We start from the raw sequence: 56597 nt of genomic DNA on the forward strand, positions 1-56597 counted from the left end.
TGACAAAAGTGACACTTTCTCGGTACGTTTATATTGTAACCTTTTACTTTGTAATTTTCAAATTGGTATCTCAAATAACTATTTATATAGATAATATTTTTTTGATGTCTTTTTAAAAGGTTCTGTTTCTTTATACCAAAAATCTTTTATATCATCGAATCTATTATTCTTAGCAAATGTAAGTCTTACATAGTCACTTCCCGAAACCTGGTCAAACATTCTATAGCGTTTATCATTCGCATTGTCAAAAATAGCTTTGTCAGGATACAATCTAGCTATTTCCTGCATCACATAAAACTGTATTTCGGATAAACGAGCTTTTTCATAATTCATTATATGTACTTGTACACCTTCCAGTTGCTCTCCTTGTCCTACAGAATAGAACGGTTTCAGATATATTGGTCTGAAATGTATCCCCGGCAAGTTTAATTTGTTAAGATTATCTGCCAGATCGCTGGCTTTGATCCATTGGCTAGCAAACATCTGGAACGGAATTGTATAACCTACACCGATAGACATATAGCCTAATTCTCCTAAGATTCCGGATACGGGATACATAACTGCTGAAATTGGTTGTGGAATATGAGGTGAAGATGGAATCCATTGCAATCCTGTTTGCTCGTACGTCATTTTACGCTTCCAGCTTTTCATTTTTACTATTTGCAGTTTACACTTNNCACTGTTTGCTTAGCATATTCTCTCCGTTTAGCAACAATGCTAACTCGCCGCAAGTCAACCCATATACATAAGGTATTTTAAATTGGCTTACAAAGGAAATAAATTTGTCGTCAACCAATCCGCCTTCAACTTTTAAACCACCCAGAGGATTTGGTCTGTCGAGAACTACGAACTCGACATTGTTTTCCGCAGCAGCCTGCATTGCTAGTCCCATTGTACTAATGTAAGTGAATGACCGGCAACCTATGTCTTGTATATCATATACCAGCACATCAATGTTTTTAAGCATCTCGGCAGAAGGAAAACGTGTTTTTCCATGTAATGAATATACAGGTAATCCTGTTTTCGGATCTGTTACATTATCTACATGATCTCCTGCGTGCGCATCACCTCTGACTCCATGTTCGGGAGCAAAAAGTGCAACTAACTGTACATTCTTTGCTTCATGAAGAATGTCTATAGTCGATATCATATTATTGTCTACCCCTGTAGGATTTGTTATAAGTCCCACACGCTTTCCTTCCAATATTTTAAAGTTTTGTTCTTTTAAAACTTCAATTCCTGTCTTAATCTTTATCTTCTGGGCGAAGGTTGTAAAAGAGAAGAATAATAATAGTGATAATATTATAGATACTTTTTTCATTGTTGATTGCTTTTTATTGTTTTTAAGATTCTTTATCCGTTGCTTTACCATAGCTTGGATTTATCTTCAGTAAAGAAACTGCAATGATCGGAATAATGCTACAGATCATTACCCAAATGAAGAAGTGATTGTATCCTAATTGTTCTTGCAGCCATCCTGCAAACATACCCGGAATCATCATACCCAATGCCATAAAGCCTGTACAGAAAGCGTAATGGGCAGTCTTATGTGTTCCTTCTGAAAAATAAATGAGATATAACATATAAGCTGTAAATCCGAATCCGTAACCAAATTGCTCAATAAAAATGCAGATATTTATTATTATAAGGCTATCAGTTTGTGTAAAGCTTAGATATAGGAATGTAGCAATAGTAAGCAGCATGCTTAGTGTCATTGGCCACAACCATTTCCTTAATCCGCCCTTTGCCGCCACAAATCCGCCTATAATACCACCTAGTGTAAGCCCGATAATACCGATCGTACCGTATACCAATCCTACTTCACCTGTAGTTAATCCCAATCCTCCGATATCTTTCGAATCTAATAAAAATGGATTGATCAGTTTTAGTAATTGGGCTTCGGAGAAACGATATGTCAACATAAAAAATATTGCTGCTGCTGCTTGAGGTTTCTTGAAAAACGAACAGAATGTAACTTCAAACTCTTTGAATATAGATTTGGCTGTAATATGTTGGTGAGGTTTATCTGAATCAGGCTTAGGTAACACAACCCGATGATAAAAGCTGAAGAATATAAATAATCCTGCTAATACGAAGAAGGTAATAGACCATGCAAAAGGAATATTTCCCGATAGTCCTTTATATTCGGCTGAACTAGCAGTAGTTAATGTGGGATCTACCTGGAAAATAAGGTATGCGGGTTTATTCCAGTTACTTTCGGTAAAGGCGAGCCTTTCTCCATGTATCAGCGAAATGCTATTGTCGCCTCTATTTATCGACGTGTTTAAAATCATCTCTTTCCCATCTTCGGGACGTTTAGATAACCATACAGCAACTAATGCTATGTTGCCGGTATGCTCAGACTTGGCTACAAATCGTTTTTCGCCGAAATTTGTTTTTATCCAGTTTCCCAAAGGTTTGGATACATTCTTAGTCCATAAGCTTTCTTCCTTTTCTATAATTAGTGTATTTGAAGTATGCTCTTTTGCTGTAAATCCATTGTTCTGATTTAATTTTGCAACACTATCCATAAAGACCTTGAGACTATCTTTATTTACTCCATGCGTACCGATTTTTACTACAGCTTCATTTACGATGAAGTGTATATCCCCATCTTTTTCAGTAATATTTTGTACTTCCGGTACAAATAGAGTAGATTGGGTATATTGTGGGGATACATCGATATTCACTTTCAGAGGCTCACATCCGGATGTACTTTCCAGAAAGCCTGCAAGAATAATAAGTATACCTTGCCCCATAATGGTAGCAATACGATAAAAGGTACTTCTGATTCCCACATATTTTGCTTGGTCGTTAGTGTTCAATCCTAGCATATAAAATCCATCGGCCGCAATATCATGAGTGGCAGAGCTAAATGCTAATAGCCAGAAGAATGCCAGTGTTGCTTGGAAAAAGACGGGTAGGGGAATAGTAAAAGCAATTCCTGCAAATCCTGCACCGATAAGTATTTGCATAGTTACTATCCACCAACGTTTTGTTTTTAATAAATCTACGAATGGACTCCAGAAGGGCTTGATCACCCACGGTAAATATAGCCAGCTGGTATACAGGGCTATATCTGTGTTTGATATACCCATTCGTTTATACATGATCACCGAAATGGTCATTACCGCAACATAAGGCAGTCCTTCAGCCAGATAAAGAGATGGAATCCATGCCCACGGTGATTTTTTATTTTCTTTCATGGTTTTATCCTTCGTGTAAATTTATTTAATATAACTTTTCAATAGTTGCATCGATATAATAATGCAACAATATTTGATTGTATTGATAGCCTTTTTCACCCATAACTGCAGCACCTATCTGGCAAAGGCCAACACCATGTCCCCAGCCGGCTCCTGTTAAGATGAATTGATCATCTTTTTTGTCGACAGTAAAAGCGGAACTGTACAAGTGAGATTCGGACAAAGTACGCCTGATTTCCAATTCTTTGCCGATGGTCATGGTTTTCTTAGATCCTACTATTTTCAGCTTGATTAATCGTCCTGATGTTCCTCTTTCTATAGGGATTAGTTCTTGAATTCTTCCGAAATCTATCCCCGAACGTCTGTATGCCAATTCGGATAATTCTGTTTGAGTATATACTACTTGCCAACGATAAAAGTCGGTTGTTTCCTGATCATAATTATTCAGAACCTGACTCAATATCTTTTTATCTTGCGTATTGCAAAATGCAGAAGGACGAGTATGTATCCATCTTATCGATTCCTGTTCTTGTGTCAGATCAGGTATATCCTTTGTACTGTCATCATCTCTTAGTTTTACTAGGTAGGGGAATTTTGTATCTTCCCAGCAGTTTTGAAACTCCTCGACAATTCCTCCGCAACATTTAGAGAAGCGAGCATCACATATTTTGTTTTCAGACTTTAGTACTTGTCCTCTGGTCTCTTCTATTGCCTGCTTAACGATGTTAATATTTGAGTTGGCTCTTGTTATGCCCTGATAACGTTGACAATGGTCGTCTGCGCAAACATCAAAATTAACGTGGTCTTCTCTGTCGTACCAGCGAATTCTTTCATCTTCGGTTTCGATAAAAGTGGTATATTTTTCTTCTTGTGCAATAATTTCACGATTCTTTTCTATTTGGGCTAAGAGCCAACTGCGAGATATCACTGCATGAGCTTTTAGTAATTCGAGGGAAGCAGTGGCACTCATCTCGGAGGAGATAACACTTGTCAGATAATCTTCTACACCAATGATGTTGATTGCGGTGATAGTATCATTCTCTACTATTAGTTTCAATGCTCCTTGAAACTCTTGATCCTCCTTGCGTTCCCAGTGGAAGTTGATACCGATTACTACATCTTTAATAGTGAATGATGCATTTTTATGTTTTGGTTCGAAATATAATTCACTATAGGCGTTTCCATTCCATACGATTTTTCCATCGATGAAAGAAACGGTGTTTTCTCCAGAGGCTTCTTGTCCTTGGTATAAATAGGCATCATTGAGAATAAAAGTTATTTTTTTATTCCATAAAATGCCGACACTTACTTTTGGTTCCATACGCTTTGTTTTATCTTATCGGTAATAGACTGCATTTGTTGGCTGTCGATACATATCTCTTTTAATATGAGAGAGATGTCATCTTTCGTAATCTTCTCAAAATCTTTTTCAAGAGGGGTAATAAATACACCTCCCAAATCTACAGAGGCAGGGCTGATTAGCAAGTTTTCTTCACCTTCGGCAAAAAAACAAGCCGGACGGTGCTTTTCTCGAGGAAAGACGCAACTGTACCATATGTCATTGTCGTACCAAGTGATAATATTCATCATTGGTTCTGTGTCCTCTTCTTTTATCTCAAGGAGATTATATAACAGCTTAAAAAAACGGATGGCTTCTTCTCTATCTTTTGTCTCAATCAAAAAACAATTTCTTTGATAGTTTTTTAATACAGAAGCCGCTGTTGATTCGCTTGTATATATCGTTTCTTTTGGTAGGGACTCTATGTCATTTTCTATTGGCAAGAATCCTTTTATCCCCGCCTGAAAGTGCGCGTGGTCGGGTGCTGAAGCCCCACATTTAGGTCCATTGTAAAATATAGTATATTCACACAGGCTTTTTGCCAAGTCGAACATATCACCATATCTGTTGAAGATAAGTTGATCGGTATGCTCGTATGTTGGTATTGTGAAGTGTTCAGGAAAAATAGGAAATGGATTTACAAGTATCTGATAGTTTTTGGCAAAGTCAATTCCTCTTTGTTCTTTTGGTAAGTTATTAGGACAAAGAAAGCATTTTCTTTCCTGTATGGATTTCGCATCTACTTTTGCAGCAGACGATTGAATGCGTGCAGGATTGAATTGAACTCTTATTTTAAATCCATCAAATAGAACCTCTTTTGTTTTTACGCAATTGAGAGCTTCAAAATTTATTCTTGCCAAATCCCATTCTTTCAACTGGGATTGTAATAGTTCTTTTGCTTCTTTAGATGTACGATCCATATCTTTTTATTTGGTATCAAAAAATGAGGGCTTTTTCATGAGTAGTAAATCCAACCCTCATTTTTTCAAACTTTTTTAATTACAATTACCTATTGCTTTTGTTAAGAGCAATACGAGCTTCAACTTCCCATGTACGAATTCTATCCTTATATGTATTGTGTGCATTCATCTTCACTATGTCTAATGATGCATCAGAGTTGTCATCCCAACGGCGGCAGAGATATAAGACATCATATATACGTCCTATTTGGTAGTTGCGCGAAAAATGTAGGCCTAACGCATAATCTTCTCCGTAACTGGTATTCGGTACTTTGATTTCTCTCAGAACCGGCGTATAAAATGCACGTGGAGCACCCAATCCGTTTATACGCAATGCATTGTTTCGCCCATTGTCTGGTGTCCATTCTTTATGATCAATAATACCCGGAGGTATCATCTTCATATCGAAGTCAGTAAGCATATATGTTCCTACTACCATGGCGCAGTTTTGTTCGTAGAATGCATCTACTATTTTTTGCAAGGTATTTTCATCAGAATATACATCATCACTATCCAATTGGACTGCAAATTTTCCACACTTCGGGTGGTGTACACCGGCATTCCAACAGCCTCCTATTCCCAGTTCTTTATTTTCGGGAATAACGTGGATAAGGCGTTCGTCTGTAAATTTTTCAATAGCTTCGGTAGTGCCATCGGTAGAATAGTTATCTACGATAATAAGATTGAACTTAAAGTTTGTTTTCTGGCTTAGTACAGATTTTATCGCATCAGAAATCGTTTTGATACGGTTTCTGACAGGAATTACTACCGAAGCCTCGTACTCAAAGTTTACCTGATCAAATTCTACTTTTCGGAAGTTAGGAGCTAAGTATGCACCAATTTTCTTCAGGTGTTCTGTACATGCTTTTTCCATCTCAATTTGTACTTCCCGATTCTTGGGGTCTACGTAGTCAAAAACTTTTTCGCCGCTTTTACGGGTATCGTTTTCTATTTCTGTATATAAATATTCATTTATATGTACAATCTCGGCTTGTTGAGATACTTTTAATCGAAGATCATATATTCCTGCAAACTTATATTCTGTCTCCATATCGGCTACAGCTTTTTTCAATCTATCAGACTTGTATATTAATACTGATCCGAAATTGAAATCGTCGCGCAAACTCCCTTTCTGGTATGTGATTACAGGGCTGTTTTTCTTTTCGTTATTTGCTATTTGATAATGATCGGCATACACCATTCCTGCTCCTGAGTCAGCTGCGATTTGCAACATACGGTCTAAGGCGAACATGCCAAGGCGTAGACTTGCAGACTTCGTGTAGATCAGGGTATATTCAGCGTCGGCTTTAGATGCTATTTTCTTTATTGTCGCTGTTGAGCGTAGCGTATCTATATCTAATATGTCGCAACCTTCAATGGTTTCTTGATTATCGTTTTCTTTTAGCAGATATATTTTATTTACTAACTCAGATTCCTTAAGAGATAATACAGTCTCTTTTGCTTGACTTACGCTTTGAAAAGGTATAAAACAATTTATCTTCATCGTTTTCAGTTTATTTCGTTTGATAATATTCTACTGTTGATTTATTTTTAGTTGTAAGGATAAGTAATCCTATGAATGTTAATATAGCATTTATAATTAATATTTCGTAGCTAAACCTATATCCGTTGAACCATATTTCGGAGTTTTTATCCAGAATAAAACAGATTACAGGTGCTATAATTGTAACTAATGGTATATATCTGTCTTTAACTGCCTTTTTCGTAAAAATACCAAAGGCAAATAAGCCTAATATCGGACCGTACGTATAGCTAGCCAGAATATATACGGCATCAATAACGGAGGTATTGTTAAGTAGGTCTATTATGATGATTGTCAGTCCCATCGTTATAGCCATGCCTATGTGAACTTTTTTCCGTATCTGTGCTACCCCTTTCTCTGATTTTTTCTTTGTACTTTCCAGTATATCTACTGTAAAAGATGTGGTTAGAGCGGTCAGGGCCGATCCCGCAGCAGCATAGGCCGCAGATATCAGACCGATAATAAACAATATGCCTACTATAGAGGGAAAATATCCGCCGGTGGCTAGTAGAGGAAATACTTCATCGCTTTTTCCGGGAATAGATATATTATTCTGAGATACATAGGTATATAATAAAACTCCAAGCATTAAGAACAATAGATTAATTATTAATTGCATAGAACCACTGATAATAATGTTTTTTTGAGAATCGCTGGAATTCCTACAGCTCATATTTTTCTGCATCATATCTTGATCTAGTCCCGTTGTGGCTATTACAGTAAATATGCCGGCAAGAAACTGTTTGAAAAAGAAGCGTCTATCATTTATATCATCAAAGAAAAAAGTTTTAGAGAAATCATGTTCGTTAATGCTTGATAACATACTCGAAAAATTAAGACCTAAGTCTGAGGCAATATAATAGATACATAATCCTACGGAAACAATTAAACAGAATGTTTTTAAAGAATCCGTCCATATTAATGATTTTACTCCACCCTTGTATGTATAAAGCCATACCAGTCCCACAGTGAACACCACATTCAGAATAAAAGGTAGCTTAAGTGGTGCAAAAACTAATAGTTGTAATACGATGCATACTAGAAATAATCGAACAGCAGCTCCCAGCATCTTAGATATGAAAAAGAGCCAAGCACCTGTTTTATATGATGCAATACCAAAGCGGTTTTCTAAATATTCATATATGGATGTCAGGTTCATCTTGTAAAATAAAGGAACCAGAACAAATGCAATAATAAATTGTCCAACAACAAACCCCATCACCATTTGCATATACGAAAATCCACTGGAGGCAACCATACCCGGCACAGATACAAAAGTTACTCCAGATATAGCAGATCCAATCATAGCAAAGGCAACGACATACCATGGCGATTTACGGTTTCCGGTAAAGAATCCCTGATTGTCTGCTTTGTGCCCTGTTATATATGATATGGCAAAGAGTATGCTAAAATAAAATGCTATAGTTAATAGTACTAATATAGGACTCATTCAACTGTTTTTTTATTCTTCGTATAATAAATAAGGCTTCCGCTGATTCTTGAAGTTTTCAACGTCATCTTTCCACATTTCTTTAATCTCTGAGGCAGATTTTCCTTGTTTGATCATATCTCGTACATAACTTACCCCAATGAGTTTTTCAAAAAAAGGAGTAAAGAATTTGTCTCCCAGGTTTAAATTTTTATATGCATCTATAATATACGAGAGATCGACTCCTTTCTTGTATATATCTTCGTCGGATATGTTTCTTAAATCAACTCCATAGCATTTTTGATTTAAAAGAGGCGGATTCTTTGCGCCGGATATGCTTTTGGGTGTAAAAGAGAATGTATATCCTTTCATTTGAGGATGACCGTATACCTGAAATGGATAAGTTGTACCTCGTCCCAAACTCACAGGTGTCCCTTCAAACAGGCATGTTGACGGATACAGATATATTGATTTCATATTCGGTAAGTTAGGAGATGGAGCTATCGGCAATTCATAAAGAGTTTTATGAGTGTAATTTTTGCATTTAACCACTGTCAGGTCACAGATGCGGTTTTCACTAAGCCAATGTTCTCCATTCACCATCAGAGCCAACTCTCCTAAAGTCATTCCATGTACTACGGGTATTGGGAGCCATCCTACGCCAGATTTATATTTCATGTCTAGTATCGGCCCATCTACATAATGACCGTTTGGATTAGGGCGATCTAATACAATGAATTTTTTATTGTATTCTGCACATACATCCATAAGTCTTACCATCGTTATATAATAGGTGTAGAATCGAAGACCAACATCCTGTATGTCGAATAGCATAACATCAAATGAATCCATCGCTTCTTTACTTGGTTTGCGACTGTTGCCGTCATATAAGGATTTTATAGGTATACCTGTTTTTTTGTCCACCGAATTAGAAACATGCTCTCCAGCGTCAGCATCACCTCTAAATCCATGTTCAGGAGAGAAGATAGACGTTACATTAACCTTCTCTTTTACTAATATATCTACTAAGTGTTTATTTCCAACCATGCCAGTATGGTTAGATAATACAGCTATACGCTTATCTTTTAATAATGGTATGTATTCTTCTGTTAATTCCGCAGCAACCGTCGGGCTATTCTGTCCGTATATGTTTGCCATAAAGAGCAATAAAAGGGCTATATTCAAAAGTCTTTTCATAGTTTAATCCTTTGATTGTTAATTCTAATTTGAACTCCAAAGATAAGAGATTAGAGATTATATAGTTCAGTGGCTTTAATTTTATTAGGATTACACAACAAATATAAGAGGATATCTTTAATTAGGTATCTTTATTGTTGTAATAAATAGCTAAATTAACAATAATTTTGTGTTATATACAAATATTTGCTTTTTGTGTAGTGTTGCTATGTGTAATTTCTTTAAGTATCTTTGTTTGATTCTTATTTTGGGTTTGTATTTTCTCTTTTTGTCGTTGTTTTTAGTATTTGGCATGGTTTAATGATATTAATATATATTATTTTCTGCTTATTTGGGTTCGTGTGCTTTTTCTATTTTATATGTATAACATATTATATATTAGATATATATTTTACTCTGGCGAGTATCTTATTGTGTAAAATTTATGTATAAAATATAATAAATATTAAAATTGATGAATAACTCGAAAAATGTATCTAAAAACCTTATATATTTGTATAGTTCAAGTCGGGAAGTGATCTTATTTATTCAGCTTATCTATACAAACCTTGTTTATATGAAGAACCTATCTTGCCGTTTACCTCTATTAATATCCTTATTGTTGCTTGCTGGAATAATAAAAGGGCAAAGTTTCAACTTTGCTCTAGTAACAGATACGCATGTAACGAAAGATTCTTTGGCTTATAATGATTTAAAACGTACTGTTGATCAGATCAATAAAACGCCCGATATTAGTTTTGTTTTGGTTACGGGTGATTTAACTGAAGAGGGAGATAGGGCATCTTTAGAAAAGGTAAAAGGTTTGTTGGATCAACTTAATGTGAAATATTATCCGTTATCAGGCAATCATGAGACTAAATGGAGCGAATCCGGTGCTACTGATTTTGGCCATATTTTCGGCTCAGAACGATTTAAGTTCGAATATAATGGAATTACATTTCTAGGATTTGCTACAGGGCCAATAATTCGGATGATGGATGGGCATGTTGCTCCCCAAGATATCGCATGGTTGAGAAATGAATTTTCATCTGCTAAGCCAGGCACTCCTTTTGTTCTTGTAACACACTATCCTTTGCAAGATGGAGATGTCGATAATTGGTATGAAGTAACAGATTTAGCAAGGAAATACAACGTTAAAGTAGTTTTAGGAGGTCATTACCATCGTAACCTATTGTTTTCTTATGATGGGATACCCGGTATTTTGAATAGATCTAACCTGCGCGATAAATCGGATGGACTGGGAGGCTATTCCTTATATAGAGTAACACCAGATTCAATATTGGTTTATGAACATAAAATAGGACAAGAACCTAAAAAATGGGGCGGGTATTCTTTAACTAAAAAATATTACACTGAAGATAATTCTATTTATAAGCGACCATCAGACTCTGTAAATCACATTTATCCTCAAGTAAAAGAAAAATGGATTACAAATATAGGCAACACTATATATTCATCTCCTGTTGTTTATCAGAGTAAAGTTTATGTCGGAGATGATTCGGGCATTCTATCTTGTTTGGCTTTGCGAGACGGGAAGGAGATTTGGCGCTTTAAAACAAATAACAGAATTGTTGGTACTCTAGCTGTAAGCAACGATATTGTTGTTTTTGGGTCTGCAGATAAGTATATATATGGCATACAAGCAAATACAGGTAAACAGATATGGAAATATCCGGCAAAAGAAGCTGTCTTAGGGGCTGTCACAATTGAAGACGGAATTGCCTATATTGGGGCTAGTGACCATACAATGAGAGCTATAAGTGTAAAAGATGGCTCGCTTGTCTGGGAGTACAGTCAGGTTGAAGGGTATATAGAGACTCGTCCTTTAATTTATGAAGACAAGGTTATTTTCGGAGCTTGGGATAATAATATGTACGCTTTGGACAAAAATACAGGAGGTCTCTTGTGGAAATGGGATGGCGGTCTGACTCGTATGCATTTTTCTCCGGCAGCGGTGTGGCCTGTAGCTGCGCATGGTAAGGTGTTTTTTACGGCTCCGGATAGGGTGATGACAGCTGTAGATGCACAAACGGGCAACACAGTTTGGCGCACAAAAGAATCAATGGTTCGTGAGACAATAGGTCTATCCATCGATAAAACCAGATTGTATAGTAAAACAATGCAAGATAGTGTTGTTTGTTATTCAGCATTAAGTGATGCTCCGAATAAAATATGGTCTGTTAATGCTTTTTATGGATATGATCATGCCCCATCAATGCCAGTGGAAAAGGATAATATTGTATATGGCAGTACCAAGAATGGAATTGTTTTCGCTCTGGATGCGAGAACGGGCAAACTACTATGGAAACATAAAAAAGGTAATTCATTAATAAATACAGTAGTTCCCTTAGGCAATAAAGAATGTCTATTTTCTTCTAGTGAAGGGATTGTTGGTGTTCTGTCTGCTCAATAAAAAAGAAAATCAGAAATTAAATATTTGTATAACCTTTTATTAAATAAACGTATGAAAAAAAAGCTATAAGCCTAAAATTAATCCTTAATCTTCTCATGTTTTATACTTATTAAGAAAAAGTATTTTTTAAATTTTAATAAACAAAGTATTATGAATAACTCAAAAACAAACAGAAAAACACTGTCAAAGAGAATTCTTTGTTTGTTAGCTATTGGGCTGGTTTGCTCATTTGCCATGAGTGTTTATGCTTCGGGGGCGAAGTTAAATACATTTATGGAGCAACAACAAGCAAAGGTAACTATTCAAGGGAAAGTTATAGATTCTAAAGGAGAACCACTGATTGGTGTTAGCGTAACCGTGAAAGGAACAACAAACGGAACTCTCACTGATATGGATGGGGAATATAGTATTTCCACTACAGCTAATGCAACGTTGACTTTTACATATGTGGGGTATAAACCACAATCAATAGCGATAGGGAATCAAAAAACAATTAATGTAACAATGATAGAAGATGCTCAAATGATGAGCGAAGTTGTTGTTGTTGGTTTTGGTGTACAGAAAAAAGAAAATTTAACGGGGGCTGTGGCTTCTGTTGATGTAGAGAAGGCTTTAGGAAGTAAGCCTCTTACTGATGTGACAAAAGCGCTGCAAGGTATTACGCCTGGTTTGACAATTACATATAATAGTGGAAATTTAGGTGCAGGTGCTAAAATGAACATTCGAGGTGTTGGAACTATTATTGATGGAAAAGAAGCCGGAGAGCCTCTCGTATTGGTTGATGGTGTTCCTACTGATTTGACATTAATAAATCCGGCTGATATTGCAAATGTATCTGTTCTAAAAGATGCCTCTTCTGCTTCTATTTATGGAGCAAGAGCTGCTTTTGGTGTGATATTGATTACCACCAAAAAAGGACGGGCAGAAGGAGACAAGGTCAAATTCAGTTATAGTGGTAATATGGCTTTTAGTAAACCTAGCAATCTGGTTAAATTTGTAGATCCCGTTGATGAGCTTCCTGTGCTAATGGCTGCCTCTCAGCGTAATACTCCAGGGTCAAGGTCTGAATCTTTTGGGATGTATCATGATGTATTGCTTCCAGGAATTATAAAATGGAAGGAAAAATATGCCTCTAGCAGATCCTTTGATAACAAAGAAATGATTTATGGTGAAGATTGGGAAATTATTGATGGGCGTGCTTATACCTATCGGGTATGGGATGCTCACAAAGAAATGTTAAAAGACTGGACTCCGCAACAGACTCATAATCTTTCTGCACAAGGTCGCTTAGGTGATAACTCGACTTTCCTTATTTCATTAGGTTATGTTGATCAGTCTGGTTTCATGAGAATTAACACAGATAAATTGAAGCGTTATAATGCAAATTTGAGTCTTGATACAAAGCTAGCAAAATGGTTGACTTCAAGTGTTGGTATGTTATTTACTCGTAAAGATTTTAAAGAGCCTTTCAATTATTATAATTCCAGCGGTCTTAATACTATCGAAGGGGAAAACGGATATTTTGGGTATTATATGCGTTGGGGACAATATTTCCCTTATGGAACATATCAAGGAAAGTATTTCCGCCATGCTCCGGGTTTTATGAATGCAGCTAATATGAATACGCTCCAAACAGACTTGATGAGACTTAATGCATCTTTAACTGCTGATATAACAAAAGATTTGCAGTTTAAAGCAGAATATAGTTTTACAACTGAAACAATGGATCGTACAATAAATGGACACCCTGTTCAATTATTAGACTTTTGGTCTGGAGGTTGGGATCCTAATAATATAATGGGGACAGCATATAAATATGTACAGGCAGTAGGTAGTGCATATGATAAAATTGCATTAGGGAATAGTAAAGATCAAACTCACGTATTGAATGCATATGGAACATATTCTAAAAGAATATCAGATAATCATAATTTAAAAGTAACAGCAGGTACGAATATCGAGAAGAATGAATTCAAACGTTTTTATGCAGAGCGTAGAAATGTTATGGATCAAGCCTTACCCGATATACAGCTTGCAACCGGGGCTCAATATACAACATCGACTTGGAATATATTGAAACCTGCGCACAACGAATATGCTATTGCCGGATTTTTCGGACGTGTAAATTATGATTATAAAGGTAAATATTTAGTAGAATTTAATGGTCGATACGATGGGTCTTCGAATTTTCCTATAGGTCATTTATGGGCATTTTTCCCTTCAGGGTCAGTTGGATACCGTATAACAGAAGAACCATTTATGCAAGGGATTAAAAATATTATGAATGACTTGAAGCTAAGAGCATCAGCAGGATCTGTTGGAAATCAGAATGTAAAGGCAAATGCTTTCCGACCAATGATGAACATTGAAAGTGCTGACTGGATTGTTGGAGGGACATTAGTTCCTACAGTTGCTGCTCCGGGCTTAGTAGATAAAGACTTGTCATGGGAAAAAATAAGAACATATGATATCGGACTCGATGCAAAGTTCTTAAACAATATGTTCGGTATAAGTTTTGATTGGTATCAACGCGAAAATAAGGGAATTCTGAGATATGGAAAGACTCTACCTCAAGGTACAGGGACTACAGCACCATTAACTAATGCAGGAGATATAAGAACTAGAGGGTATGAACTTTCTGTAGATTTTAATTATCCAATCAACAAGGATATAACAATATATGCTAGTGCTGCTTTATCTGATTATCAAACAGAGGTAACAAAATGGGATAATCCTACAAATTCTTTAGGCGAATTCTATAAAGGAATGAAGGTTGGAGAAATTTGGGGATTTGAGACTGATCGCCTTTTCCAGAAAGATGATTTTAATGCTGATGGAACATTTAAAACAGGAATTGCAAGTCAATCGAAATTAATAACTGGTAGCTTTAAATATGGTCCTGGAGACGTTAAGTATAAAGATTTAGACAAAGATGGAGAGATCACATCGGGAGATCGTACTGCAGATAATCCTGGAGATATGAAAGTGATAGGAAATTCTACACCTCGCTATCAATATAATTTCCGTGTTGGGGCTAATTTCTATGGATTTGATATCGATGTATTTTTCCAAGGAGTAGGTAAACGTGATTATTGGGCTAGTTCTGACTTAATTTTGCCTTTATATAACCGTGCCGATGCTTTATATGCCCATCAAATGGATTATTGGACAGAAGATAATACTGACGCATTCTTCCCGAATCCATATTTTCCTCATGCAAGTAATGCTGTAGGTCAAGGTGTAACCGGATCAAATAATTTTGTGTCTCAATCAAGATATCTGTTAAGTATGGCATATCTTCGTCTAAAGAATGTAACACTTGGTTATACTTTACCGGCTACTTTAACTAGCAAAATAGGCGTAGATAAAGTAAGGGTTTATTTCAGTGGTCAAAACCTTGCTGAATTTAAGAATAGCCGTTTGCCTGTCGATCCTGAGATTAATGAGACAGAAGCTGCTTGGGGGCGTACATATCCATATCCAAGAACATTGTCATTTGGATTACAAGTTAATTTCTAAATTTTACGATTATGAAGAAAATTAAAAAATATATAAGTCTGGCTATAATCGGAGGAACAATGGCTTTCTTTACTTCATGTAATGATTTCCTTGAAAGAGACCCTCTCGATGGTTTTACAGATCAAAATTATTGGACAAGTGAAGCCAATGTGAAAACATATGCATGGAAATTTTACAATCAATTTAAAGCGTATGGTATCGGTACAGGCACAACTGCTGAGTTCTTTTTTCAAAGTGCAGGAGCTACAACTTGTGCTAACTTCTCAGATGATATAACAGCAAACTCTTATTTGCCATATCAGCCCAATCCAAGTAGCTCTAACACAGAATGGAGAGATAATTATGAGTATATCAATCGAGCAAATATTATGCTCGAAAAGATACCTACTGTACCAATGACAGATGAAGCCAAAAATCATTGGGAAGGTGTCGCTCGTTTCTATAGGGCTCTAGCGTATTATAAATTGGTTCAACGCTTTGGAGATGTCCCATATTACGATAAACGAGTGACGGATATTAATAATGTGCAGGTAGTGTATCTTCCTAGAACTAGCCGTAGCGATGTGATGGATAAGGTTCGTGAAGATATAAATAAAGCCGTAACATTGTTAAGGGAAGCCGATGAAGCTAATTCTGTAAATAAATATGTAGGGCTTGCTCTTAAAGCTAGGATTGGTCTTTATGAGGGTACTTACCGAAAATATCATAATGCTGGGGATGGAAAGGTTTTCTTACAAGATGCTAAAAGTGCTGCTGAGGATATTATTGCTTCAACGAAATTTAAATTAGTTACAGGAGCAGATGCCTATCAGTCTGTTTATAATTCGGAAGACTTAAGCAAAAACTCAGAAATGATTTTATATAAGTCATATATTCTTGGAGTACAGGCTAATTCTATTCAGGCTTATACGAACACATCTACAGTTGTAAATGGGATGACAAAGGCCGCTTTTGAAAATTATGTGTGTACTGATGGTCTTCCAATCTCTCAATCACCATTGTATACTTCAACTAAGGATTTTCAAGAAACATTAAAGAATAGGGATCCTCGTTTATTAGCAGCGGTTGAAAAAGAGGGTATAAGTTTTAGAGGTTCTGATAAATCATTATCAAGATCGAGAAAATCGTCTACAGGATATGTTATTAGTTTATTCTATAACTCTGCATCTCCTAATATAACAACCACAGGACAAAATACAATTGATGCTCCAATATTTAGTTATGCAGAGGTATTGCTAAATTATGCAGAAGCGAGTGCGGAGCTAAAGGAAATTACACAAGCGGATTTGGATAAATCTATCAATCTATTAAGAGCCAGAGCAGGCATAAAAAAACTTACATATGTAACTGAGGATAATGTTCAGGTTGACGGAGTAACAATCAATGATCCAAAACGTACAAGTGTTTTGGAAAATAAGACAGGAGCTGTTTCTTCTATTATATGGGAAATTCGTCGTGAGCGCAGAGCAGAACTTATGACATGGACAGAGCTTCGTTATTATGACCTTATGCGTTGGAAAAAGGGAGATTACCTTGATTATACTTCAAATCCCGATGTTGCTTTAGGTGCATATTTAGATAAAAGTAAATTATCAGAGAATGAAAAGAAAAATATAACGTTAAACGATGATGGTTATATTAAAGTATATCCTAGTAACAATAGAGTATTTGATGCTGGTAAAAATTATTTAAATTCAATTCCAACAGGGCAAATCGATTTATATAAAGGGGAAGGTGTTGATTTACCTCAAAATCCAGGATGGAATAAATAATGTTATAAAATCTACCTTCTTTATATAATTAGATTTATACATTCTATATAGAAGGAGACATCCTGGGATGCCAAGTTGTCTCCTTCTTTTATCTTAATCTTTTGTCACATGAAACAGCATCGCTTAGTCGCTTTTTTTATTTTTTGCATGATGGTTTCCCTGTCTTATGGACAATCTTCATGGGTAAGGATAAATCAATTGGGATATCTACCCAAAGATATCAAAGTTGCAGTATTGATCTCAACTGAAGAAATTACCCCCGATTTATCTTTTCGTGGCAATAGAGGACAACCTCCCGTGTTGCCTACAACTCAACATGGTACCCCTGATTTTTCTCTTGTTGATGCAAAAAACGGAAAAGTAGTATACAGCGGACAGGGAAAAATTGCGGATGCTGCATATTGGGGATTAAAATCGGCTTTTCGTCTCGATTTTTCTTCTGTTCAGGCAGAAGGCGATTATTATATTGAAGCTGCCGGCGTTAAATCTCCTCAATTTAAGATTGGAGCAGATATTTATGAAGGGTCTGTTGATTTTATGCTCAATTATATGCGCCGTCAACGTTGCGGGCATAATAATTTTTTAGGTACCGTTTGTCACCAACATGATGGTTTTATTGTAGAGCATCCTACCCGTACAGGGGAACATATTGATGTTCGCGGTGGTTGGCATGATGCAGACGATAAATTACAATATGTTACCACCACAGCAAGTGCTATCTATCACATGATGTTAGCTTATTATCAGGCAAAAGATAAAACAATTTTTCAAGACAATTATCGTGCTGATGCTAGTCCTGGCAGTAACGGAATTCCGGATATCTTAGATGAAATCCGTTGGGGATTAGACTGGCTATCCAGAATGAATCCTGCACCTAAAGAAATGTATAACCAGATAGCAGATGACCGAGACCATGTCGGTTATGGCTTGCCACAAAACGACAATGTGGATTATGGCTGGGGACCGGGCAAGGGACGACCGGTTTATTTCATTACCGGAGAGCCTCAAGACTTACCTAATCCCAGAAATGGAGAGATTCGACTGAACCGTACCACCGGAGTGGCTTCCTCTGCAGGTAAATTTGCTTCCTGTTTTGCTTTGGGAGCCGAACTTTTCAAGAATATAGATCCTGCTTTTGCTCAAGTATTATCAAATAAGGCAGAGCCTGCCTATGACTTTGCTCTTGAATATCCCGGAAATACTCAAACAGTTTGCGTGGTTTCCCCTTATTTTTATGAAGAAGATAATTATGTGGATGATATAGAATTAGCAGCTGCTACGTTCTATACTCTCACTAAAGAGCCTAAATGGCTCGCCGCAGGAGACTACTGGGGACAACTTGAACCCGTTAATCCTTTGTGGGCATTCGGATTTGCACGTCACTATCAATTCTATCCTTTTGTTAATCAGGGACATCACCTGATGGCAAAATCCGATGATGCAGTAACAAGTAAAAAGTTCACCGACTTTATGCGTCAAGGATTACAAACTATTCGAAACCGTGCAGGTAATGAGCCGTTTATGAATGGTGTGCCTTATGTGTGGTGCGCTAACTTTGCCATTATTGGAGCTGCTTCTTATGCTCACCAATATAAAGAGGTCTCAGGAGATAGTTCATTTCAAGAGATGGAAGCTGCTTTACGTGATTGGATTTTAGGTTGTAATCCTTGGGGATTCTCTTTTATAGGAGGTTTTCCTGAAGGAGCAGCTTCTTCCAGAACAGACGAAACTCGTTTGGGAGGATTGGTTGATGGCCCCATCAATGAAGGTTGGCATGATACATTCTTGGGCGTTCCAAAAGTGAGTCGCAGTAAAGATCCTTTAGCTGCCTTTCAGAATGGTCCGGCTGTATTTCATCAAGATTCCTATGGTACCAATGAGCCTGTGATCGATGGTACTTGTTACATGATATATTACCTCTCCATAATGGAGCAACTAGGAAGAAAGCAGTCTAATAAACCGAATAATACGGTAAAAGATGCCTATGGAGCTACTGTTAGAATCAACACAGATAAGAAAGTAATTCATTTGATATTTTCTGCAGATTCCGCTTTTGAAGGAGCTACAACTATTCTTAAGACATTAGATAAAAACAAAGCAAAAGTTTCTTTTTTTCTTACAGGGAATTGTCTTAGAATGAAAGAACATAAAGAAACCATTAAGAACATTATTAAAAAAGGACATTATGTAGGGGGACATTCAGATAAGCATTTGTTATATGCTTCTTGGGGAAATAGAGAACAATCTCTTGTGACATCAGATAGCCTTATTAATGATTTAAGGCAAAATATGTATGAACTCGAAAAGTATGGAATAAAAGAATCTGAAGTAAATTATTACTTGCCTCCATATGAGTGGTATAATAAAGAAAATGTAAGCTTAATTGAATCGCAAAATCAGATAACGATTAATTTTACTTCCGGACTGAGAACAGCTGCCGATTATACAACACCGGATATGAAAAATTATATGTCTTCTCAACAGATAATAGATCAGTTGTTTTCGTATGAAAAAGAAAATACACTGAATGGTGCAATAATTCTTATTCATCCGGGAACTCATCCTGCTAGGAAAGATAAATTATATTTGAGATTAAATGAAATTATAAAAGGTTTAGTAAAGAGAGGTTATTCTTTTGAACGTTTATGATAAATAGATTATAATGAAAAGGACGTTTTTTTTCAATATTGCTATTTTATTTCTCTCATTTTTTATAGTGAATGAAATAAAGGCTCAAATTATTTCCGATAGTATTAAAAATAATATTGGAACATACCTGACAGAATTTGCCAACAAAGATGTAAAAACAGGGAGAATAAAAATAGACTCTGTCAACGTGAAAGGAAAAACTATAAGCTTCTTTGCTGGAGTAAACCTTTCTTATATTCCTTTTCAGAAAAATGAAGTAGCTGCCATTTATAATAAAATCAAAGGTCTACTTCCCGAAAAGTATAAAAAATACAAAGTCGAATTGATTACAGATACTAGAAAAGTAGAAGATTTGGTTTTGTTTGGAAAAGAAAAAAAACAGCTGTTTGCTAACAAACTTGAAAAACCATTGATCGCAAACTTATCTCAACCCTATGTTGCTGACCGAGGGTTGCAAAATCATCACCTGGCTATATGGCAAAGCCACGGGTGGTATTACGAACAAAAGCTAGCACGCTGGGAGTGGCAGCGAGCTCGAATCTTTCAGACTGTAGAAGATTTATATACCCAAAGTTATGTATTGCCATACTTAGTACCTATGCTCGAAAATGCAGGTGCGAATGTTTTACTGCCTCGCGAACGTGATATACAGCGTCGTGAAATAATTATAGATAACGATAGAAACAAAGATAAATCGATATATAAAGAAATTAATGGAAAAGACAGCTGGACAGCTGGCTACTATGAAGGATTTGCATATTTGAAAGAGTCATATCTGGATGGAGAAAATCCATTCAGATCAGGCTCTTACAAAGAAGTAAAGACAATAAAGGCTGGAGAAGAAAGTCGATGTGAATGGATACCCGATATTCCCGAAAATGGTAAATATGGGGTATATATATCGTATAAGACTTTACAAAATAGCACCGATGATGCCCGATATACAGTATATCATAAGGGCGGAAAAACCGACTTTAGTATTAATCAAAAGATGGGTGGAGGTACTTGGATATTTCTGGGTTATTTTTCTTTTGATAAGGGTGTAAATGAAAATTGCAAAGTTGTATTGACCAATAAAAGCAATAAAGCCGAACGCATACTAACCGCTGATGCTGTTAAGATAGGAGGCGGAATGGGCAATATTGCAAGGCGGCCTCATGCCAGTGGCATTGTAACAGACAATACTAAGAGTTCTGAAACTATTGAAAATAATATAAAGAAGCTGCCTGCGATAGATTACAAACCGGAAGTAAGTGGTTATCCTCGTTATACAGAGGGAGCTCGTTATTGGTTGCAATGGGCCGGTGCTCCCGATAGTATATATAACAAGAGCGAAGGAAAAAATGACTATACCGACGATTATCAAAGTAGAGGGTTCTGGGTAAATTATATTGCCGGAGGTTCTTCTGTATTACCGAAGAACGACGGTCTGAATATTCCGATAGACCTTGCAATGGCTTTTCATACCGATGCGGGTACTACCTTCAACGATTCTATTATAGGAAGTCTGGGTATCTACATGACGCATCACAATGATGAAAAGTTTGAAAATGGTAAGACTCGCTGGGCCTCCCGTGACCTTACGGAGCTGATAATGGATGAGATAGTAAAAGATATTCGCCGCGAGTATGAGCCGCAGTGGACTCGCCGCCAGATGTGGAACCGTTCTTATAGTGAAGCCCGTGTTCCGAATGTGCCTACCATGTTGTTAGAATTACTATCGCATCAGAATTTCGCCGATATGAAGTATGGGCTCGATCCTCGTTTTCGTTTTACGGTTAGTCGCTCCATATATAAGGGGATGCTCAAATTTGTGGCCCATCAATATGGTTATGACTATGTTGTGCAGCCATTACCTGTAAAATCATTTAGTGCACAATTTTCCGGGGATACTCAGGTGGAATTAAAATGGAAGCCGGTAGATGATCTTACCGAGCCAAGCGCAAAGCCTGATCAATATATCGTATATACACGTATAGGCGATGGAGACTTTGATAATGGTAAGATGGTGAATGGTGCAAATGCGATTATGCCGATCGAAAAAGATGTATTATATAGCTTTAAGATAACTGCTGTAAACAAGGGAGGACAAAGCTTCCCTTCCGAAATACTTTCGGTATGTAAAAAGTCGAAAGAGAAAGGACAGGTGCTTATAGTCAATGGTTTTGATAGACTATCTGCTCCTTGTAGTTTTGCATCAAGAGATAGTATTGGTGGATTTTTAGACTTTATTGATCATGGAGTGCCGGATAAAGTAGAGTATAATTATATTGGAAGCCAATACGAATTCAGGAGGGTAATACCTTGGATGGATGACGATGCAGCAGGCTTTGGTGCAAGCAATGCGAATTATGAAACAACGGTTGTTGCCGGAAATACATTTGACTATCCGTCTATGCATGGGCGATCTATTGCTGCAGCCGGATATTCGTTCGTATCTGTAAGCCGTGATGCTATATTGGACGGAACTGTGGACATGAACTCTTACAAATTAGTAGATTTGATATTAGGGAAACAGCGACAGACAAAAATTGGTAGAGGTGTAAGCCCTGTTGAATTCAAGACATTTACCAAAGAGTTGCAAAGCGAAATTACTGATTATTGTAAACAAGGAGGAAATATCTTTATAAGCGGAGCTTATGTCGCTTCTGATCTGTGGGATACAGAAAAGCCTCAATTAGAAGATCAAAAGTTTGCTGTTGATGTGTTAAAATATAAGTGGAGAGTCGGGCGTGCAGCAGTTGAGGGAAAAGTAAAAACAATAGCGTCTCCATTTCCTGCATTTTCTGGCAACTATGAGTTTTATACCAAACTCAATTCCGTAGCTTATGCCGTAGAATCACCTGATGCTTTAGAGCCAGCCGGAGATAATAGTTATACAGTATTCAGATATACAGAGAATAATCTTAGTGCCGGTATTGCTCATGATGGCGATTACAAAACATGTGTAATTGGTTTTCCTTTCGAAGCGATAAAAGATCAAGCAGAAAGAGACAGTCTGATGTCAAATATTCTTTCTTTTATGTTTAAATAAAGGAAAAAGGAGGAAGTGTCCTGGAATAATACAAATTATTTCAGGACACTTTTTTATTATCGTCTATATCGTTTTATTCCCCTATATACTAGAGGGTTTTATCAAATAAAACCCGAAGAATACAATAAGTCGATTTGTTTTCGTATCTTTGTCTTTTGAACAATCGAGTTTATATTGTATCTTTCTTCGCAATGTTTTGCTCCGCCACTGTTTTAGCGGAACTTCCCATCGTAAAAAATGACGTCAAAATTAACTTTCTTGTTTATTTTATTAACAAGTTACGGAAATGTGTTGCACAGTGTTCGTAACACATTATTCAATTATAAAATCTGTAGTAGATTACAGTTAAACTATTTATGACATTTAAAGAATTAAATATTATTGAGCCGATATTAAAGGCTCTGGAAGAAAAAGGATATACAACGCCAACTCCTATACAAGAAAAAGCTATTATTCCGGCTTTAACCAATCGAGATGTTTTAGGATTGGCACAAACAGGTACAGGTAAAACTGCCGCCTTCTCACTGCCTATCATTCAGCAACTTTATTTGAATAAAGTTAGTGGTAAAAGAAGAGAAATCAGAGCATTAATATTAACCCCCACACGAGAACTGGCAATTCAAATAAATGACAGTCTTAATGACTATACTCAATATACAGGACTTCGTCACTGTGTTATATATGGAGGAGTGAAGCAAAAAGCGCAAACAGATGAATTGAAGACAGGCATAGATATATTAGTTGCTACACCGGGACGACTGTTGGATTTGATTAATCAGGGTTTTATAAATCTGGACTCTATACGTCATTTCGTCCTTGATGAAGCTGACCGTATGTTAGATATGGGTTTTATTCATGATATTAAACGTCTACTGCCTAAGTTGCCGAAAGAGAAACAAACTTTGTTTTTCTCAGCTACTATGCCATCGACAATTGCTTCTTTGTCTCGCTCTATCCTCAGAGATCCTCTTAAGGTAGAAGTTACACCTGCATCATCTGTTATAGATACTATCAAGCAATATCTATATTTTGTAGAGAAACAAGAGAAGAAAGATTTGTTAATCAATTTATTGAAAAAAGATAAAAAACAGTCGGTTTTAGTCTTTTCCCGCACGAAGCATGGTGCCGATAAAATTGCGCGTCTTCTTTGTAAGGCAGGTATAGGTAGCGAGGCTATTCATGGCAACAAATCTCAAAATGCACGTCAACGTGCGTTGAATAATTTCAAGTCGCAAAAAACACGTGTTCTCATTGCTACGGATATTGCTGCAAGAGGGATAGATGTCGATCAACTGGAGTTGGTTATCAATTATGACTTGCCCGATGTTCCCGAAACTTATGTGCATCGTATAGGTCGTACCGGACGTGCAGGTAATAGTGGAACTGCTCTTACTTTCTGTTCGGCGGAAGAGAATGCAATGCTAAATGATATTCAGAAATTAACAGGGAAGAAGTTGAATCAATTATCAATTCCAGCGTAACAAATATAAAAACATAAATATATAATTAATGGCAAAATCAAATTCATTTAACAAAAGAGAAATAGAAAAAAACAAACAGCAAAAGAGAAAAGAAAAACAGCAGAGAAGAGAGGAAAGACGAAATGCTCCTGTCGACTCATTTGAAGATATGATCGCTTATGTGGATGAGAATGGCGTTATAACCAGTACACCTCCCACTCAGACGAATAAACAAGAGATAGAAATAGAAGATATCGCTATTTCAACACCCAAGAAAGAAGATGTAGAAGATCCTATACTCAATGGTCGTGTAGAATACTTTAATCAGGATAAAGGGTATGGCTTTATTAAACACACAGGCAGTACAGAAAAATACTTTTTCCATGTAAGCAGCACTTTAGTGCCTGTTGAAGAAGGCAATATGGTGACATTCGAATTGGAGCGAGGTCAAAAAGGCATGAATGCTGTAAGAATCACTCTGGCTAATAAGGAAGATAAAAAGTAATATAGATACCTTATCTATATTAACTGTCCGTTTTCTTTATGATATTCAATCAGTCCTTTTATCGGATTTTCAATAATAACATCAATGTATATTCCTAAGTCTTGAGCTATTTCTCTTAAGATAAAGGAATACATTTTTGCTATCGATCCTACAAAGCGTATAGGATATTCCGCATATTCATATTGAAGGATATTCCTTTCAAAGAAAGATCGTAGATTCTTTCTGACTAAATTATTGATATAGGGATGTTCGAGATATTCGTATAAAAAGAATGACAAAACAGATAAGAGTTTGTTTGGGAATGGTTTAGAATAAATATAATCCATGATCTCATCCGGATCAATCTTATACTTTCTGTAGAATGGCTCTATAAGCTCAGTAGGAGCTAATCCTTTTAAACAATCTGCAAGAAATATTTTACCTAAAGAAGCGCCACTTCCCTCGTCCCCAAGGATATATCCCAAAGGTTTTACATTCTTTATAATAGTATCCCCGTCATATAAACACGAGTTAGAGCCGGTTCCCAAAATACAGGCAATACCGGCTTCGTTTTTAAATAGGGAACGAGCCGAACCCAAAAGGTCACTTTCGATGATCGATGGTGTTTTAAACTGGGCTTCAAGTGAAGCTTTTACTACATTCTTCTTTTCTAGAGAAGAACAACCAGCTCCATAGAAATATATAGTATGGAATTTAGTCTTAAAGAAGACCGGTGGCAGTTGTAGCCGAATAGAACGACTTATCTCCTTTCTTGTTTGGAAAAAAGGATTAATACCATCGGACAAGAAATGTTCTACAATTCCACTTCTGTCCACCAGGCACCACTCTGTCTTTGTAGAGCCGCTTTCAGCTAGTAATATCACGTATTCTTATGTATTAAATTTATGCAAAGATAGATAAATAAATATAATTCATCATCAAAAAACTATTTAGATCACCCGACTTTCTCTATTCCGATTCCGGGCTTATCATCCAGATGTAACTTACCATTTATAACTGTTACCCCTTTGAAGCAGTCGTTACTGATCAATAGATTTCCATCCAGATCTGCCCAATCTACAGCTGGAGATAATTGCGTTGCGGCAGAGATGGCACAAGACGTCTCGGTCATACAGCCTATCATTACTTTCATGTTGGCTGCCCGTGCAACAGTTTGTATTTTCCATGCCTCACGCATACCTGTGCACTTCATTAACTTGATATTTACTCCGGTGAAAGCTCCTTTTAGCCGTAGTACATCTTGGAGACGTTGAAAAGACTCGTCGGCAAATACAGGCAACGGGCTTCTTTCTGTAACCCATGCGGCATCTTCCAGATTGTACTTGGGCATTGGCTGTTCGATCATGACGATACCTTTTTCTTTTAGCCAGTTGATCATATCCAATGCATAGTGTTTATCTTTCCATCCCTGATTGGCATCTACGGCTATAGGCTTGTCGGTCACAGTCCGTATAGCCTCTATCATCTGCTTGTCATTTTCTCTTCCAAGCTTTACCTTCAGTATATTGTATAATGGTGCAGCCTCTCTGGTTTTTTGTTTAACAACCTCATCCGTATCGATACCAATCGTAAACGTTGTAGATGGTGTTTTCTCTTTGTCCAATCCCCATATTTTATACCAGGGCTGATTCATTATTTTGCCTACCAAATCATGCAATGCTATATCGATGGAAGCCTTAGCTGCAGTATTGTTCTCTGTTATTTTGTCGATATAGGTGAGTATATCATCCAGCTCAAACGGACTGGAAAATTGTTCGAGGTCTACTTTTTTCAGAAATTCGATTACCGAAGCTTGAGTTTCGCCCAAATAGGGAGGGAGAGAAGCTTCTCCATAGCCAGTTATGCCATCGTATGTAATTTCAGTCAGTACAACAGGTGTTGTTGTGCGTGAAGAATTAGCAATAGTGAATACATGGCGCAATTGCAGATCGTATGGCTTAAAGCTTAACTTCATTTTCTTATTTAATGAAATAGTCTTCTTATTATTTTGAGCAAATGCTGCTAATGGATTACCGGCGAGTAACCCGCTGCCTATTGTTGTCAGAGCTGCTGTTTTTAGAAAATTACGTCTCGATTGTGGCATGATTCGATATATTAAGTGCAATGTTAATTACTTATAGAATGAATTGTTTGATATAGACCATATTCCCGATCCTTCTTTATCTATGGCCCCTATTATGCGCGAAGCTCTGATGAATTCTTTTGTATTCACTTCGTCATAATCATTGTCTTTAGGGTTGAGGCTGCTGATGCGGATATAGCCCGATGCATGAATGAATTTATTGTTGCCAATATAAAATGCGACATGACGTATACGTTCTTTTTTATCTTTTTCAGCTTTTTTTCCAAAAAACATCAAATCTCCGGGTTGTAAATTTCCATATCCATTACTTATATCAATCGGTATGCCTGTATGTACCTGTTGTGAGGCATCTCTCATCAGAATAATACCGTGCATTAACGCTATTGTTTTGGTAAAACCGCTACAGTCCATACCCTTTACCGATGTGCCACCCCATACATAAGGAATACCCATCAGGGAGTATGCCTTTTTTACAAAATCGTTCCCTGATATTGTAATTTCGGCAAGCCAGTCTTCATATTTTTTACTTTGGCTTTTTAGTATATATGCCTTCCGTCCATCGGGATATGATACTTTATAAAAATCTCCAACCTCGCCTTCTTTTTTCAGAATGTTGCAACTGACTAGATCGGATACAGTCTGACTTTGTGTATCAGGTGCAGAATATGCAAACCCAAAATAGTCTGTAAATATTATTTTTTTAGCTGAGTTCCAATTCTCAAATTCAGTCTTAGTCATCGGGTGATAATTTATTTCCTGAGTCCAAGCTATGTATCCATCAGGAGTTTGTATGCGACTCCATCCATCTTTTTGCAAAATTCGGATTGGTGTTCCGAGGGTAGCCTGAGTAGCCATTTCGGCCGAGAATTTGCCTTCAACTCGTATATCGGCAACAGACAAGGTTATCACACCATACGTCTTGTCTCCTAGATCTTTATCGGGTAATAATTTTATCTTATCCGTGAAGTTTTTTCCATAGATTTTTTCAGACTGCTTTATTAATTCATTATATGCAGCAATGTCGGATGTAACTCCTGATAATGTAGGATTCTTTTCGTGATCATCTACTTTTATATCAAACACTTTTACTCTTTTATCAGAGATATGTTTTTCTCTGATATTGTTGAGGATTGTCTCTAGTTCTGCATGCTTGTAAATTTGTTTGTCTGTATTTTGCGCATATAATACAGAATAGCATATACATAAAGCAATCAGTGTGCATATTTTTTTCATAACGGCAGGCCTGTAATAATTAATTAGATGTGATATTACAAATATATGCAAAATAAGGATTTCCGCCGAGTTTCACTTTGTGTTTTCTCTTTTTGTGTGGTTAAAATAATTTAAAATGTATGCCTAAACATTAATTTGATGTATGTCCTTTATACTCGACTTTAATGATACATTTTGTTTAATGGTAATAAAATTATTGACTATAAATTGCAAGTAATTAGTGCTTTAATTATTTTTCAACAAAAGATCTTATTTTAAATTATTTTATAATAACCTCTCTTTTAAAATGCTTTTCTTTGTATTTCTATGAATGATAATGTACTCGAAAAACTGAAGGTATTGGCAGAGTCGGCTAAGTATGACGTTTCTTGCTCTTCCAGTGGTACTGTCCGCAAAAATAAAGCGGGCGGACTTGGAAATACTGTAGGTGGTATGGGGATATGTCATAGTTTTACAGAAGATGGGCGTTGCGTTTCATTGTTGAAAATTATGCTAACCAACTACTGTATTTATGATTGTGCATATTGTATCAATCGTAGGAGTAATGATATTCGTAGAGCTACTTTCACCGTCCAAGAATTGGTTGATCTTACAATTGAGTTTTATCGTCGCAACTATATCGAAGGACTTTTTCTTAGTTCGGGCGTTATTAACAACCCAGACTATACGATGGAGCGTATGGTGAGAGTCATAAAAAATCTCAGAACTGTACAACGATTCAATGGATATATTCACATGAAAAGTATACCCGGTGCTAGTCAGGAGCTGATTAGTGAAGCCGGATTGTATGCCGATCGTATGAGTGTAAATCTGGAAATACCCACAGAGGTAAATCTGAAACTGCTGGCTCCTGAAAAAGATCATCGCAGTGTATACAAGCCGATGCGTTATATTCAGCAGGGAATGCTACAAAGTATAGAAGACAGGCGAAAGTTTCGTTCTGCTCCACGCTTTGTTCCTGCCGGACAGAGTACGCAAATGATAGTAGGTGCAACTAATGAGCGGGATAAGGATATCTTGCGTGTGTCTTCTATCCTTTATCAACAGACACAGATGAGGCGTGTATACTATTCGGGTTTTATTCCGGTAAATAGCTATGATACTCGTTTGCCAGCCTTAAAGCAAGCCCCATTGGTGAGAGAAAATCGCTTATATCAGGCCGACTGGCTGATGCGTTTCTATCAGTATAGAGCTGATGAAATAGTGGACGATGCATATCCTGATCTTGATCTTGAGATTGACCCGAAATTGGCATGGGCACTGCGTCATCCCGAAATATTTCCGGTGGATATTAACAAAGCTGACTATGCAGTGATTCTTCGTGTGCCCGGTATTGGGGTTAAGTCGGCACAGTATATTGTAACTTCACGTCGGCATGGAAAGTTGAATGCTTCACACCTTAAAAAGATTGGAGTGGTGATGAAGAAAGCGCAATATTTTATTACTTGCAACGAACTACCCATGTATACTGTCAATGAAGCTACCCCGGAGTATGTTCGCAAAATCCTTACAGAACCTAAAAAGCGAAAAGGTGATGATAGTCAGTTGTCTATAATATTCCCCGACTGATGGTAGTATTTTTTTACGATAAAACTTTCGAAGGCTTATTGACCGCCATCTTTGATGCATATAGCCGAAAAGTATTTCCCGACAGATTACTGGCAGAAGGAGATATTGCTCCCATGTTTATGGATGATAGCTATACGGTGGTTACGCAAGAAGACAAAGCTACTCGGGTTTGGAAAGGATTAGAAAATAAACTGTCGAAAGGAGCATGCAACATGCTTTCCTATGTTTGGCTTTCGGAGGAAGAAGGAAGTGACGATCTTATGTTTCGTTATATCCGTAAAGCGCTTGATAATAAAATCTCTATAGAAACGAATTTTGCAGATAGCGATGTTTTGCAGATGAGCCAATTAGCCAGAAAGGTATCTCACGAAGAGCTTTATCTGAAACAGTTTGTGCGTTTTCAAAAAGCGGCTGACGATATATTCTTTGCACCTGTATTTCCCCGATATAATGCTCTTCCTTTGGCTATTGGTCATTTCAAAGATCGCTTTTCGGATCAAAAATGGGTTATCTATGATATGAAAAGAAAATATGGGTATTACTATGATCTGAATACAATGGTAGAGATCACACTTGATAATGATGAGCATTTGCTGGGAGGAAAATTGGATGAAAAGTTGATGGCCGAAGATGAAAAGTTATTTCAAGAATTGTGGAAAGGTTATTTTAAGTCGATGACCATAAAAGAACGTATAAATCCAAAACTGCATCGCCAGCACATGCCAAAACGTTTTTGGAAATACCTTACCGAGAAACAATAAGAAGGCTGTTATAGAGTTTTTCTTGTCTTTTGTCATCCTGATCGAAGAGAAATCAATATAGGATAAGGTAAAAACTCTATACAGCCTTCTTGGGCAGAGTACTTCTATTGTTTCAGTTTGAATACAATCGGAATTGTGAAATATACCTGAACCGGATTTCCGCTTTGCTTCCCAGGAATCCATTTTGGCATACTTTTTATAACTCTCATTGCTTCCTTGTCGCATGTCGGACTGATTCCTTTTAATAATTCCAAGTTGGATATTTCACCGGTTTTGCTAACAACGAATCTTACTATAACACGTCCCTGTGTTCCTATTTCTTGGTCTACGACAGGATATTTTAAATTATTAGAGATAAATTTATACATTTCGGACTCACCTCCAGGGAACTGAGGCATGATTTCTACTGCAATAAATGTCTCGGGTTTCTTTTCTGTTCCTCCCTTATCTGTTGGTGTCATTATGGTCTCAATGTCCTTTCGGATTGCATCAGGGTCAGTAGAACCGTTTTCTACCTTGTGTTTTCCAATGGCGTCTTTGCCTTTTGCTACCTCTTCCATTGTCACCATCTGTTCTTCATTATTGACTTTAGTGTCATCTACAATTGTTGGTGGAACAAACTTCGTCATTTGTATAAATTTAGGTGGTTCAGGAATTGGTGGTTTTTCAATCTCATCCACTTTGTTTAATGGCTGATCGAGAATAGCCATTTTGTACTCTCCTGTCATATTTTCAGCCCGTGTCCCTGTTGCAGCTTTTACAGTACTGATGATTAATGGTAGGGCTGTTACAAAACCTACAAAAACTAAGATGATAGCAAAAGCGAGAATGTGTCGTTTCCAAGAAGATTGCCTTAAAGCGAATGCTCCGTATGATTTGTTTCTTCCTTCAAAAACGATGTCACACCATTCTGTTGAGTTTAGGTTTACTGCGTTTTTCATAACTGTATGTTTTAAATTGTTACTTAATCTTGTCTTTTTCTACTTAATAGATATTAAAGTCTCTGAAATTCCATAAAGAGGTATTAATTTTTTTTAATCTCATTGAAAAAGTTCTTTTAGCGAAATGGATATCGTAATATTTTAGTTTTTTTTGTCGGGCAAATTTTTATTTATCAATACTTAAAATGCTACATTTGTAACTTAATATATTGTAGGAAATGTCAGATTCAATAGTTATCATCCCGACTTATAACGAAAAGGAGAATATAGAGGCCATTACAAGGGCAGTGTTCAATTTACCTAAAGAGTTCGATATTCTGGTTATTGACGATGGGTCTCCTGATGGAACCGCTTCTATTGTAAAGAGGCTTCAAACAGAGTTTCCCGAAAGGTTGCATCTTGTGGAAAGAGCTGGTAAACTTGGTCTTGGAACTGCGTATATCGCAGGGTTTAAATGGGCTTTGGGGAGCAGTTATGAGTATGTGTATGAGATGGATGCTGATTTTTCTCACAATCCGAACGATCTTCTCCGCTTGTATGAGGCATGTGTTAATCAAGGAGCCGATCTGGCGGTAGGCTCACGCTATTGTAGTGGCGTAAACGTTGTAAACTGGCCTATGGGCAGGGTTTTGATGTCTTATTTTGCTTCCAGATATGTGCGTTTTATTACGGGCATGAAGGTACATGACTCTACAGCCGGATTTGTTTGTTATCGACGTGCAGTTCTTGAAACTATAGATTTGGACAATATTCGCTTCAAAGGATATGCTTTCCAAGTGGAAATGAAGTATACGGCACATTGTCTGAAATTTAATATAAAAGAAGTATCTATTATTTTTGTTAATCGGATGTTGGGTACTTCAAAAATGAGCTCCGGTATTTTTGCTGAAGGTGTAATCGGTGTAATTACAATGCGCTTGAGGCAAATGTTTGGCGGAATTCATAAAAAGAAATAAAAACTTGTGTATCTTTGTTGTATATTTTTTATACAGCAAAAAGATGAAGATTATTTGCGTAGGGCAAAATTATCAATCACATAATAAAGAAATGAACAGGGCATTATCGAATAGCGACGATGATCCTGTTCTTTTTATGAAACCCGATACATCTTTGCTTTCGGGTGATAAGAAAGATTTCTATATTCCCGATTTCTCTGCCGATATACACTACGAGGCTGAGGTTGTAGTTAAGATAAGTAAGATGGGTAAAAATATAGCAGAACGATTTGCTCATCGCTATTACGAAGAAGTTAGTCTCGGTATCGATTTTACGGCAAGAGATATACAATCCGAACTTAAGAAAAAAGGACTTCCTTGGGAAATAGCCAAAGCCTTTGATAACTCGGCAGCGGTAGGACAGTTTGTATCGAAAGGTAAATGGGACAAACAGATGAATGATTTGAACTTCAGTTTGTCTATTGACGGTAAGACGGTGCAATCGGCTAACACTACCGAAATGATACATCCGATAGATAAAATAATTGCATACGCCAGTCGGTTTTTTACTCTCAAAACCGGCGATTTAATCTTTACAGGCACACCCGCTGGAGTAGGGAGGGTTCAAATAGGAAATCATTTATTGGGAGAGATAGAAGGAGAGAAATTGTTAGAAATATCTATTTGCTGATAAATTAGAATGTTAAATTTATGCTAGATAACAATAAATATTATAAAAAATTGTTATCTATACATACTGAATAATTAAATAAGAAATCCGAACAAACTATAATTAAACCTTAGCAAATAAATTAATTACTTAAATAGTAGAATAAATGAAGAGTCTTTTGAGAAAAATCTTATTTGTAAATATTTTTGCATTACTTGCATTAGGCGCGTATGCACAAGATGACGTGAATCCGATACAAACGGCTATGCCGTCATTAAATATAGCTCCTGATGCCCGTGCAGGTGGGATGGGAGATGCCGGAGTGGCTACAGCACCGGATGTGTATTCCCAACACTGGAATGCTGCTAAATATGCATTTAGCCCAAGTAAGGCAGGTTTTGGAATATCATATACTCCATGGTTGAGAAAGATCATTAATGATATAGCACTAGTTTATGGTGTTGGTTACTATAAATTAGGTAATGAAAATAATCAGGCATTAAGTGCATCTATCCGTTACTTCTCTATCGGAGATGTGAAAGTTGTCACGGATTTAAATGACTTCAATGGTGTTGTATTAAGTCCCAACGAGTTGGCTATTGACTTAGCATATTCCCGTAAATTGACAGAGACTTTTTCCGGAGCTGTAACTGTGCGTTATATCCGTGCCGATTATACAGGAGCTTCTGAAGAAACTTCAGTAGGCAATGCTTTTGCGGCAGATATTTCGGGTTATAACGAATCTTATATCCGTACAGGGAGCTCAGAAAGTCTGCTAAGTTTTGGTTTCAATATCTCTAATATTGGTACGAAAATTTCTACAAACGGAGATTCTCGAAACGAGTTCTTGCCAACCAATCTGCGTTTAGGTGCTTCTCTTATGTATCCAATCAACGAGGTGAGTACAATATCATTCAGTGCAGACCTGAACAAGTATTTGGTTCCAACTCCTCCTGTTAAAAAAGAAGGAGAAACCAATGATGAATTCAGTAAACGCATGGCAGACTATCGAGATATTAACCCGATAGCGGGTATCTTCAAATCATTTGGTGATGCTCCCGGTGGATTCTCGGAAGAAATGAAAGAGATTGCATGGTCGCTTGGTGCAGAATATGATTATAATGACAAGTTCCGTTTACGTACCGGTTACTTCCATGAAAATAAGATGAAAGGTAATCGTCAGTATCTTTCTTTTGGTGCAGGATTTAAACTAAGCGCATTCCAACTGGATGTAGCTTATCTGTTGGCTACCGCTCAACAAAATCCATTAGACCAAACATTGCGTTTTTCTCTAGGTTTTGATATTGATGCAATGAAAAATTTATTTAAGTAATTATTGTTTCGTAGATAAAGTTATTTGATATAATGAAGATAAGGGTAGGTTTTGGCTATGATGTGCATCGCCTTGCTGATAATAGAGATTTGTGGTTAGGTGGAATCAAGATAGAACATAGTCAGGGACTATTAGGGCACTCCGATGCTGATGTGCTTATACATGCTATTTGCGACGCTATTCTTGGTGCGGCAAATTTACGTGATATAGGTTTTCATTTTCCTGATACAGCCGGGGAGTATAAAGATATAGACAGTAAAATCTTATTGAAAAAAACATTAGAGGTGATAACCGAGAAAGGGTATAGTATAGGCAATATAGATGCAACTATCTGTGCCGAACGTCCTAAAATAAATCCTCATATACCTCAGATGCAGAAAGTGATGGCTGAGATTTTAGAGATCTCGGTAGACGATATATCGATAAAAGCAACAACTTCAGAAAAAATGGGGTTTGTAGGCCGTGAGGAAGGTTTTGCCGCATACGCCGTTGCTTTAATTGAAAAAAAGTGATAATTAGACACAAAAAGGAATGAGTGTGAAACCCAAAATAGAATTAACAGCTGATGGGTCTCACACTCTTTTCATGTCCGACCTGAATGAACACTATCATTCGGTAAATGGAGCTATACAAGAATCAACCCACGTATTTATTAACACAGGATTGCATCATTGCAAAAAAGAGAGAGTCAATATTCTTGAAATTGGTTTTGGTACAGGCTTAAATGCTTTTCTGACAGCATTGGATGTAACCAATACCGAAAAAAATATTCATTACACTGGGTTGGAACTATATCCTTTGCCTAAATCAATTATTGAGGAGTTGAATTATTCGGAAAAACACTCAGAGCAAGCCAAGATATTATATAATAAGCTGCATGATGCTGATTGGAATAGGGAAGTTCAAATTTTACCTGAGTTTTATTTGTCGAAGATAGAATGTGATTTTACCAAGTTTGATTTCTCCTCATTAAAATCTTCTTTCGATCTCATTTACTTCGATGCATTTGCTCCCGATAAGCAGCCCGAAATGTGGACGCAATCAATCTTTGATTCACTGTATTCTATTACTGCCCAGAGTGGAATATTAGTTACTTATTGTGCTAAAGGTGTTGTGCGTAGAATGCTACAACAAGCAGGTTACAAAACTGAAAGACTTCCCGGACCTCCCGGAAAAAGAGAGATGTTGCGTGCTACAAAAACAGATTGATGCTTCGTCTCTGTTCTCTGTATTCTTTTTATATTCATTTTCTCAGCGTTTATAATATAGTTAAGATCAATTCCATCTTTTTATCTTCTGATAAAAGATACTTATCTTTGTGCCCGATATTTAATAAATATCTATAAGAATCTACACTATAATATAATGAAAATAGGCAATATAAAATTCTCCGAAAACCCTGTCTTTCTTGCTCCTATGGAAGATGTAACAGATATGGGATTTCGTCTTATGTGCAAGCAGTTTGGAGCAGATATGGTATATACCGAGTTTGTATCCAGCGATGCACTTATTCGTCATGTGAATAAGACTCAGGCCAAGCTCACCATCAGTGAAGAAGAGCGTCCTGTGGCTATACAAATATACGGGCGAGAAGTAGATGCAATGGTGGAAGCTGCAAAAATCTGTGAAGATGCCAACCCGAATATTTTGGATATAAACTTTGGATGTCCGGTAAAGAAAGTAGCAGGCAAGGGTGCCGGTTCGGGTATGATGAAAACCCCCGAACTGATGGTTGAAATAACGGCTGCAGTGGTAAAAGCCGTAAAAATCCCTGTAACGGTAAAAACTCGTTTAGGTTGGGATCATGATTCGAAGATTATTGTGGAGTTGGCAGAGCAATTGCAAGATGTAGGAATACAAGCCTTGACGATACATGGACGCACACGCTCACAGATGTACACAGGAGAGGCCGATTGGGAGTTGATTCGCGATGTGAAAAATAACCCTCGTATACATATTCCGATAGTAGGTAATGGTGATGTAACCAGCCCTGAGATCTGCAAACGCCGTTTCGACGAGACAGGAGTGGATGCCGTAATGATAGGGCGGGGGAGTATCGGTAGTCCGTGGATATTTGAAGAGGTGAAGCATTATTTGAGAACAGGTGAAACACTTCCGAAGAAAGAGTTTGGATGGTACTTGAATGTTCTAAAAGAGATGATCCGCAAAAATGTTGCTCATTCAGGGGAACGTGGCGGAATTATTCACAGTCGGCGTCATTTGGCTGCAAGCTCATTATTTAAAGGATTGCCCGATTTTAAGAAAGTAAGAGTGGCGATGTTGCGAACAGAGTCGGTTGATGAACTTTTTGAAATTATGGATACTATACCGGAGCAATTTCAGTTGGAATCAAGCAATGGAATATAAATTGAGTTTTCGGTAACAGGAATAAAGAAACCTATAATCTCTAAATATTTAATAATACATAGGTTTGGTTACACACTTAATATTCGGAGTGTAACCTCCTTACTTCTATATAATTTTCTTACTTTTGTATTGCTAAAAAAATTACAGACTGTTTATGGAACAAAAATTATTGGTTTACAATACTCTGACACGAAAAAAGGAAGTATTCGAACCGCTTCATGCACCGCATGTGGGGATGTATGTTTGTGGACCAACCGTATACGGAGATGGCCATCTCGGACATGCCCGTCCTGCTATAACATTTGATATACTATTTCGTTATCTCACACATTTAGGTTATAAGGTGCGTTATGTGCGTAATATCACAGATGTGGGACATTTAGAGAATGATGCCGATGAGGGCGAAGATAAAATAGCCAAAAAAGCACGTTTGGAGCAGTTGGAACCAATGGAAGTTGTTCAGTATTATGTAAATCGCTACCATAAGGCAATGAATGCTTTGAACGTACTGTCTCCATCTATAGAGCCTCATGCTTCGGGGCATATCATAGAGCAGATAGAGGCAATCAAAGGTATATTGAAAGCCGGATATGCATATGAAAGTAATGGCTCGGTTTATTTCGATGTAGAGAAATATAATAAGGATTACGATTATGGTATTCTTTCTCATCGCAATATCGAAGAAATGCTAAATACGACACGTGAGCTCGATGGTCAGGAAGAGAAGAGAAGTAGAGTTGATTTTGCTCTGTGGAAAAAAGCTGCACCCGAACATATTATGCGTTGGCCTTCGCCTTGGAGTGATGGTTTTCCCGGGTGGCACATCGAATGTTCGACTATGAGTATAAAATATCTTGGCCGAGAATTTGATATACATGGTGGTGGGCTCGATCTTATGTTCCCTCATCACGAATGCGAGATAGCTCAGAATACGGCAATGGAAAAGCATCAGGTAGTAAGATACTGGATGCATAACAATATGATAACTATCGGCGGGCAGAAAATGGGCAAGTCCTTAGGAAACTTCATTACACTGGATGAGTTCTTTACGGGCACTCATAAAATGCTGGTACAGGCGTATAGCCCTATGACAATTCGTTTCTTTATTTTGCAGGCGCATTATCGTAGTACAGTAGATTTCAGTAACGAAGCCTTGCAAGCTGCAGAAAAGAGCCTCGAACGACTTTATGATGCATACGCACGTATAGAGAAAATTCCTGTTTCAGCTACATCTTCTGTAGATGTGAAAAATATTAGGAACAAGTGCTATGAGGCATTAAATGATGATTTGAATTCGGCAATCGTAATTGCGCATCTTTGTGAAGCCGGAACAACAATCAATTCTGCTAGTGCCGGTAATATAACATTGAATCAGGAAGATATAAATGAACTTAAAGAAGTATTTGATATCTTTTTGTTTGGCATACTTGGTATCCGTAATGATGCAATAGGTGCAAATAGTGGCAATAATGAAGCATTTGGAAAAGCTGTAGATTTATTGCTTGAAATTCGCCAAAAAGCAAAAGAAAATAAAGATTGGGCTACTTCAGATCAGATTCGCAACGAATTGGCTAAAGCCGGATTTGAAATCAAAGATGGCAAGGATGGTGCCGAGTGGAAACTGAAATAAGCCGTTTTCTCTTTATCTAAAGCATCAATATTTATCTTATTGTACATCGAAGGCTATTTTTATGAACTTTGAAAAGTGACAAATGAAAATAGCCTGAAATCTGTCACTTTTGTCACCTTTTATAGAGAATATAATGATAGCTAAACAGATACAAGAAGAGCTAAATGCCTATTCAACTCCTGAAAAGCGGGAATTTCTTCCGTACTTTTTCAAAACAGGGAAAGGTCAATATGGAGAAGGTGACAAGTTTCTGGGAGTTGTTGTTCCTGATACTCGAAAAGTAGCTAAGAAATATAAAGATATTCCTTTTACAGAGGTAGCAAAACTTCTCAATAATGAATATCATGAGTGTCGCCTGTGTGCTTTGCTTATTCTCGTAGAGTTATTTAAAAAGACAAAGGACGAGACTAAGAAACAAGAGATTGTAGATTTTTATTTGGCTCATACACATCGTATCAATAACTGGGACTTGGTAGATCTCAGTGCAAAAGATATTGTTGGAGAGTACCTTGTAGATAAAGACAGATCAGTTTTGTATCAATTAGCGGACAGCTCTCTGTTGTGGGATCAACGTATTGCTATTATTGCCACATTCGCATTTATCCGTCGAAACGATTATCAAGATATTTTAGATTTATCCCGACGATTATTATATCATAAGCATGATCTGATGCATAAAGCTATCGGGTGGATGCTAAGAGAGGTAGGTAAGAGAGATAAAATGCAATTAACTGATTTTCTTGATCGTTATAGTAAAGAGATGCCTCGTACGATGTTGCGTTACTCAATAGAAAAATTAAGCCCTGAAGAAAGGGCGTTTTACATGAAGAAATGATAAATTATCTCACTCATACATTATCCAACGGACTTCGTATTGTGCACAAACCAATTGAAAGTAACGTTTCTTATTGTGGTTTTATAGTCAATGCAGGTACACGCGATGAAGCTCCCGATCAGTACGGTATGGCTCACTTTGTAGAGCATATGCTGTTTAAAGGCACGGACAAAAGACGGGCGTATCATATTATCAACCGTATGGAAAATGTGGGTGGAGAGCTCAATGCATTTACTAATAAAGAAGAAACGGTTGTTTACTCAGTCTTTCTTGAGCAACACTTTAGTCGTGCGATAGAGTTACTTTCTGACATTACTTTTCATTCGAATTTTCCCCAATCGGAAATTGAAAAAGAAGTAGAGGTTATTATAGACGAAATACATTCGTATAAAGATAGTCCATCAGAACTGATCTTTGATGAATTCGAAAACCTTGTTTTTGATCAGTCCCAGATAGGGCATAATATATTAGGAAGTGCCGAGCTGTTGCAGAACTTTGATGGGCAGATGGCTAAGGGTTTTGTGAACAAATTCTATAATCCTTCCAATATGGTGTTTTTTTCACTTGGAAGAACAGACTTTAAGAAGATTGTTTATTATGCCGAGAAATATTTGTCGGCTATTCCTGATATAAAATCAGATATACAACGGATAAAGCCAGTTGACATCTCGTCAGTAAATAAGAGGGAGGATAAAGATACTTCGCAGGCACATGCTCTGATTGGCGGACGTTCATATTCATTGTGTGACCCCAATAGAAGAGTCTTAAATCTTTTGAATAACCTTTTGGGTGGTCCGGGAATGAATAGCCGTTTGAATATCTCATTACGAGAGAAAAGAGGCTATGTATATAACGTAGACTCGTCGATCACATCATATACTGATACGGGGATAACTTCAATTTATTTTGGCTGTGATAAGAGAAATGTAGATAAGTGTATCAGTTTGGTGCATAAAGAATTAAATAGATTAAGAAAAGAGAAGCTTACATCAAGTCAACTAAGCACAGCCAAGAAGCAACTTATCGGACAAATAGGAGTGATGGGAGATAATCATGAGAATCTGGCTTTAGCTCTAGGGAAGAATTTTTTGCATCATAACCACTTCAATACATTAGCAGAAACTGCTCAAAAAATAGAAGCTGTGACGGCAGAACAAATACTTGCTGTGAGTAACGAAATTTTTGATGAAAGAAGTTTGTTTACTTTAATATATGATTAATTCTCTTAACTTTGCATTAGCTATACTAACTTTATGAAAACAATCTTAAAAATATCTTTACTTATATCTTTATTTGTTTGCAGTATTGGCACTATAAATGCTCAGTATCCTAAAAAGCGTATCACTTCGGATATTCATGTAGGGTTGAACCTCGCCGGAATGGATATTAAGAATGAAAATACATATAAGCAAGCTAAAGTAGGAGTTCATATCGGATTCAATGTAAATTATAAATTTTGGAGTAATATGCAGCTCCAATCAGGATTGTTTGTAACAAAGAAAGGGCTGAAAAGACATATCCATACAGTAGAAAGAAATGGTGATATTTCTGTAACTACGTATGACGAATATTATAATGCTACAGGCAACTATATACAGATGCCGTTTAATTTAGGGTATGAATTGTATTTCACAAAGTCATGGGCATTTAATATTAATGGAGGACTTTATCTGGCTTATGGATATAAAGGAACAGGCACAACGAGTAGTGTTACCGTCATATCCGATAATATTGGGAAGCCTGTTATTACAACGGTTCCTGAGGTCGAATTTGAATCTTTTACTCCTGAGCGATGGCGAAGATTCGATTATGGTTTGAATGCCAAAGTTGGTCTGGTGTATGATATATATACAATAAACATAGGGTATGAATATGGACTATACAATATTGCATATATTGGCCCTGAATTAAGAAATCGAAACTTTTTTGTTTCGTTCGGATTCAGATTCTAGCCTATTGGTATGTGTTTTATCGTCTGAACTTTGTCTATCTAATTGTTGTTTTCTATAAATAAAAACCATCAAAAATTATAATCATGGAAAACTTGATAAAAAAACTGCAAGATGAGGTTGGGCTTACATACGAACAGGCCGTTAAAGCTGTTTCTGTAGTTAAAGATTATATGGATAAGGAAGGTCTTGATATAGACTGGGATAAATTCTTTAAAGGAAAAACAGAAGATTTTTTAACTAAGGCTAAAGATTTATTTGAAGACGTGTCGAAGCATACGCAAAGTTATACTGAAAAATTTGTAGATAAGGTTGATGAGTTTGCAGATAAGGCACGAAAAAAGGCTTCTGATTTTTTTAACGAAAAGTAATTAGAGTAATAAAAGATGTAGAATATCTGTAAGTACAGCTTACGGATATTTTTGTGATATATACTGTTGGAATAAGGTGGCGAAGAAGAATTTTTATGTGGTGTGGAATGGAGTAAAGACCGGTGTCTACTCTTCATGGGCAGAATGTAAAGCTCAGGTAGAAGGTTATGATGGTGCTATTTATAAATCATTTCCATCGAAACTAGAGGCTGAGAAAGCTTACAATGAAAGTCCTTGGTTGTATGTAGGTAAGAATGCTGAAAAAAAGAAGCAGGTTTCAATACATAATATTCCCGAGATTATAAAAGATAGCCTTTCTGTCGATGCCGCCTGTAGTGGCAATCCCGGCTTGATGGAGTATAGGGGAGTATATGTGAAGACTGGTGAGGAGGTCTTCAAACAAGGACCATTTGAACAAGGAACAAATAATATTGGAGAGTTTCTTGCTTTGGTACACGGCTTGGCTTTGTTGAAGCAGAAAGGTTTTTCTATTCCCATTTATTCAGATAGTGTAAATGCAATAAAGTGGGTAAAAGAAAAGAAATGTAAGACCAAGTTGGAACGGATTCCCGAGAATGAATCTCTTTTTTACATGATAGAACGTGCTGAGAACTGGCTTAAAACAAATACTTATACAACTACAATCCTTAAATGGAAGACTGATGAATGGGGTGAGATTCCCGCAGATTTTGGGCGGAAGTAAGCTTTAGCTTGAAAAATTTTTATAATAAACGGAGCAAAATGTCTTCTGTTTTTAGTGACATTAAGCTCCGCCATTACCTGTTTAATTTAATATATTCTGGAGATTATATATTTTCCATATTTCTCTTGATGAAGTTGCTCAAAGCTTCACCTTTTAGCATACCGTTTGACAGTAGCGCTAAATCTATCAATTGACGAATATTTTTATTCTCATTAGCATAGGCACTTACCGCCTCTTTATCTTTGTTATCTATATCTGTCATTATCTTTTTGATTAATGGATGCTCGATGTTTAACACAAGATTGTAATTGTTAGGCATTTCACCATAAAATCCCATACCCGACTGCATGGCAGACATTTCCTTCATACGGCGCATAAACTCATTCTGAGTTATTTGTATTGGTTGTGCCTTTTCGTCCAATGATTTGTAGTCGACAGTGAATTCGGTTTTATCAATCTTTGGTAGTTGAGAAGTAAAGGCTTCATTCAACTCTTCTTTTTGTTTATCAGTTAGATTGATCTCTTTACTGTCTTCTTTCAAGATCAAATTGTCCACTGTGTCGCTGTCTACTCGAACGAAACGACTCTTCTCAAATTTCTGTTCAAGCAGTCCCGCCATGTGTACGTCTAATTGACCGTCAAATAAAATTACATCATAGCCTTTGTCTTTCGCTGTGTTTATGTAAGAGAACTGCTCTTCTTTGTTGCTGGTGTATAGATAAATCAGATTGCCATCCTTATCTGTTTGATCTGAAGATATAAGTGTTTTATATTCTTCAAAAGTGAATGCTTTACCGTCAACGTTCTTCAATAAACAGAACTTTTGAGCACGGTCGTAGAATTTCTCGTCGGTAAGCATGCCATACTCAACAAAGAGCTTGAGACTATCCCATTTGTCTTCGAATTGACTACGGTCATTTTTGAATATTTCTTCCAGCCTGTCTGCAACCTTTTTAGTAATATGATTGGATATCTTTTTTACATTCTGATCACTTTGCAGATAAGAGCGAGAAACGTTAAGAGGAATGTCCGGTGAATCCAAAACCCCATGCATCAATGTCAGGAATTCGGGAACTATACCTTCTACAGAATCGGTAACAAATACTTGATTGCTATATAATTGTATCTTGTTGCGATTGAGGTCTATATTGCTCTTAACTTGAGGGAAATATAATATTCCTGTCAGCTTGAACGGATAATCAACGTTTAGATGTATCCAGAACATCGGTTCGTCAGAGAAAGGATACAAGTCTTGGTAGAATTTCTTATAATCTTCATCTTTCAAATCAGCAGGTTTGCGTGTCCATAGCGGATTTGTATCATTTATAACATTGTCTTCTTCTGTCTCTACCGATTTACCGTCTTTCCACTCTGTTTTCTTCCCAAATACTACCGGGATAGGTAAGAAACGACAGTATTTTTTTAATAGTTTGTCTACTTCTGCTTTTTCTAGGAAGTTTTTATTCTCATCATCTATATATAAAATAATGTCAGTGCCTCGTTCTGCTTTTTCTACCGCTTCTAGCGTAAATTCAGGCGATCCGTCGCAACTCCATTTTACAGCTTGGGCATTTTCTTTGAAAGACTTAGTGATGATTTCTACTTTCTTGGATACCATGAAAGATGAATAAAAACCTAATCCAAAATGTCCAATAATAGAATTAGCGTCTTTCTTGTATTTATCGAGGAACTCATTTGCTGAAGAAAATGCTATTTGATTTATGTACTTGTCTATTTCTTCATCGGTCATCCCAATACCTTTATCTGAGATTGTAAGAGTACCTTTATCTTTGTCAATAGATACACTTACCGACAAACTGCCCATTTCTCCTTTGAATTCTCCTAAAGATGCGTACGTCTTTAATTTTTGAGTAGCATCTACGGCATTAGACACTAATTCACGAAGAAATATTTCATGATCACTATATAAGAATTTTTTGATGATAGGGAAAATGTTTTCGGTCGTAACCCCAATTTTACCAGTTTTTTCCATGTTGTATAATATTTTACCAGTTATATTTGTTAATTATGTATTGTTAAGACAAAATAAATGCCAAAGAGTATCTGAGTGACAATTTGTCGTAGTATGTTAGACTTATTTTGATTAATTAATGAAGTTTATAGAAATAATTTATAACTTATATTAATATTCAAATAATATTTGAGAATGCATACTATCAGTCGATTATATATTTTGTCTTTGCTTGTTTTTCTGAAAAAAAGTATATTTTTATAAAGTTTTTTCTGGTTGATGAAAAAAAAGAGTATATTTGTTTTAAGAATTAATGAAAAGAGATTATAAAACAAAGCGTTGTTTTACTATATTTTGGCTTAAAAAGCCATACAAGATTACTTAATTTGCATTAGCCGACTAAAAATTACAAAAAAATGACAACACTAAATAACACTTATAAAGGATTTGAAGACAGGTTAATAGACTTGCAGAATAATATGTTGAACTTTGCACTTACTCTAACATCCAATAGAGAAGAGGCGAAAGATTTGTTGCAAGAAACAACTTTACGTGCTTTAGACAACAAAGAGAAATATTATGAAAACGTAAACTTCAAAGGTTGGGTTTTTACTATCATGCATAATATTTTTGTGAATAACTATCGTCGTGTAGTTCGCAGTCAGACTATGATAGATCAAACTGAAAATTTATATCATTTAAATTTACCTCAAGATTCAGGTTTTGATACACCGGAAGGCGCATATACAGTATCTGAAATAGTAAAAGTGATAAATAGTTTTGCCGACGAATATAAAGTTCCTTTTACAATGCACGTGTCGGGTTATAAATATGAAGAAATTGCTCAACAACTAGGTTTGCCAATAGGTACGGTTAAGAGTCGTATTTTCTTTGCTCGTAAACGTCTTCAAGAACTGCTGAACGATTATAAATATCAAGACAGAGAATAATATAGAAATTATTTAAATAATAAACGAAAGCCTGCAGTATAATTGCAGGCTTTTTTTGAGACAGAAGGCTCTCTTTATTCTAACATATATATTAATTTATTATTTTAAAATATCCTGCCTTTGTGTTATTATCACTATCTCATAAGTTGAATAATAATAAAAAAGATGAGGCTAAATATTTTTTGAGAAATATAGATTTTTATAGCTTAAATATACATAGATTTGTTCTTTATTTTCTTTTTTTTGTGATAGAAGAATCTCCTGATTGAGCAATAGAGAACTTTTATCAATTGATAGATATAATGAATTAAATTGTTTATATTTGTATCAATAAATTATAGATTAAAACAATAACCTAGACTATATGCATAATTGGTTTGAATGCAAAGTCAGTTACGAAAAAGTACTGGAAAATGGTATGCAAAAGAAAGTAACTGAACCATATTTAGTAGATGCACTATCTTTCACAGAGGCGGAAGCCCGTATAATTGAAGAAATAAAACCTTATATATCGGGAGAGTTTACAATCGCAGATATTAAAAGAGCTAAATTGTCTGAATTATTCTTTAATGATAATGGCGATCGTTTTTTTAAAGCTAAAGTAATGTTCATTAGTTTGGATGAAAAAAGTGGAACGGAAAAGAAAACAGCAGTACAAATGCTAGCTCAGGCATCTGATATAAAAGAAGCGCTGAAGGTTGTAGAAAAAGGCATGGAGGGAACCTTGGCTGATTATACTATTGCTTCATTATCCGAGACTACTATTATGGATGTGTTCCCTTATTCAGAAGACGAAAAGAAGAAAGTAGTATTGGTATGATTTGCCATAAAGTTATGGTTGATAAATTATATTGTGTTACCGGCTTGAAATGAATATATCAGATAACTTACATAAAATAAAAGAGACTTTACCTGAAACTGTAAAACTTGTCGCTGTATCTAAATTTCATCCTGTAGAAGCTATACAGAAACTTTATGATAACGGTCAACGGGTTTTTGGTGAAAGTCGGATGCAAGAGGTAGATCTGAAGCATAGTCAGTTGCCACAAGATATAGAATGGCACTTTATAGGTCATCTTCAAACAAATAAAGTGAAAGCAATCGTTCCATATGTTCATACTATTCATAGTGTTGATAGTTGGAAGCTTTTGCAGGAAATAGATAAGCAGGCAACAAGTGTAAATAGGCGTATTTGCTGTCTTTTAGAAATTCATATCGCTGAAGAGGATTCTAAATATGGCTTATCATTTGATACTTGTCGGCAGATGCTGGATGAAGGTCTTTGGAAGCAGTTGAAGTATGCATATATTGGAGGGGTAATGGGTATGGCTACCTTTACGGACAATGTAGACCTGATAAGAACAGAGTTTCGCAGCCTGAAACTATTCTATGATGAACTTAAAGCAGACTATTTCCATGATTTTGATTCGTTTTCCGAAATTTCTATGGGAATGTCTGATGATTATGAAATAGCAGTGGAGGAGGGAGCTACTATAGTACGAGTAGGTTCTTCAATATTTGGACAAAGAGAATACTAACACTAACTAAATACCGTAGATATGAACATACAGCAACTGGAGTATATTATTGCAGTGGACAATCACCGCCACTTTGCAAAAGCGGCTGAAGCTTCTTTTGTAACGCAGCCTACCCTAAGTATGATGATCCAGAAATTGGAAGATGAACTGGGGGTTAAAATATTTGATCGTAGTCAGTTGCCTGTTCAGCCAACTGTTATTGGTATTCAGATCATAAATCAGGCTCGTGTCATTGTATCGCAAGTAAAGCAAATAAAAGAAATAATCCAAGAAGAGAAAGGAATAGTTCAAGGTGTGTTTAAACTGGGTATAATCCCTACTATAGCTCCTTATTTATTACCTAAATTAATGAAAGTTCATGACGAAAATGGTTATGATATTGTTCTGGTAATAGAAGAAACCACAACCGGTCAGATAATAGAAAAGTTGTTGAACGGGGCCTTAGATGGTGCTATATTGGCTACACCTCTTAAAAATGATAAGATATCTGAACATCCGATATATTACGAACGATTTTATGCTTACGTTTCTCCCCGCGAAACATCACTCTATGCAAAAAAAGAGTTGGAAGAAGATGATCTGAATATAAACCGTCTGTGGTTGCTTGAAGAAGTTCATTGTTTCCGAGGACAGATATTGAGAATTTGTAATATGCGTAAGCGTAAAAGCTCACATTCTTTATTCTCTTACGAAGCAGGAAGCATAAGCACACTGATCAATATTGTAGATAATAATAGTGGGCTTACTATTATTCCGGAGATGGCTATAGAAGATCTTACCGAACAACAAAAAAAGAATGTGCGTCCGCTGAAAGGTATTTCACCGGTAAGAGAAATCAGCTTGGTTACTCGTAAAGAATTTTTGAGAGAAAGAGTTTTGGATATAATAATTTCGGAAATAAAGCAATCGGTACCCCAACCTCTATTGAGTTTAGAGCTAAAAAAGTTCGTTGTGGATATTTGATCTGAAATTTCTGTATAATAAAATATAAGAAAGTCCTGAAGTTATCAGGACTTTTACTGTTTAAAGAGAATAAATACTGAATTATTTGTAGATTTATAAATACTTTATTTTCTTTGTTAAAGCTTTAAATAAATGCCTATTATGAAAAACAAATATCTTCTTCTATCGTTATTCTTTAGTCTCTTTTTTGTATCATTGGAACTGCAAGCTCAAGAAGACAATGTATATATATTCGATGAATTTAAAAATGGAAAAGCTGTATATAAAAATGGTGCAGTTGTATATGCAAAGCTTAATTATGATCCTTTAAATCAAAGGATGCTCTTCCTCTCACCTTCGGATAATGCTTTACTAGAGATAGTCAATCCTTCGGATATTTCATATATCAATATTGAAGGCCGAATGTTTGAGCAAATAAAAGGCAATTTATTCTACGAACGGATTAATTATAATAACTTCATTTTTTATATACAATGGAGATATAAAGCTGTATCGGAGGGAAAACCGAGTGGTTATGGTACGACATCTACAACAAGCGCTATTACGAGTGTAAGTGTAATTAATAAAGAAGGACGTACTATTCCACTGAACGTTTCCGAGAAATTTAATTACAAGCCTGATAATTTCTATTATATAAAGATTAATAATACACAGAAGCGCTTTTCTTCGCCAGACTCATTAGCAAAGTTATTCAAAGCTCACAAAGAAGAAATCAAGAAATATATTAAGGAAAATAAGCTGGATTTTGATAATCTGGAAAATATTAAGTCTGCTGTGGAATACTGCTCACAGTATGCAGGTAAATAGAGATAAAGTTCTCTTTTTATTTATATATCTGGCATTATTAGCGAAAATTGTATATATTTGCACAGCTTTCATCGGGGGCATTAGCTCATCTGGCTAGAGCGTTAGACTGGCAGTCTAAAGGTGATCGGTTCGAGTCCGATATGCTCCACAACTAACACTGAATATCAGTAAATTATAAAAACAACACCCATTTATACACCCAAAAATGTATAGATGGGTGCTTTATTTTAACATTTTTCCTATCTCTTCTTACACCCTACATTTATACTATATATACCGACATCTAAACCTATAAGAAGTGTTTTACAACTTTTAGATATCATTTTATTCAAATTAGCAACTGATTTTAAAGACCTATAAGAACTTCTTTTTATTTTTAATACATATCCTCCCCAAACAAGAATAATAGAATAGATAAAGTAATATAAGCCTATACCCGCCCCTCTATAAAGGGCGGGTACTCTCGTAAATCATGATTCTCAATTTTTTTTTGGCAAAAAACCGAACTACTTTCCAATGGAAAAGTTAAAGTTTTAGTTTGATTATATCCTGATTATTAATTATTTGATATAGAAAGTATATAGGCTTTAATGTAGTATACTATATTCTGATTTGCATAATAAAAATTATTTACTTATATTTATTTTAGTTGAAGCGTCAACAAAAAGAAAAGGCAAGGAGATAACTTGTAACTTATCCACTCGCCTTTTTATTTTTTTAATTAATGCACCCTGAAATAAATTTATTGTTGGTACATTAGATACTTAAGCAAAACAAAGATACAACTTCTTGAGTTAACATCATAAAAATAACTGTTAAAAGTTGGAATATCTTTTTCTTATCTAATTAAATCGACAATCTATCTATTTCGGAGTGCCAGTATAAACCATAAAATTAATACATGGCAAAAAAAATGACTATTGCTGAAGTCTGTAATAAATACAGAATCAGTAGGGAGACACTTATGCGATGGCGTAAGATGGGTATTGTTTCGGCTATCATAATTAGTCGAAAGAAAGTATTGTTTGATGAAGAAGTATTAGAGAGAGAATTGGCATTAACAACGAACAACAATCAAGATGAACAACACCTTAGTATCTAACATGACAAAAGACGAGCTTATTCAGCTTATCAGAACAGAACTAACAAATTTATCAACACCACAAGAAAAAAAATATTATTATGGATATGACGGCTTAGCAGAAATTCTAGGTTGTTCAAGGGCAAATGCAGCAAACGTTAAATTGTCTGGGCAGTTAGACGGAGCTTACACTCAAATAGGAAGGAAGATTATATGGAATCGTGAAAAGGTTTTAGAACTAGCAGGAAGAAGAAAGGGAGGGCGTAAAGCATGACACAAACAACAAGCCCCGCAGAGATTGCAGGGCACAGAATCGGAGAAACAGAGGGAGAAAAACAATTGATTATGACTAAATGTAGTGAAAATAAGTCAGATAAACAAATGCCTTTATCGATGGAAGGATTCGACTCTGATATGGAAGAATTAATCAATGAGGTTGTAACTCCTAACAGTGCACTAACAGGGGGCAAACATGATGCGATTGCTCATTCTTTCGGCTTTTTTAGAGTAAATACAGCGTATAACGATCTAATGGAAGCTAACAAAGAACCCATACCTAGAGATTTGTATTATGGTTTGATGAATGAAGGGGAAATAACAATATTATTTGCCGATACAGGGATAGGTAAAAGTATTTTTGCTTATCAAATGGCTGAGCATATAAGCCAAACAGACAAAGTGCTTTACTTAGACTTAGAGTTATCAAAGAAGCAGTTTGAGAAACGATACAGCAATGATTACAGAGAACACTATCAGTTTAACTCGAATTTTCTTCGTGTCGAGTTTCAACGTCCTTTTTTTGTTCCTGATGGGGTTAGCTATGATGACTATTTTATGCAGTCTTTAGTATCTGCAATAGATGGTACTGGGGCTAAAATTGTAATAGTGGACAATATGACTAGACTTATATCAGGTGATACAGATAAAGCACAGTCAGCAAAGCCATTAATGGATAAACTTAATAATCTAAAGTTTGAAAAAGGATTGACGTTGTTATTATTAGAACATAATAAAAAAACCGATCCACACAGACCAATACAATTAACCGATCTGCAAGGCTCTAAGATGAAAACTAATTTCGCTGATGCAATATTCTCGATTGGAAGAAACTCATTCGACCCGAATCAGAGATATGTTGTTCAATTGAAGTGTAGAACTGATGAGGCGATATATAATAGAGAAAATGTGTCAGTCTATGATGTTGTTAAAGAAAATTCACTTCTACATTTTAAATATAACAAATCATGTGCGGAGGTTGAGTTAGTCAAAGAACAGACAGAGGGAGATATAGAAGATCGCAACCTTGAAATCGTTTCATTAAAAAACCAAGGTTTATCTGGAAGGAAAATCGCAGAAAGAGTTGGTATTAGTGAAAAAAGAGTGCGGGATATATTAAAGAAATACGAAAAGAATTAGTAAAGTTTTAACAAATGCGTAGGGGTGCGTACTATGCGTAGGGGTACGCAATGTACGCACTTGTACGCACTACTCACTAAGCTTTTCTATTGATGTAACAATGCAAAAATCAAAAATAATGACATACATATTTCAACTCGATAAGACCAGCCGTAAACACTTTTGTCCTTCGTGCAATAAGAAAACCTTTGTCAGATATGTAGATGCAGATAACAACTATATTGATGAGAATTGCGGTCGATGCGATAGATCAGACAATTGCGGATGCCATAACCCGCCCAGAGAGTTTATAGATAAAACGGAAGTAAAAGAATACAAATCAATACCCAAAACACCACCCAAACCGACAGACTTTCTTGATACTAAATTTGTAGAATCAGGAAGTTTTATATCAAAAAGAAGCGGAAAGGAATATAAATATAATTCATCACGAAGTAACAACTTTAATTACTACCTATTGGATTTATTCGATTGGTGGACTGTTAAATACCTACAAGACATATTCTTTATTGGCAGCTTTACGGATGGTGCGATAACGTTTCCTTATATAGACGAAAACGGAAAACTAAGATCGCTTAAACGTCAACAGTACGACAAAGAGACGGGTAAACGATCAAAAGTAGAAGATAGCTTCTTACTTCATAAGGCTTTATCAGGGAATGATGAGTTCAATTATAGAGGTTGTTTGTTTGGTATGCACCAGATAAGAGCTAAACACAATGAAAATAAGGTTGTTTGTATTGTTGAGGGCGAAAAATCTGCTGTTATAGCATCAGGCGAAAGACCCAAATATATTTGGATGGCTACAGGTGCAAGAGATTGGTTTAATGAGCATAGTTTAGAGCCGATTAGAGACCGTAAAATCCTTCTGTTCCCTGATACATCAAAGACGGGAGAAACGTTCGCTAAATGGCAGCAAATAGCCAAAAAATACAAGGCAAAAAGGTACGATATTTCAGTCTCTACATATTTGGAGAAAGCTTGTACACAGGAACAAAAAGAGCAAGGTTATGATATAGGAGATCTGCTACACAGCTATCTTGTTAAGCCAAAAGCAATAGAAGAGAATGTAATTATATCAGAGCCTACAGAGAAAGCTAATACAGACACATTTTCACCTGATATAAAAGAAATGATCTTATCGAATCCATCAGTATTAGACCTTATTGAAACCTTTGATTTGGTGCAGGTTTAGCGGTTTTCTCTGATTGCATAAGTGTTGTTTTCTTCTTATATTATACTTAGAAACAACACAAACAAATACATGGACGAAATAGAAGAATACGGATATATCAATACCATTGCAATCGAGACTAGAGAAAAGCTAAAAGAATTAGGCATTGAGTCGCCCGATCTAAGCAAAGGATATAAAATAAAACTAGACAGTGATACTATCTTCTTCTTTAATACCAAAGAAAAATACGACAGATTTAAACAGAAATACTACAACAAACGAACTAAAATATATAACTATGATAAAGAGATAATTAACAAGTATAGGCAGGACGGTATGGGAGAGTATTCGCCTGATTTTGATTAGATAAACGACTAAATGTAAACAAAAAGAATAACAACAACACTTAACAAATACAATAAATGGAAATCAAAATTAAAACTTACAGCTACACCATTACAGAATCAGACTACAACGAACTATCAGACGAAATGAAGCCATTTTTTAAAGAAAGTAAAATTGATCCATCTGATACAGTTCCCAATTGGGTGAAAGAATGGAAAAAGACTAAACTAGAGCAAATAGAACGGGCAAAAGAGAATGAAAAGAACCTTGTCTAGCTACTATAGTAAAATAGGAAAAAGTGGGGAAAGGATAACCCCTCGAAAACAATTCAAAAATTTACGGCGGGTAACAGCTTTAGTAAATACAAAATGGTTGTTTTTACAACCAATCTTCACTTTACACTTTGATAGAAAAAATGAAAATACACTATCAAAAATAAATCTAATAAATAAGGCTTTTCAGGGTGTTTTTGTACAGATTAAAGTCAATAGAAATGCCCCTTTGGAAGCCAATAAAGTAAATAGAGAACTAAAATATATACGTAATGAGTAAAGATAAAATGAAAGCCGTTTTTAACACTTTGAATCAGGTAAAATTCGATGAAGCAATAAGAGCAGTTGAAAGTATTACTGTTGACTGTAATAAACTTTTATGTGAGTTCAAAGATAATGGTTTAGGTGATTTCCTCACGTTTGACATAGCTATATCTATTATAAAAAATGGTAGAGAGGGAATAGCAACCCTTACAGATAGAATTGTACAAGAGGCTCAGAAAAAGTTTTTTTTGACAAAGGAGAAAAAAGAGGTACAAGAAAGCTATACAGCATTTTTTGCACCATATCAAACTAAAGTCGATTGGATGAGACGCCCCATATACAACAAGTCAGAAATGCTTAATCTTGATTTGTTTGTATGGAATGATGACAGTAAGGAAATAGGCTTAATTAGGGATTATAAAGCTAAAATAGAGCCGTTATATACAGTCGAAGCTAAAGAATACCATTATACCTATCTGGAGCGTTTAAATGCGTACGTTGAAGCTAAAAATGAGCTATTAAAATATCATGCTTTGGTATATGCTCACGATTTCCCTTCACGTACAGGAATAATTCGGGCACGTGGTGATTTTTCCGAAGATGAGATGTTGTCTTATAATTATGACACAAGGGAATATTCGCCCATAGAATTAGATAAATTACTACTAACGAGCATGCATGAGCCAGACAGCGAGGAACTTTTAAAGAAAAAGTATGTACTAAGCTAATAGATAAACAGGGCATTAGTTTTTAGCTAGTGCCCTTGTTGTATCGGGATTATTGCTTGTTGTTTTGTTGCAAACACTATGAAGAAGAACCAAATAACATTCTCTCTTATTCTCGAAAAATATTATATTATTTAAACTTGTAAATGACACTTTTTTTTTAAAGCAACTAATTTATATATATCATTATAAATTATTTATAATGTTAAAAACTAATCCATATTAGCTTTCACAAAAGTTAGAATACCATAGAAACAATAATTTGATAGTTCTTTTATGGATGTAAAAAAAGTTAATTAATATAATAAGTTTTTAGATACATAAAAGTGAAGCTCCTTAGGAATATTTTATTAATATTTTTTATTTTTACGCAATTATCAATTTTTAAACTTAATAGATATGAAAAAGTCATTACTCATTTTAATGCTATTCATCCTCTCTGCCTCTTTATGTGCACAAGATGAAGTAACTAAATTTCTTGGTATACCTGTTGATGGAAACAAGTCCGAAATGATAAAGAAATTGAAGGCAAAAGGTTATAAAAGTAGTCTAATAGATAAAGATATTCTGGTTGGTGAGTTTAATGGCACAAATGTCAATATACATATTGTAACGAAGGGAGATAAGGTATATCGAATTGCAGTGATTGATGCTAATCCTAGCAGTGAGACTGATATAAAAATAAGATTCAACGAACTCTGCAGACAGTTTGATAGGAATAAAAAGTATTTATCAGCATCTTTATCAGACTACACATTATCAGAAGAAGAAAATATATCTTACGAAATGCTAGTTCAGAACAAACGATATCAGGCTAGTTATTATCAACTTCCCGCAGAATTGGACTCGACAACTATTAGTAAAGAAATAGAACTTTCTATATTATCAAAATATACAAAAGAAGAGCTACCTAATATTACAGAAGAGTTAAAAAAGGATATTTTAGTGGATACTTGGTCGACTATTATAAAGAAATGTTCTATGCGATCTGTTTGGTTTATGATTAATAAAGAATACTCAAAATACTATATATCAATATTTTACGATAATGAGTACAATAATGCAAAGGGGGAAGACCTATAATATCAATTAAACACAGGTTATTCTATGTAAGTTTTGCTTGTATTTATTATTTGAAGCCATAATTCAGTCAGACAGCCTCTGTAAGAATAATATATATAATATTTATATCATACAACCGTCTTGCTTGCGATAAGTAGGTCGGTTGTGTATTTTGCTAATAAACAAAATATTATCATAAAAATACTGCCTCATGAATATATTTAAACTGATTCCACATTGGGGATGACGCATATAGCGATTTTGTATTTACTGGAACTATAAGTATTGCAGATTGTTTTACAATTCCGTCAAATGATGTCTCATCGCCATCAGGCGGAGTAAACGATTTTAATTCTATAGTTTCGATATTAGGACATTCGTTGAACGCAAAGTATCCTATAGTATTTACTCTTTCGCCTAAAACTATTTTCTTTAACCCTATACACCCCTTAAATGATTCTCTATTTATTTTCAGTAAACTGTTAGGAGTTTCTATATACTCTAATCTAACACATCCAGAAAAGGAATTGTCCCCAATAATTCTCAATTGATTATTAAATTTAACGATATTCAAATTATTGAAATTGCTGAAACAATTCGCTCCTATTCCCGTTACTTCATCTGGAATTTCGACTATTTCCAGAGTTTTATCATTACACTTTTCCAATGAAGCAAAAGATGTTCCTTTATGTGAGTCATTGTATATTTTAAAATTACCTACAGATTTTTTACTACCAGCTCTCGTAGATAAAGACAGAACTAAGCCAACGATTAAGCTAAATACTAGTATATATATAATTACCATATCTTTTTTTTTCAAAGCTATAAAATAGTAGTGAGAAAATAGCACATCAGGTAAATATTTTAATCAAATAGCCTTGTTTGCTTAACGCTATCAGCCTGTTTCTTTTTGTTTTTTGGTGCTATAGGTTTATCGGGGGTGGCACTAGCCTGAGGCTCCATATTAGCCTCTATATTCATCTCTGATAGTAGCTTTAAGAGTTCCTCTTTGGGTATTTCTTTTAACTGCTCTAACAAATCATTGTTTGTCTCTTTATCAGTATTTACATTATCCCATTTAGACATTGCTATTGTTTTATCAGAGTCTGTAATTTCTATGTAAGGTTTCATTGCCTCGTAATTGCTATGTCCTGTAATTTTCATTACGGTTTGAGGGGAAAGCCCTAAATGCAAAGAGTTACAAATAAAAGTTTTCCTACCGGTGTGAGATGTTATTAAATCGTGTTTAGGAGAAATTGTTTCTATTCTTTGATTTCCTTTATAGTGTACAAGTCTAATATCATCGTTTATCCCTGATAATTTGCACAACTCTTTTATGTAGTCATTCATTTTCTGAACGCTAATGACAGGTAATGCTTTGTCATTTTTAAAATATACATCTTTGTATTTATTCAAAATATTATTTGCAGGCTTATTTATGGGTATGTCTAAATTATCAGCCGTTTTTTCTGTCGTTATATACATCCGATCCCCGATTATGTCTGATTTTCTTAGATTATATAAATCAGAGTGTCTTAAGCCTGTGTAGCAGGCAAATAAAAAAGTATCTCGTACTCTTAATAAATATTCTTTTGTTTCTGGTATGGAAAATCCAGTGTTAAT

General features: G+C 35.9%; 47 protein-coding genes, 1 tRNA gene and 2 pseudogenes. 36 read left to right on the forward strand and 14 right to left on the reverse strand.

Annotated elements, in window-relative coordinates:
* Positions 1-78: 78 nt before the first annotated feature.
* The 7 genes and pseudogenes from B3P17_RS10605 to B3P17_RS10635 form a co-directional block, all read right to left on the reverse strand.
* Positions 79-1321: pseudogene (locus B3P17_RS10605) on the reverse strand (exo-beta-N-acetylmuramidase NamZ family protein).
* Between the two features lie 1384 nt (positions 1322-2705).
* Positions 2706-3206: pseudogene (locus B3P17_RS15830) on the reverse strand (MFS transporter); the annotation flags it as partial.
* Between the two features lie 25 nt (positions 3207-3231).
* Entirely contained in the window at positions 3232-4527 is a 1296-nt protein-coding gene (locus B3P17_RS10615; RefSeq protein ID WP_252636450.1) for a SpoIID/LytB domain-containing protein, read from the reverse strand.
* Positions 4512-5465 carry a DUF4922 domain-containing protein gene (locus B3P17_RS10620; protein WP_252636449.1) on the reverse strand — a complete coding sequence of 318 codons (954 nt, stop codon included), beginning with the start codon at positions 5463-5465 and terminating at the stop codon, positions 4512-4514. Before B3P17_RS10620 ends, B3P17_RS10615 begins: the two co-directional genes overlap by 16 nt.
* Positions 5466-5550: 85 nt before the next feature.
* Positions 5551-7008, reverse strand: coding sequence for a glycosyltransferase family 2 protein (locus B3P17_RS10625; RefSeq protein ID WP_252636448.1), 1458 nt, complete (start codon positions 7006-7008; stop codon positions 5551-5553).
* Positions 7009-7018: 10 nt separating this feature from the next.
* Positions 7019-8497, reverse strand: coding sequence for a sodium:solute symporter (locus B3P17_RS10630; protein ID WP_252636447.1), 1479 nt, complete (start codon positions 8495-8497; stop codon positions 7019-7021).
* A 12-nt stretch (positions 8498-8509) separates the two neighbouring features.
* Positions 8510-9673, reverse strand: a complete 1164-nt coding sequence (locus tag B3P17_RS10635; RefSeq protein ID WP_252636446.1) for an exo-beta-N-acetylmuramidase NamZ family protein — start codon at positions 9671-9673, stop codon at positions 8510-8512.
* Between the two features lie 556 nt (positions 9674-10229).
* Here B3P17_RS10635 and B3P17_RS10640 point away from each other — a divergent pair.
* The 7 genes from B3P17_RS10640 (at position 10230) to B3P17_RS10670 (ending at position 25025) form a co-directional block, all read left to right on the forward strand.
* Positions 10230-12086, forward strand: coding sequence for a PQQ-binding-like beta-propeller repeat protein (locus B3P17_RS10640; protein WP_252636445.1), 1857 nt, complete (start codon positions 10230-10232; stop codon positions 12084-12086).
* A gap of 150 nt (positions 12087-12236) precedes the next feature.
* Positions 12237-15605: a SusC/RagA family TonB-linked outer membrane protein gene (locus tag B3P17_RS10645; protein ID WP_252636444.1), complete on the forward strand. Its 3369-nt coding sequence runs from the start codon at positions 12237-12239 to the stop codon at positions 15603-15605.
* An 11-nt stretch (positions 15606-15616) separates the two neighbouring features.
* A complete protein-coding gene (locus B3P17_RS10650) occupies positions 15617-17377 on the forward strand; it encodes a RagB/SusD family nutrient uptake outer membrane protein (protein WP_135104077.1) in 1761 nt (586 codons plus the stop codon).
* 108 nt (positions 17378-17485) lie between these two features.
* Positions 17486-20026 carry a glycoside hydrolase family 9 protein gene (locus B3P17_RS10655; RefSeq protein WP_252636443.1) on the forward strand — a complete coding sequence of 847 codons (2541 nt, stop codon included), beginning with the start codon at positions 17486-17488 and terminating at the stop codon, positions 20024-20026.
* A 13-nt stretch (positions 20027-20039) separates the two neighbouring features.
* Positions 20040-23060 (forward strand): xanthan lyase, encoded by a 3021-nt coding sequence (locus B3P17_RS10660; RefSeq protein ID WP_252636442.1) that lies wholly within the window; start codon positions 20040-20042, stop codon positions 23058-23060.
* A 356-nt stretch (positions 23061-23416) separates the two neighbouring features.
* On the forward strand, positions 23417-24541 hold the full coding sequence (locus B3P17_RS10665) for a DEAD/DEAH box helicase (protein ID WP_252636441.1): 1125 nt from the start codon (positions 23417-23419) through the stop codon (positions 24539-24541).
* 28 nt (positions 24542-24569) lie between these two features.
* Positions 24570-25025: a cold-shock protein gene (locus B3P17_RS10670; protein ID WP_252636440.1), complete on the forward strand. Its 456-nt coding sequence runs from the start codon at positions 24570-24572 to the stop codon at positions 25023-25025.
* Between the two features lie 14 nt (positions 25026-25039).
* Here the strand turns inward: B3P17_RS10670 and B3P17_RS10675 are convergent, their stop codons facing one another.
* From B3P17_RS10675 to B3P17_RS10685, 3 genes are all read right to left on the reverse strand, one after another.
* Positions 25040-25888 (reverse strand): hypothetical protein, encoded by an 849-nt coding sequence (locus tag B3P17_RS10675; protein ID WP_252636439.1) that lies wholly within the window; start codon positions 25886-25888, stop codon positions 25040-25042.
* 71 nt (positions 25889-25959) lie between these two features.
* Positions 25960-27108: a dipeptide epimerase gene (locus B3P17_RS10680; protein WP_252636438.1), complete on the reverse strand. Its 1149-nt coding sequence runs from the start codon at positions 27106-27108 to the stop codon at positions 25960-25962.
* Positions 27109-27135: 27 nt separating this feature from the next.
* Entirely contained in the window at positions 27136-28341 is a 1206-nt protein-coding gene (locus B3P17_RS10685; RefSeq protein ID WP_252636437.1) for a C40 family peptidase, read from the reverse strand.
* A 306-nt stretch (positions 28342-28647) separates the two neighbouring features.
* Here B3P17_RS10685 and B3P17_RS10690 point away from each other — a divergent pair, with 306 nt between their 5' ends.
* On the forward strand, positions 28648-29910 hold the full coding sequence (locus B3P17_RS10690) for a putative DNA modification/repair radical SAM protein (RefSeq protein WP_291105425.1): 1263 nt from the start codon (positions 28648-28650) through the stop codon (positions 29908-29910).
* Positions 29910-30671: a TIGR03915 family putative DNA repair protein gene (locus tag B3P17_RS10695; protein WP_252636435.1), complete on the forward strand. Its 762-nt coding sequence runs from the start codon at positions 29910-29912 to the stop codon at positions 30669-30671. The genes B3P17_RS10690 and B3P17_RS10695 overlap by 1 nt, the downstream gene beginning before the upstream one ends.
* Positions 30672-30775: 104 nt before the next feature.
* Here the strand turns inward: B3P17_RS10695 and B3P17_RS10700 are convergent, their stop codons facing one another.
* Entirely contained in the window at positions 30776-31612 is an 837-nt protein-coding gene (locus tag B3P17_RS10700) for an energy transducer TonB (protein ID WP_252636434.1), read from the reverse strand.
* A 218-nt stretch (positions 31613-31830) separates the two neighbouring features.
* Between B3P17_RS10700 and B3P17_RS10705 the strand changes: the two genes are divergently transcribed.
* The 12 genes from B3P17_RS10705 to B3P17_RS10760 all read left to right on the forward strand — a co-directional run bounded on the left by B3P17_RS10705 (position 31831) and on the right by B3P17_RS10760 (position 42405).
* Positions 31831-32568, forward strand: a complete 738-nt coding sequence (locus B3P17_RS10705; protein WP_252636433.1) for a polyprenol monophosphomannose synthase — start codon at positions 31831-31833, stop codon at positions 32566-32568.
* 43 nt (positions 32569-32611) lie between these two features.
* Positions 32612-33238, forward strand: a complete 627-nt coding sequence (locus B3P17_RS10710) for a fumarylacetoacetate hydrolase family protein (RefSeq protein ID WP_252636432.1) — start codon at positions 32612-32614, stop codon at positions 33236-33238.
* Positions 33239-33383: 145 nt separating this feature from the next.
* Positions 33384-34550: a type IX secretion system outer membrane channel protein PorV gene (porV, locus tag B3P17_RS10715; protein WP_006842734.1), complete on the forward strand. Its 1167-nt coding sequence runs from the start codon at positions 33384-33386 to the stop codon at positions 34548-34550.
* A gap of 32 nt (positions 34551-34582) precedes the next feature.
* Positions 34583-35062: a 2-C-methyl-D-erythritol 2,4-cyclodiphosphate synthase gene (ispF, locus tag B3P17_RS10720; protein WP_135104091.1), complete on the forward strand. Its 480-nt coding sequence runs from the start codon at positions 34583-34585 to the stop codon at positions 35060-35062.
* A 19-nt stretch (positions 35063-35081) separates the two neighbouring features.
* Positions 35082-35759 (forward strand): tRNA (5-methylaminomethyl-2-thiouridine)(34)-methyltransferase MnmD, encoded by a 678-nt coding sequence (gene mnmD, locus B3P17_RS10725; RefSeq protein WP_291105427.1) that lies wholly within the window; start codon positions 35082-35084, stop codon positions 35757-35759.
* Between the two features lie 156 nt (positions 35760-35915).
* Positions 35916-36917 (forward strand): tRNA dihydrouridine synthase DusB, encoded by a 1002-nt coding sequence (dusB, locus tag B3P17_RS10730; protein WP_252636430.1) that lies wholly within the window; start codon positions 35916-35918, stop codon positions 36915-36917.
* A 154-nt stretch (positions 36918-37071) separates the two neighbouring features.
* Entirely contained in the window at positions 37072-38547 is a 1476-nt protein-coding gene (gene cysS / locus B3P17_RS10735) for a cysteine--tRNA ligase (protein WP_252636429.1), read from the forward strand.
* A 133-nt stretch (positions 38548-38680) separates the two neighbouring features.
* Positions 38681-39382, forward strand: a complete 702-nt coding sequence (locus tag B3P17_RS10740; protein ID WP_252636428.1) for a DNA alkylation repair protein — start codon at positions 38681-38683, stop codon at positions 39380-39382.
* The gene (locus B3P17_RS10745) at positions 39379-40602 is read left to right on the forward strand and encodes a M16 family metallopeptidase (RefSeq protein ID WP_291105431.1); all 1224 of its coding nucleotides are present in this window, start codon (positions 39379-39381) and stop codon (positions 40600-40602) included. The genes B3P17_RS10740 and B3P17_RS10745 overlap by 4 nt, the downstream gene beginning before the upstream one ends.
* Positions 40603-40635: 33 nt before the next feature.
* Entirely contained in the window at positions 40636-41334 is a 699-nt protein-coding gene (locus B3P17_RS10750; RefSeq protein WP_252636426.1) for a porin family protein, read from the forward strand.
* Positions 41335-41417: 83 nt separating this feature from the next.
* Positions 41418-41702 (forward strand): hypothetical protein, encoded by a 285-nt coding sequence (locus B3P17_RS10755; RefSeq protein ID WP_135104098.1) that lies wholly within the window; start codon positions 41418-41420, stop codon positions 41700-41702.
* Between the two features lie 76 nt (positions 41703-41778).
* Positions 41779-42405 (forward strand): viroplasmin family protein, encoded by a 627-nt coding sequence (locus B3P17_RS10760; RefSeq protein ID WP_252636425.1) that lies wholly within the window; start codon positions 41779-41781, stop codon positions 42403-42405.
* Positions 42406-42508: 103 nt separating this feature from the next.
* Here B3P17_RS10760 and htpG read toward each other — a convergent pair whose 3' ends face one another.
* A complete protein-coding gene (htpG, locus tag B3P17_RS10765; protein ID WP_252636424.1) occupies positions 42509-44398 on the reverse strand; it encodes a molecular chaperone HtpG in 1890 nt (629 codons plus the stop codon).
* A 395-nt stretch (positions 44399-44793) separates the two neighbouring features.
* Here htpG and B3P17_RS10770 point away from each other — a divergent pair, with 395 nt between their 5' ends.
* From B3P17_RS10770 to B3P17_RS10840, 15 genes are all read left to right on the forward strand, one after another.
* Positions 44794-45327, forward strand: a complete 534-nt coding sequence (locus B3P17_RS10770) for an RNA polymerase sigma factor (RefSeq protein ID WP_006842745.1) — start codon at positions 44794-44796, stop codon at positions 45325-45327.
* 364 nt (positions 45328-45691) lie between these two features.
* Positions 45692-46147, forward strand: coding sequence for a DUF4494 domain-containing protein (locus B3P17_RS10775; protein WP_135104100.1), 456 nt, complete (start codon positions 45692-45694; stop codon positions 46145-46147).
* A gap of 49 nt (positions 46148-46196) precedes the next feature.
* The gene (locus tag B3P17_RS10780) at positions 46197-46865 is read left to right on the forward strand and encodes a YggS family pyridoxal phosphate-dependent enzyme (RefSeq protein ID WP_252636423.1); all 669 of its coding nucleotides are present in this window, start codon (positions 46197-46199) and stop codon (positions 46863-46865) included.
* Positions 46866-46886: 21 nt separating this feature from the next.
* Complete coding sequence (locus tag B3P17_RS10785; RefSeq protein WP_006842748.1) at positions 46887-47828, forward strand: hydrogen peroxide-inducible genes activator; 942 nt, start codon at positions 46887-46889, stop codon at positions 47826-47828.
* Between the two features lie 141 nt (positions 47829-47969).
* Complete coding sequence (locus tag B3P17_RS10790) at positions 47970-48635, forward strand: hypothetical protein (RefSeq protein WP_252636422.1); 666 nt, start codon at positions 47970-47972, stop codon at positions 48633-48635.
* A 74-nt stretch (positions 48636-48709) separates the two neighbouring features.
* A tRNA-Ala gene (locus B3P17_RS10795) sits at positions 48710-48783 on the forward strand.
* A gap of 753 nt (positions 48784-49536) precedes the next feature.
* Positions 49537-49737 carry a helix-turn-helix domain-containing protein gene (locus tag B3P17_RS10800; RefSeq protein WP_291105435.1) on the forward strand — a complete coding sequence of 67 codons (201 nt, stop codon included), beginning with the start codon at positions 49537-49539 and terminating at the stop codon, positions 49735-49737.
* Complete coding sequence (locus B3P17_RS10805) at positions 49715-49990, forward strand: DUF3853 family protein (protein WP_291105437.1); 276 nt, start codon at positions 49715-49717, stop codon at positions 49988-49990. The genes B3P17_RS10800 and B3P17_RS10805 overlap by 23 nt, the downstream gene beginning before the upstream one ends.
* A complete protein-coding gene (locus B3P17_RS10810) occupies positions 49987-51132 on the forward strand; it encodes an AAA family ATPase (protein ID WP_291105439.1) in 1146 nt (381 codons plus the stop codon). The genes B3P17_RS10805 and B3P17_RS10810 overlap by 4 nt, the downstream gene beginning before the upstream one ends.
* A 118-nt stretch (positions 51133-51250) precedes the next feature.
* Positions 51251-52327, forward strand: a complete 1077-nt coding sequence (locus tag B3P17_RS10815) for a DUF6371 domain-containing protein (RefSeq protein ID WP_291105441.1) — start codon at positions 51251-51253, stop codon at positions 52325-52327.
* A gap of 69 nt (positions 52328-52396) precedes the next feature.
* Positions 52397-52672, forward strand: coding sequence for a hypothetical protein (locus tag B3P17_RS10820; RefSeq protein WP_291105442.1), 276 nt, complete (start codon positions 52397-52399; stop codon positions 52670-52672).
* 56 nt (positions 52673-52728) lie between these two features.
* Entirely contained in the window at positions 52729-52926 is a 198-nt protein-coding gene (locus B3P17_RS10825; protein WP_291105444.1) for a hypothetical protein, read from the forward strand.
* Positions 52907-53203 carry a hypothetical protein gene (locus tag B3P17_RS10830; RefSeq protein ID WP_291105446.1) on the forward strand — a complete coding sequence of 99 codons (297 nt, stop codon included), beginning with the start codon at positions 52907-52909 and terminating at the stop codon, positions 53201-53203. Before B3P17_RS10825 ends, B3P17_RS10830 begins: the two co-directional genes overlap by 20 nt.
* Positions 53196-53915 (forward strand): hypothetical protein, encoded by a 720-nt coding sequence (locus tag B3P17_RS10835; protein WP_291105448.1) that lies wholly within the window; start codon positions 53196-53198, stop codon positions 53913-53915. The genes B3P17_RS10830 and B3P17_RS10835 overlap by 8 nt, the downstream gene beginning before the upstream one ends.
* Positions 53916-54311: 396 nt before the next feature.
* A complete protein-coding gene (locus B3P17_RS10840) occupies positions 54312-54995 on the forward strand; it encodes a hypothetical protein (RefSeq protein ID WP_291105450.1) in 684 nt (227 codons plus the stop codon).
* A gap of 172 nt (positions 54996-55167) precedes the next feature.
* Here the strand turns inward: B3P17_RS10840 and B3P17_RS10845 are convergent, their stop codons facing one another.
* Both B3P17_RS10845 and B3P17_RS10850 read right to left on the reverse strand, forming a co-directional pair.
* Entirely contained in the window at positions 55168-55794 is a 627-nt protein-coding gene (locus B3P17_RS10845) for a leucine-rich repeat domain-containing protein (RefSeq protein WP_291105452.1), read from the reverse strand.
* A gap of 44 nt (positions 55795-55838) precedes the next feature.
* The coding region (locus B3P17_RS10850; RefSeq protein WP_291105454.1) for a site-specific integrase at positions 55839-56597 on the reverse strand (759 nt) is incomplete at its 5' end.

Source organism: Dysgonomonas sp. UBA7630 (genome assembly GCF_002483985.1).
GTDB lineage: Bacteria > Bacteroidota > Bacteroidia > Bacteroidales > Dysgonomonadaceae > Dysgonomonas.

Excerpts from the sequence above, each read along its gene's own strand:
- B3P17_RS10805 (WP_291105437.1), top strand. The coding sequence starts at position 49,715 with ATGAACAACACCTTAGTATCTAACATGACAAAAGACGAGCTTATTCAG.
- ispF (WP_135104091.1), top strand. The coding sequence starts at position 34,583 with ATGAAGATAAGGGTAGGTTTTGGCTATGATGTGCATCGCCTTGCTGAT.
- B3P17_RS10700 (WP_252636434.1), bottom strand. The coding sequence starts at position 31,612 with ATGAAAAACGCAGTAAACCTAAACTCAACAGAATGGTGTGACATCGTT.
- B3P17_RS10770 (WP_006842745.1), top strand. The coding sequence starts at position 44,794 with ATGACAACACTAAATAACACTTATAAAGGATTTGAAGACAGGTTAATA.
- B3P17_RS10670 (WP_252636440.1), top strand. The coding sequence starts at position 24,570 with ATGGCAAAATCAAATTCATTTAACAAAAGAGAAATAGAAAAAAACAAA.
- B3P17_RS10755 (WP_135104098.1), top strand. The coding sequence starts at position 41,418 with ATGGAAAACTTGATAAAAAAACTGCAAGATGAGGTTGGGCTTACATAC.
- B3P17_RS10665 (WP_252636441.1), top strand. The coding sequence starts at position 23,417 with ATGACATTTAAAGAATTAAATATTATTGAGCCGATATTAAAGGCTCTG.
- B3P17_RS10815 (WP_291105441.1), top strand. The coding sequence starts at position 51,251 with ATGACATACATATTTCAACTCGATAAGACCAGCCGTAAACACTTTTGT.
- B3P17_RS10705 (WP_252636433.1), top strand. The coding sequence starts at position 31,831 with ATGTCAGATTCAATAGTTATCATCCCGACTTATAACGAAAAGGAGAAT.
- B3P17_RS10835 (WP_291105448.1), top strand. The coding sequence starts at position 53,196 with ATGAGTAAAGATAAAATGAAAGCCGTTTTTAACACTTTGAATCAGGTA.
- mnmD (WP_291105427.1), top strand. The coding sequence starts at position 35,082 with ATGAGTGTGAAACCCAAAATAGAATTAACAGCTGATGGGTCTCACACT.
- htpG (WP_252636424.1), bottom strand. The coding sequence starts at position 44,398 with ATGGAAAAAACTGGTAAAATTGGGGTTACGACCGAAAACATTTTCCCT.
- B3P17_RS10780 (WP_252636423.1), top strand. The coding sequence starts at position 46,197 with ATGAATATATCAGATAACTTACATAAAATAAAAGAGACTTTACCTGAA.
- B3P17_RS10660 (WP_252636442.1), top strand. The coding sequence starts at position 20,040 with ATGAAAAGGACGTTTTTTTTCAATATTGCTATTTTATTTCTCTCATTT.
- B3P17_RS10740 (WP_252636428.1), top strand. The coding sequence starts at position 38,681 with ATGATAGCTAAACAGATACAAGAAGAGCTAAATGCCTATTCAACTCCT.
- B3P17_RS10635 (WP_252636446.1), bottom strand. The coding sequence starts at position 9,673 with ATGAAAAGACTTTTGAATATAGCCCTTTTATTGCTCTTTATGGCAAAC.
- dusB (WP_252636430.1), top strand. The coding sequence starts at position 35,916 with ATGAAAATAGGCAATATAAAATTCTCCGAAAACCCTGTCTTTCTTGCT.
- B3P17_RS10615 (WP_252636450.1), bottom strand. The coding sequence starts at position 4,527 with ATGGAACCAAAAGTAAGTGTCGGCATTTTATGGAATAAAAAAATAACT.
- B3P17_RS10825 (WP_291105444.1), top strand. The coding sequence starts at position 52,729 with ATGGAAATCAAAATTAAAACTTACAGCTACACCATTACAGAATCAGAC.
- B3P17_RS10820 (WP_291105442.1), top strand. The coding sequence starts at position 52,397 with ATGGACGAAATAGAAGAATACGGATATATCAATACCATTGCAATCGAG.
- B3P17_RS10830 (WP_291105446.1), top strand. The coding sequence starts at position 52,907 with ATGAAAAGAACCTTGTCTAGCTACTATAGTAAAATAGGAAAAAGTGGG.
- B3P17_RS10810 (WP_291105439.1), top strand. The coding sequence starts at position 49,987 with ATGACACAAACAACAAGCCCCGCAGAGATTGCAGGGCACAGAATCGGA.
- B3P17_RS10775 (WP_135104100.1), top strand. The coding sequence starts at position 45,692 with ATGCATAATTGGTTTGAATGCAAAGTCAGTTACGAAAAAGTACTGGAA.
- B3P17_RS10655 (WP_252636443.1), top strand. The coding sequence starts at position 17,486 with ATGAAACAGCATCGCTTAGTCGCTTTTTTTATTTTTTGCATGATGGTT.
- B3P17_RS10685 (WP_252636437.1), bottom strand. The coding sequence starts at position 28,341 with ATGAAAAAAATATGCACACTGATTGCTTTATGTATATGCTATTCTGTA.
- B3P17_RS10695 (WP_252636435.1), top strand. The coding sequence starts at position 29,910 with ATGGTAGTATTTTTTTACGATAAAACTTTCGAAGGCTTATTGACCGCC.
- B3P17_RS10640 (WP_252636445.1), top strand. The coding sequence starts at position 10,230 with ATGAAGAACCTATCTTGCCGTTTACCTCTATTAATATCCTTATTGTTG.
- B3P17_RS10785 (WP_006842748.1), top strand. The coding sequence starts at position 46,887 with ATGAACATACAGCAACTGGAGTATATTATTGCAGTGGACAATCACCGC.
- B3P17_RS10630 (WP_252636447.1), bottom strand. The coding sequence starts at position 8,497 with ATGAGTCCTATATTAGTACTATTAACTATAGCATTTTATTTTAGCATA.
- B3P17_RS10680 (WP_252636438.1), bottom strand. The coding sequence starts at position 27,108 with ATGCCACAATCGAGACGTAATTTTCTAAAAACAGCAGCTCTGACAACA.
- B3P17_RS10840 (WP_291105450.1), top strand. The coding sequence starts at position 54,312 with ATGAAAAAGTCATTACTCATTTTAATGCTATTCATCCTCTCTGCCTCT.
- cysS (WP_252636429.1), top strand. The coding sequence starts at position 37,072 with ATGGAACAAAAATTATTGGTTTACAATACTCTGACACGAAAAAAGGAA.
- B3P17_RS10750 (WP_252636426.1), top strand. The coding sequence starts at position 40,636 with ATGAAAACAATCTTAAAAATATCTTTACTTATATCTTTATTTGTTTGC.
- B3P17_RS10745 (WP_291105431.1), top strand. The coding sequence starts at position 39,379 with ATGATAAATTATCTCACTCATACATTATCCAACGGACTTCGTATTGTG.
- porV (WP_006842734.1), top strand. The coding sequence starts at position 33,384 with ATGAAGAGTCTTTTGAGAAAAATCTTATTTGTAAATATTTTTGCATTA.
- B3P17_RS10710 (WP_252636432.1), top strand. The coding sequence starts at position 32,612 with ATGAAGATTATTTGCGTAGGGCAAAATTATCAATCACATAATAAAGAA.
- B3P17_RS10690 (WP_291105425.1), top strand. The coding sequence starts at position 28,648 with ATGAATGATAATGTACTCGAAAAACTGAAGGTATTGGCAGAGTCGGCT.
- B3P17_RS10625 (WP_252636448.1), bottom strand. The coding sequence starts at position 7,008 with ATGAAGATAAATTGTTTTATACCTTTTCAAAGCGTAAGTCAAGCAAAA.
- B3P17_RS10650 (WP_135104077.1), top strand. The coding sequence starts at position 15,617 with ATGAAGAAAATTAAAAAATATATAAGTCTGGCTATAATCGGAGGAACA.
- B3P17_RS10620 (WP_252636449.1), bottom strand. The coding sequence starts at position 5,465 with ATGGATCGTACATCTAAAGAAGCAAAAGAACTATTACAATCCCAGTTG.
- B3P17_RS10645 (WP_252636444.1), top strand. The coding sequence starts at position 12,237 with ATGAATAACTCAAAAACAAACAGAAAAACACTGTCAAAGAGAATTCTT.
- B3P17_RS10800 (WP_291105435.1), top strand. The coding sequence starts at position 49,537 with ATGGCAAAAAAAATGACTATTGCTGAAGTCTGTAATAAATACAGAATC.
- B3P17_RS10790 (WP_252636422.1), top strand. The coding sequence starts at position 47,970 with ATGAAAAACAAATATCTTCTTCTATCGTTATTCTTTAGTCTCTTTTTT.